Consider the following 48126-nt stretch of genomic DNA (forward strand, 5'->3'; position numbering starts at 1 on the left):
CTCATCTTTTATAGGAAAATGAGATTTATTCAAACTGGAGCCCACTCTTTTTATATGGGGGATGAAGAGCAAGTAGACTTTATAATGGTCAAAACACTCGTATAACTTCTTTTGAGAGGAGAAGTGGCTGATTATGTATATTCCAAAATATTTTAGGGTCACAAATGTTGATGAAATATGGGAATTTGTTCAAGAAAACTCCTTTGGCACGTTGGTCACAACAAAACAGGGGAAACCCATTGCCACTCATTTGCCCTTGCAGTTAGTGAAAGAAGGAGATACTTACTATATAACAGGGCATGTCGCTTATGGGAACCCTCAATGGAGAACATTTGAAACCTATGAAAATGTATTGGTGATGTTCCAAGGACCACACGCTTATATCTCTTCTTCTTGGTACAAGCAGGAAAATGTGCCAACATGGAACTATCAAGCTGTACATGTATATGATACAGCTTGCATTTTGAACGAAGAAGAGTTAAAACAGGACCTGACAAAGTTGTTGCAAAAATACGAAAAACATCGTAAGAATCCTGTTTTATGGGATAAGCTTTCTCCTGAAGTTTTAGAAAAAGAACTAAAAGGGATTGTTGGATTTAAGATTAAAGTACAAGAAATTCAAGCTGCTCATAAACTAAGTCAAAATCACAATGAAGAGGACTATCAGAATATTGTTAATAACCTCTATAAAGAAAAGGATTTGAATTCTCAACAAATGGCACAGTTGATGGAGAGGAAGTTAAAAAAGGATAAATAAGTATTATGTTTCTTTTTTAAAGATTTTTTCTTTCTTAGATGAAGTTTATCAAGAAGCGTACTTAAATGATAAATAATTTTTCCATAAGAAAACCAGAGGAACCCGAAATGTCCCTCTGGTTTTTTATAAAATATTAAGACTAGCATTTCGTAGGAACTAAAGGACATTACATATTAGTCATATAAAATATGTAGCGCCCTTTTATTTATCTATCTTTTTTTAATTTAGGTCTTGATAAAATTTTATCAGGTAGATCAGCATATTCATACACTTTACTTAAATCTAAATTTGCATATTTATTTTCTTTATTACCTATAATATCTTTAAGACCTCTAATGCTAACTGCATGTTGACTACTCCTGATATAAAGGTCGAACAAAAAATGCCCTCTCAAATGAGAAGGGCTTTTTCCGTGCTCATGGATATACAAAACGAAAGTACCATGTGGGTAGCTATCCCGGAAGGTCCATAACCTTCTATACAAATATATAAGTTAATTTAAAAAATAGACATAATTTAAATAAAAAAAGAACCCTCTTGCGATGAAAAGAGGGTAGGAATAGATGGTCTAGGAAACCGTATTATTTCAGCTTAATGGGAATCGGTTCGTGTTATTATATGGGGTTTTCAAGTAAATGTGCAAGGACCGTATATAAAACGGGTAGGTAGCCTATACTATAAAAGAACCTTCAACATTTCTGAAGCTGTTCTGCTGACGAAAACCAAAAAGCCCCTACTCGCAATGAGCAGGGGCTTTAATAATGACGAATATTTACGAAAGGGGGGTTAGTTTCCCAATAGGAATTATATATTAATAACCACTATTGATAAATAAACTTTTTTAGTTGCAATGAGTGTTTTTTTACCTTTTATATAATATTTATATACTTATACTTATATTCAATGTTTATTCTACTTTTTTTAATACATAATCATGTTTCAAACAATGAGCAAGCATAGCATCTAAAAATTTCCCGCTCGCTCTTTTTATTCAAATATTCTAGGCACATCTTATAGGTTGTTGTATAGGATATAGAAGTAGCAGTAGGGGAATCGCGGTTCACCTCCAATGAATACAGTTCCAGTTTCCTACTGCTACTCCTCATAGTAAAAAATGAACTTTTTAAAACTCCCATCCAAACGGATGGGAGCTTTTTTATTACTTAAATGAACGTAATGTAAGTTTGCCATTAAATAATAGATACTACTGTTATTTACGCTTCTTTCACATAAATCGTCCAGCCATACTCTTTGCGAAATTCCTCCGCAAATTTTTCAGCTGTATCTTTCCCCGTGAAAGTTCCTGTGACAATTCGATAAGTTGGGTTTAAGTCTGTACTATCCGCCTTCTCATATGTTAACCATCCATAATCCTTTTTCAAACGTTCAAGAGCTTCTGTTAGAGCTTCTGCATTAGGAAAAGCACCTGTCATAAGACGATATTTACGAGTGTCTTTTGGAGTTGTTACTTCTTTATAAACCTCTTCTAACTTCGCTAAAGTATTCTTCCCAGCAATTCCATCAACAGCTAGACCATATTTCTTTTGGAAACTCTCAACAGCCGCCACAGTTTCATCCCCATAGTGACCATCAGCGCCGTATTTCGGTAGTGGGAATCCAGCCTTGATTAACTTCTGTTGAATTTCTTTTACTTTTGGGCCGCTATCTCCCTTTTCATAATAAGCTTTCGGTTTAGGTTCATAAGCCGGGTTGTCATTTTCCCCTTCCTGTAAACCTAAGTATTTGGCGATACCACGGGCGTGAGCCTCACCTACTGCTTTCACAAAATCATTATCTTTCAGCTTAGCTGCATCCTGTTTGGTATCGATGAACAAGTTTTCCGTAAGAACAGCGGGCATTCTCGTTTCACGCACTACAGCCAAGTTCTTTTGTTTCAAGCCGCGATCTGTGACTTGCCCAAATGCTCTCATGGTGGTAAGAATCTCATCATGTAACGCTTGTTGAAAACGTCTGGTTTCTCCTTTTGCGCCTGGAAATGCGAAGGTTTCAAACCCTGTTCCGCCACCAGCATTAATATGGGCGGATACAAATACATCAGCTTTCCAATCATTAGCTTTGCGGGCCCGTTGAGAGAGTGAATAGAAAACATCGGTAGAACGAGTAAGTCCTACTACTACACCTTTATAGTTCGCTTCTAAATACCGTTTAGCATACAACACCATGTCCAATACTAATTTCTTTTCCTGTAAACCATTCGCTACCGCCCCTGGATCATGTCCACCATGTCCCGCATCTAACCATATACGTTTTGTCATCTTTTATACCTCCTTGCTAGTAATCTATGTATAGTACATAGATTTTGTAAAATACAAATGACTATTTTAAAGTAACTTTTTCTCTCTTAAAGCTACCTTTTGAGCCTTACCTTTTTTAGTAATGAAGTTATTCTTCCACCAAGCTGCAATAGACGTTACAATCGTAAGGGCGATAGAACCTACTAAGTAGATGCCATCCACAAAGCTTGTGATTTGTCCTTCTTCAACTGGAATGACTGGTTTCCCCATCATAATTAAGGTTTGGTTAATTAACGCAACAAAAAGAAGCACGCTACGAATGAGTGTGCCTTTATCGATTTTTTTCATTTGTAATCCCTCCTATTGTAGAACGTTATAAATAATCCCGATGGCTCCCCCAATAAAGCCGGTACTAATCGCTGTAATAATAGCCCCCATAATTGTACGTTTAATCTATGTTGTGTTTTCGTTAATATTGTCTGGTGTTCGGTTAATAGCTGAAATTTGTTCATCATGCCGAATTGTAGTGCTTTTTAATGCAGCTACGTCTTTTTCTAATGTTTTAATATCGTTCTTCATTTCTACAATATCTTTCTCGTAAGAATTCACTGGGCTTCCCTCCGCTAACTGTGACATGGATATTCCCCTCCTAATAAGATTTTGGTTGCTATTTATTCTGTATCTTCTAGGTGTTTTTTCAAAAGGTCCTTTACTTTTTGTTTGATTTTTGCTCTAATTGCTTCTTTAACTCTTCATTTTCTTTTTGTAGAGTCAAAATCTGATTAGTTAATACCTTTTGTTGTACCGCCATTTTACCAATTACCGAATATAAATTAATTTGTTGATCGTTTTCCAAGCTCATTTCCTCCATTCGATTCATTAATAATAGATTCTAATTCTTTGATTTTTTCTTCAGGTGTTTCTTTATCAGTCATTCGCTTCTTGCGTATTAGGCTCGGTTGTATCTCTACCATCATTTTGAGCCTCCTTTTCTAACTCTACAATGTAAACAACATCACCTGTATAAGAGTCATTAGAAGACGTTTTAATCGACATAAAACGGTGAAATAGAAAATCAGTTCCGTTGTAATACGGCATATTGATACCATCTAAATACGTAACGTCTAAATGGTATTTATATTTCCCGTCAGCTATCACAATATATAAATCATGCAAAGCCTCAACCTCATCATCGAACACAAGATTAAAAGAAGATTCCTCAATTTTTTGATTATCAAGTGTTCCTGTACCAATGGTTATTTTTTCAGCCGATTCCTGAAGAGCGACCCCTTCCATAAGGTGACCATTATCCACTTTTTTAACTTCTATCATGTGTTTTCCCCTCCCTATTTCGGCTCATACAGAACCATTAGGCGAACGGTAATTGTGTAAGTGACAGGTGAAGTTGTTGCTCCGTTATCCACTAAGTACACCCTAAATCCTGACGAACCTTGATTGTATACCCTAGCATTAAAATGAATTGAGTTTCTACCATATGGTTGCGCTATAACCATATGAATTTTGTTAGCACTTGCGAAAGAAATGTCCTTATATACAAATTGTTGACCTTAGGTAATAGTCATATCTGTGTCACCAAAATGCATAACAGACGAGCCATTTCTTGCCCCGTATAGATTAGTCAATTCAGTACCGACGCTTGTTAATAATGGGGTATAATATGAACCGTTTGCCGCTTTCATATTTGTTTGTGGAAGCCAAGCTTTATCTGTATAAATTCCTGCGTATGTTTCGCTACTTGAATTAGTATCCACTTTAACTAACTGATTATTACCTCCTGCTCCATCCCCTTTATATTGCCAAACCTCAAAACCAAAACGGCTGTCACTGTTAGGCACTGCGTTATCCCTGCCGGTTTGGACAATAACACTAGACCGATTTGTACTGTTTGTATCTGTATAGTTATTAAGCGACATATAGGGAACAAGGCCGTTAGCTGTGCCACCTTTTCTTGTTGATTTTAAAACTAGCCTTCCTTTATCTAAATCATCTGAACCTGACCCATATATCCGTTTGTCTATTGTTGTAATCCATGAATATCCAAGAATTTGTATGCTCTGCAATGGTTGGCGACTCAAAACCAATTGCACGATAATCTAAAGAGCTTGAAAAATCCACCCCTTTTGTACTGTTTGAACCAACAACAGAATCACGAATATAACCGGCCTTTTCCCCGTCTACACTGCTGTAGAACCAAAGGCCACGATAATCTATAGAAATAATAGCTTCTTCACTTTGAAAGCTTTTTAAAGAACCATCCACAAGTTCAACTCCGCCCACCAGCACCGTTATCTTGAATGATGTTAACCCCTGTCATGGTTCCAGTACTGATCTTATCAGCGTCAAGATTTTCGATTTTCGCATTTGTAATAGCCACATCTTGAATTTGTGCTGTTCCTACGGCTAAGTTTGCAATCTTAGCATTCGTAACCGCTAAGTTTTGAATAGCCGCTGTTCCTACAGCTAAATTAGCGATTTTAGTATATGTGACGGCTGAATTTGCTAACTTTTCTGCATCAACCGCTAAATCTGCTAATAAATTAGTAGTGACAGCCCCGAACATGATTTCATCTGTTATAATTCGTGCGGTTTGCGCTATCACTTCATCACTGAAGCCACTAGCATGGCCATGAGTGTTAACCCCTCTGACTCTGTAATACCATTGTTGGTTCGTGTCCACTAAGTGAGAAAAACCGGATGACTTCCCTCTATGAAGTAGATTTGAAGCATCAGGCGTAAATCCTCGTACTTGGGAACCGTAAACCTCATAGTCACAACGAATAAATCATTTTGGAATGTCCAACTTAAAATAACGGTTTGGAAGCCGCCATCAGCTGTTAAAGTTGGTGTATCCGGTACTTCAACAGGGTCTTCAACCTTATCCCAAATCCCTTCACGATCATTTAATGTATTTTTGATTTTTTCTATTTCAATATCTTGGTCGTATAGGTCGATAAACTCGCTCATCTCAATTTTTCCAACTTGGTCAGGGTCAGACACATCATATTCTATAGAAATGATTCTAACTTCAACTTCAATTGGGTTAGCAAAATTACGATCTATAGCAAAGTTGGTATCTCCAAGTCTTGCTTTTTCAAACTCGTACCCTTCTAAATCTCCAAGCATGAAGCCATTTATTTTAAAGTTGACTAACGGTTTCTTTTCCAGCTGTAGACGTCCCCAAGTATCTAGGAGTAATAAAGCTGGGTCTTCTATTTCCCCATTTTCATAAAATCCATATCTATGTCTAAGTGAACCATCAGGATTTTTATGACCATATTGAAGCAACGCATCCGGGTCGCCTACCCATTCTTGTCCTAGTGGCTTGTCTACTGGGTCACCATTAGCAACAGACCATTCCACATCAGCAAACGTTATTTTTCTTGTATAGCCACCGTCTTCGGTTTGGAGACTTTTCCCCCGACCATATAAGGCGGTTTTGACATAAGATTTTTCCTCTCGTTCAATATCCATAATATCTTTGTCAATTTCCCAATGCTTCCCGGTATCCGAGCCCCGTCTAGTGAGTAGATCTATAAATCTTCCAGTTATTTTATTGTTTGAAAACTCGATTCTATCCCTAAACTCGCCGCCCCACGTATCAATAATGCTCTGAATAGCATCTTTGACATTTATATAGTAAAAATTCGTTGAATTAATCTCTAGTGAAGCGATTGTACCACGTTTCCATCTGGTATTAACTAAGGCCCTGTCTAGAGCATCTGCTTCTGTTGTATCGTATGGACGAACATCTTCAATTGGTTCATCTTCTAGCTCCATATAAGACGATTCACAAATTGCACGAATATAAGGGCCGTCTTCCCCGTCCTTACCGTTTGTATCTTTAATAACAAACAAACGAAAATAACCATCTTTATTCTTGAAAGCCACTTGGTTTTCATTTTCTACATATTGAGCATCAGGATGATTGGCAGGCACTTGGAATTCAAAGCTAGCCCCTCTATTTAGTTCTTCTTTAAAGTATTGCTTCCCAAAAAGGGCAAGCTTCGTCTGCATTATTAGATAGAATAGCCAAAAGGCTGTCATAGGGGTCAAACACCCATAAATCACTCATATTTTCACCGCCAATCATACATATCTAGGAGAATATTTTAATACCGAAGTTGATAACGTATTGTTTTCGATCGTTAATGTATTAGAGCCTTTGTCTAGGTCAAACCAATTTGAAGAAAAATCTAGTGTAGGCATCTAAACAACGCCATTTATCGTGATTTTCTGCTTACTGAAGTTAAGTTCTAGCACATCCGAGCTTACAAAAGAATAAATAACCCTTACAAATTTGCCATCTGACGCTTTTGTAATCTTAAAGTCATTGGCTGCTGCTATGAATGTTATCGTTATGATAAAATCACTATCTTCAACGCCTGGGGTAGTAAAATTAAAGTTTTTTGTACTGTCTGTATTTACGGTTCGTTCTGCTCCATATTTGAACAGGTCAGGGCAGATGAAATTCAAGGATCCTGAACCTTTAAAAATAAATTCTTCTCAATCCGGTTTACCGCTTATAATTCCGTAATACGTTTTGTTAGCTTCATCAGAAAAAACAAGAGCTTTAGGTTCTTTCACGTATAAAAGGTTGTTTAATGTATCAACTTATTGTCTCATTTCTACTAATGAAGCTGTCAAAAAGTCAAATTCAATTGCAAGTGGTCTTTCTGGTATTCTTCTCTTTACAAAATAAGAGCCGTTACGCCCTCCAATAGATTGTGTTGTTGTCTCAAATGTAAGAAGGCCTCGCCCCTCTACATTCGTTACTTTAATAGGAAGCACGTTTCCGCCATATGTTATTGTAAAACTCCACGTATTCGCCCCCTAAGATTTCTTAATGTCCTATTCTTTTGACTAACTCGTTCTTTTGTAACAAATTCAATCATTCCTGAAGTCTCATAGTTTCTTAATTTGATAACAGCCTACACATCTGAAGGGAACGATGCCCCTCCTCAGTAGAACCACTTGTATTCATAGCTGTTGCGCCACTTGAAGCAACGCCAATCGTAGGAAGGGATGCCATTTGACGTTTCACGTTCGGCATGGCTCTTGTTAAGCTGTCTGAAGTAGGCCCCCAAAAGTCCAAGTGATCTAGGTCTGATAAAGGCCCCACTTTTGCAGGAGAGAACGGCAGGAAGTCACGAACCTGCTGAGCTAACCAGCGATCTTGTTTAAGTACATATGCTGAATTCTGAATACCTTTAGCCATCATTTCAACTAAACCTCTACCAGCTTTGTAAAAAGTTTTGCCTAAACCACTGATAAATTTGACAATGCTTTGAAATGTTTTAGAGAAGATGTTGCCCACTTTAGAAGCTCCTGAAGAAAATGCTGAAGACATTGAACTCCACACCTTGGAAGCTCCACCTTTGAATACAGTTGCTAGCGTTTTCACCCCTCTTCCAATTTCACCCAGGAATTTCAACAAGCCAATCTTTAAATGCCTTTACAACTTCAGTCTTATTCAATAGAGAACGTCCAACAGATTCATAAATACGCTCATAAGAACCTTCTCTAAAAACAGAATCAATAAATTTTTTAATGAGTTGCCCATGTTTTCATTCATTTCTGCCTCAGATAGTTTTGTAAGGTCTCTTTTCTTTGATTCTTCGTATTCTTTAGCAGAGACTTGCAAAATCTCCCCATATTTTTGAATAGATTCGTCATCATAATTGAGGTTGTAATCCACTCCATTAATTGTGAAGACTTGAACCGGCTTATCAATGTTTAAAATAATGTTTCCCATGTTAAAAACTCCTTTTTCATTAAAATAAGGCGCTCCGCTTGGAACACCTTTTCACTTCAATAAGGGTCAAATTCAAATTTATCGATGGTAATTTCGTGTTCTTTTCCGTTTTGTGGGGCTTTCCCATCTGATAACCATAGATTAATTCTAGGTGTTTCATGTCCCGCAGGTGGCACATCTACTCCCTTATATGTCCATTCGTTTATAATATATCCATTTGATGGCGATTCTTTATAAAAGCCATGTAAAGAGCGAAAATAAACTTCTTGGGGTGTCCACTTAAATTCATGAGTTGTAGATTCACCGTTTAAAGTTGTTTCAAAACGGCGCACATTCCCATCTTTTTCATGCGGTTGAATCACATATTGACTATTTTTGTAGGTAGGATCCACATTTCCCCACTTACTAAATTCAATATCGATTTCACGGTGTGCGTATTTATCGTCCGTATCATCATACGTATATAACCCTAGTACCACCTGAGGATCTAGGTTATCCACTCGTCCCTGAATATAAAATCTATATGTGCCATACCCTAGTGATTGTACATTTGTTGCTTGAGCACATTCCCATCTCTTTAACGTGTCATTATACGTAGTCTTTAAGTGAAGTTTTCCTTCTTGATCGACATATGCATTGTTTGGATTAAAATAGTTTGGTCCAGGTCCGATAGGGCTGTTCATCCTATCCTTTGTAATCCACTCATACCCGCTAAACTGAATTAAACCCACATTAACAACTCCCTACATTACTCGGGTATTATAAACCGTATTGATTTAAATATTCCGTCATTGTAATTACGTCTAATTGTTCTTTCTTTTCGTAAGCATAATCGACAACTTGTTGAAAGTTCGATGTGAGATATTCTGTTGATGTATTAGCCGTATCAGTAACCAATATATGATTAAGAAAAACTAATGTTCCACCAGTATTAATAATTTCATCAATAGCAGCTGTAACCTGCGCGATTGTAACAGTATTAATTAAATTTTTAATCTTGATTTTATATTTATTGCTAGGCTGTCCGGGTTCAGGAGCTTCCACAATGGAACGCGCCGCCCGCCCTACGTTTATTCATAATGGACATATCAACTGGAAAGCCACCTTGTGGGTATACTGTAATGTTTGAAGCCCTTGTAAATCCATTTTGATTCAACTATTCTTCACCTTGTGTAATTTCGCTATCCGCTGTGTTAGCATCAACCGTTGAAAGGTTAACATGATTGTAAGTGTGATTAACTAAACCCCAACCATCATCAGACGTGAAAATCAATTGAGGCTGTTGTGTTTCGTCTCTACTGAATTCATCCCATATAACAGATGTATTAGTAGCCGTTGCTTCAATACGAATTTGCATAGATACAATGTCATTAGTTAAAGAGCCACTTCCTGTTACAGAAAAACAACTAGTATCAATATAAAACTTGTTCCAGCCTCCTACACATTCCCCAGCGTTGATAACATAAGAAAGGAAATTAGCATATCCTATATCGTTTGCGAGATATACGGTCATTTTAGAGAAGGTTTTGATATTTTCAATATAGACACTCAATCCTAAAACTTTAAATCCTGCTAAATTAAAATTGACGTTTTTTCTTGAAAAAGTCGGCGTTCCATCTGACGTTAATTTTAACTTTCCTGTACCTGGATCAACTGTTTGTTCTAAGCCGCCTTGCAAATTCCAATTCGATGCATCTAAAAAGTTTTGAACAAGCCGCCCTTTTTGGAACCCTCTTTGAACTTCATCGGCTCTATTTTGTGCTTTTTTCGCCTTGGAATAAGAAATAACGTCCATTAAATCATCCTCCATTGCGTTGTATCGCTCATATAGACGTTAGATGTATCTATTTCGAAGAAGGTTGTCCCTTTTTTTAACGGTTGTTGGGTCTGGCTTTGTATCAGTAGATAGGCCGTATAACTCCATATCGTTTCCTGATAGTTTAGTTCGTGTTGTGGGCTTGCCGTCAGTATCCTGATAAGCAGATGTAAGTACTGTTCTCCTATTATCCGTATCTTGGTTTAAGAATCCCATTTTTCACGCCTCCTTTATAAAAAGACAATTCCTAAGAATCGCCTTCGTTTATAATGCTATACCGCCCAAATCGGCGGCCTGGTTAGGGAGTTGTTGTAGGTACTGGATCCGTTACTTTTGGCGCTCCATTAAACGAGATGGAAACAGAAATTTCACTTTTCGCATCCGCATCACCACTAGCTGGAGCGATTCCGGTTAACGTTGCTGGACCTTCGAAAACATATCCTGTTGAATATCCAGGAGGCGCTGGTAGGTTTAAGTCCGCTAAATGGAACCTCATTCGCGCCGCAAAGGTACGTCTAAAACATTCTTGAATCATATCCATATGAAGTAAATTAATCTCACAAAAGACAACCGAATCTAAAGACATACCTGTAACAGCTTTAACACTGTCGGCCTTTCCACCGCCTTTGTAATAGACTTTCTTCAGCCCTCTTGGCGTATGGATTTCTAAATGGTCGCCATTTTCATCATGTTTGACTTTGCATAGATCACCAAAGATATGTTTTAAGCCTGTTCCATCACCTTCAATAAAAAGCCTGTAAGCTTGTTCTTGGTTATAAGCCACAATTAAATGGTTTTCATCAGGTGTAACCGTTAAATAATAAGCATATCTAAAATGCCCTGCTGTTGTTTTCCCACTTCTGGGCGTCCCTTCCGATACTTCAAGCGTATAGTTAAAAGGCGCTCTAATTGTTTCTAATTGCTTAGATGAAAACTTAATCATCACCATTCACCGCATTGATAAGAGCATTCAACATAGAAGGGGCTTTAGTAGCTCCTTTGAGAAGCTTAGTGCGTTCTTTAACAAGCTCAGTATCAACCTTGATTTTCTCAATGTCAATACCATCTTTACTTGTTCATTCCGACTTTCTGTTTTTAAGCCAAAAAATAGCCGCCGTTGTATCTGGGGTGACTTGTTTCGTAACTACTTTGGTGACAACTAATTCTTGTTTGCCTGTCACGGCGCTTTCCATGACCTCTTGTGTAATCTCGTCATATGGAAAACACTGCTTCTTATGCCACTTCTGCAATGCTCTTGCATCTTCATCTCCCTCTATATTTATATTTTTGTATAATTCATTTTTTGTAAAACTTTAACTTAGTTGTTATTATTTATACCCTTATTGCCTACATGCAATAAGAAGGGCTTCGATATATTGATAGAACTCTTCGGTCTCACTACCTTCCCTGCCGTCAATAGTAAAGTCCGTGAAGAATGATTTACGAAGAACAGTACTAAGCTCTAATTGCAATCCCATTCCGCGAGTAGTTTTATTAGCTATATTGTTGGGGTCACTACCAGAAAGTGGGTCTTTCTCAGGAAGGATTTCAGCACTAAACCCTGCTTCAGTAAGACTTTTATAGGTCTTTAATTTTAGTTCAGAATCAGCGCCACCAATCTTAGTATGCTTATTTGTTAAATCTCCATGTCCATGAAAAGAAATACAATAGTCTGAGTTAGACACTAATTCTAATGCTGACGGTTCGTCAAAATTTGTTGATGTAATATGAAGGACACTATTACCTGAAGACTTAATCCCTTCAAATAGGTAAGAAGTACATGATAATTTATGCGCTAACTCTAATGCCAATTCAGATGTTCCACCTTCAATACCCCCACCATGAATAGCTATTGCGATACTTTTACTCTCTTTGACATCAGTACGAATCTGATAATCTACCCCATAAACCTCATTCTCTGCCAGCTCTTCAAAATTGTCATATGTGTCTGCCATCTGTATCTAAATCCCTTCTCAATATAATTAATGAAGTCACAATTTTACGACTTCTGTTATAATTCTTTCGATAATATCTATTTAACTATCTTATGTTATATATTTTATATTGTGTTATAGTCATGCGTCTTATAGATAATGCCTTGTTCATCTGGAACCACCTCTATAACACTGTCCACTATAAATAATGAAGCTATCCCACCTGGAATATTCAATTTCCAAGGATAGAATGAACTTAGGTCTACAACATCACTCTCTTCCCCAGGTCGCTTCAAACATGTAGCCTATTCAAATATCCTAGGGACATCTTTTTCCTTTAAATGAGGGTACGTTTCTAAAATTAGCTTTACAGTAGGTTTGCAAACCTTAATTCGAGTCTTCATTCCGCTACCTCCATTTATAGAACGAGAGGACAATGCCCCTTGCTGTTATTACCAAGCTTCTGATACGGCGATAAAAGGTTTACCCTTCCAATATTCTTGAACAATCCAACCTACAGAAATTTTGTCTTTCATTTTTTCATCTTTCCAAACCTTATACCTTATGTTCAAAAGACAATTCTGCTACTTCCTCATCTTTATAAAGGTCATCATCCTCTATTCCTGTTAAGCCTTTATACCATTCCTTAGCTTCTTGTAAGGAAAAAAACCGATACCGCATCACATTCACAAATTTGAAAAACCTTTACATTCCCTGCTTCCACTGTTCACTCTTTTCTCTTCATCAAAGCTTGATAACCCGCCATAGGAAAACTATTTTCATTCATGATTACTCCTTCTTTTTTTAGAGAAGGGGCCGAAGCTCCCTCACCCTTTATGCTGTACCCGTGATCTTTATCTTCCTGTACTTCGTTCTGGGGCGCTTCCTCTTCTGCCGGAAGACCTACATATATTTGAGCACTTAACTCCTCTTGTGAAGGTTCTTGTGCTTTTTCTGGTTGTTCTTCTTTTGGCTCTTCTTGAGGAGCTAGCACTTCGTCTTTACCTTCTTTCCATTCTGCCCATTTTTCAGCAAGAGGAGCAACTTTCGCGCGATACTCGTCTACCAGTTCAACGATCTTCCCAGAAGAAATGTCTAACTCGTTTGCAATCTTCATATACGGTTAGCCCTCTGCTTTACGTTTGATGATTTGAGGCATATCATAAGCAAATTCATTTTCGAGTTGTGGAGCAAGGCCACTTGGGATAAATTCATCAACTACAGCTAACTCAAGCTCACGTTTTTCCCCTTCTGTTTTGATTTTTTCTTTTGGCAACCCTAAATCAGCTTCTAATTGTTCTGCTTCTGGCTCCACCTCTGAAACAATACCTTTATCGTCCGCTTTGTACGTTGTAATTGGTTTGCTTGTTGCTGCATTTAAAGTAACGTTGTAATTTACCACTTGAGATTCAATAGAGCAGTTTACCTTGCAATCAATCATGTTCATAAGCGTTTCAATTTTACCTTTTAAACCACCGTCTGTTACTTCTAATACGATTTCTTGCTTTCCATCTGGTTTAAGATTGATTTTTTTAATCACCGGTTTGAATTATGAATATGACATAATATAATTCCTCCTAGAATGTTAGTTTGATAGTAAAGACATTTGTTTTTGTTGAACTTCTAAAGGTTTAACCATAACTTCTACCCGCGGTGTTTCGCTGTACCATTTGCTAATATGAAGATCTACTACTTGGCTATCATCTTTCCAAATCACTTGATTCAGTGCATCCTTTACACCCTTAACATAGTTATCAACATCTGGCTTTGTAACAGGCTCTTAGCCTTTACATATAAAAAATTTATAAAAAGGAGTTAGAAAAATGGCTAAAGAAAAAGTAAAGAAACCAATTCAATTGAAGCTGGGGTTGACCCTCTTACAGGAAAAAGAAAACAAATTACAAGAAGAGGTTTTGCAACCAAACCAGAAGCCATAGAAGCTGCGAGAGAACTAGAAAATAATTCAGCCCATGGTGTGAATGTAGTGGATAATAAGATACCTTTATCTGATTATCTAATTAAATGGCTAGATATTGTGGCAAAGAGAAAAGTTAGAGAAACGATTTTTGTAAATTATGAACGAGTAGTTCATAAAAAAATTAATCCCCTTCTTAGTCATATTAAATTTAATGATTTGAAAAGCGCTCAGTGCTAAAAGTTTATTAATCACCTTTCCGATGAGGGACTGTCTGAAAGATATATTGAATATATCTATACCGTTTTTTATGGAGCTATGGAAAAAGCCATTGACTGGGATTTAATTCTCAAGAATCCTCTAAGAACTGTAGATATTCCAAGAGGAAGAAGACGTAAATATGTAACTTGGAAAAAAGAAGAGCTTTTGTGATTCTTAAACTTCGCAAAATTTGAGAATGTGCATTATCATGCTCTGTTTTTTGTTTGCAGTTACACAGGACTTAGACGTGGAGAAGTTTTAGGTTTGAAGTGGGAAGACTTTGATTCAGAGGAAGGAACTCTTCATGTACAAAGAAACTTAATTTACGACAAGTTAGGATTCCGTTTTGGACCATTAAAAACAGAAGCTTCTGACCGTATTATAAAATTAGACGATTCTATTATGAATGTACTTAAGCTTCAGAAGAAGCGACAAGCAGAAATGAAATTACTCTTTGGGGCCAGCTATGGAAAGGAAGATTTAATTTTTTCTCGTGAAGATGGTCAACCAATCTATCCAAGAACTTTAACTACGATTTTTAATCGAATAGTTAAAAAAGCAGAAGTTCCGAAAATTGGGTTCCATGATCTTCGTCATACTCATGCCACTTTATTATTAGAAGCTGGAGTTAGTTTGAAAGAAGTTCAAGAAAGGTTAGGTCATTCTAGCATAAAAATGACTGGTGATATTTATGCTCATGTAACTAACACGATGAAAACAAATAGTGCTGAAAAGTTCAGCCAATACATGCAAAAAACAGCTAAAGTCAAAATGTGGTCATTTTGACTTTAGCTGTTTTAAAAACCTTGTTATATCACCGTTAGAGAAGCTACACACTCCACATGTGTCGTATGTGGGAACATATCAACAGGCTGAACCTCAACTGTCTTATAGCCGCCTTCCTCTAGCACCTGCAAGTCTCTTGCAAGCGTTCCAGGGTTACAAGATACATAGACAACGCGGTTTGGCTTCATGTCGATGATTGTGTTTAATAACGCCTCATCACAGCCTTTACGCGGTGGATCCACAACAAGTGTGTCAGCGCTAATTCCTTTTTTGTACCATGCAGGAATAACTTCTTCTGCTTTACCTGCTTCAAATTCTGCGTTTGTAATACCGTTTAATTCAGCATTGCGCTTCGCATCTTCAATTGCTTCTGGAACGATTTCAACACCATACACTTTTTTTGCCTTTTGTGCAAGGAATAGAGAGATTGTTCCAATACCACAGTAAGCATCAATAACTTCTTCTTCTCCTTGCAAGTCAGCGTACTCTAATGCTTTGTCATAAAGCACTTTCGTTTGCGTTGGATTTACTTGATAAAATGAACGAGCTGAGATGGCAAACTTAATATCACCAATGTTGTCGTAAATATATTCTTCGCCCCAAAGCATGGTTGTTTCGTCACCCATAATGACGTTTGTTTTCTTGGAGTTCATGTTTTGAACAATTGATTTTAGCTGCGGCAGACGCGCTCTTAGTTCTTCGATGACTTTATTTTTATTTGGAAGCTCTTTTGTACGAGTCACAAGCACAACCATTTGTTCACCAGTAGTTGCACCATAGCGCACCATAACATGGCGAAGCGTCCCTTTATGCTTTTTTTCGTCATAAGCACGAATACCGTACTTTGAGCAAATTTCACGGACAGATTGAACAACGTCATCATTTTGTTCTTGCTGGATCATACATCGTTCAATATCAATAATGTCGTGACTGCGCTGTTTGTAAAAGCCTGCAACAAGTCCGCCTTCACTTTCACCTACAGGTACTTGTGCTTTATTTCGGTAATTCCATGGATCTTCCATTCCAAGTGTGGGATGTACTGTAACGTCTTTAATATTACCAAGACGAGCAAGTACTTCTTTTACTTGCTTTGTTTTGTAGTCAAGCTGTGCTTCATATTTCATATGCTGAAGTTGACAGCCGCCACACTGTTTGTATACTGGGCAAGGCGGTTTTGTACGGAAGCGGCTTTCTTTCGTTGTTTCCATCATTCTGCCGATCGCAAAGCCTTTTTTCACTTTGATAATCTTCACGTTTCCTTCTTCTTCTGGAAGCGCATTTTGAACAAAAATAGGGAAGCCGTCCACTTTTGCGACGCCTGCTCCTTCATGTGTTAAGTCTTCAAACTTAACTGTAACATATTGATTTTTCTCAACAGGTGGTGTTAGCTTAGCCATTTATTAAACATCCTTCAGTTCATTTTCCATATTCAATTCTTTTTCTTTATCTCGAATTTCCTGCGCTTTCTCTTTTGGCATATACACATTGATATGACGATACATATTCACAAACTCTCCTGGAAGCAGTCCGCCAAATTCGCCGTCTAAGTTAAGCTGCATTTTCTCTTCTGTACTAATTTTCACTCTGTTCGCTTTTGTATAAATCACATGAGAATCATGCATATGCTCACCTCGTAGTGCAAGGGTCGCAACGCGAATGAACTCCGCTAAGTTGGCTTTCTTTAAAATAAGCAAATCAAATAAGCCGTCATTTAAAGAGGAATCTGGTGCTAATTTTTCAAATCCACCAACAGAGTTTGTAAGCGATACGAGAAAAAGCATAACTTCTCCATCGTAAACACGTCCATCATATTCAATTCTTACATTTGTTGGTTTGATGAATGGAAGCATCTCCATTCCTTTTAAATAATAAGCAAGCTGACCAAGCATCGTTTTTGTTTTGCTTGGTACTTCATATGTTAGCTCTGTTAGCTTACCTCCGCCTGCAATGTTAATAAAATAATGGGTGTTTCCTTCATTTGTTACACAGCCAAGGTCAATTGGCATTGCTTCGCCATCTGTAATGGCTTGGCATGCGCCCATAATTGTTCTTGGGATATTTAAAGCACGAGCAAAGTCATTTGTTGTGCCAACAGGAATTACGCCAAGGTTTGGACGGCTCTCTTTTCCAGCCATACCGTTTACAACTTCATTAATTGTTCCATCTCCACCAGCTGCAACGATGAGATCATAGCCGCGTTCAACTGCAACCTCAGCTGCTACTGTTGCATCTCCTGCACATGTTGTTGCATGACAAGATGTCTCATACCCAGCTTGTTCGAAATGCTGAAGCACTTCTGCTAGATTTTTTTTAATTAATTCACGCCCAGATGTTGGGTTATAAATAATTCTTGCACGTTTCATCATACATCATCCCACTAATTAGATTTTTCGTTCTTCTATATACAAAGAGATCTGTTTATGATCGTGTTACTACTATTGTCTCCAATATATCGTAAGTAAAACTTCTCTTCTAAAAGCGCCCTAAATCCCCAAAAGCTTAGTTTAAGCTCTTACTGCCCGTTGACCTTACAATATAAGCCTCAACCGGCAGTAAGATGGGGATGCTCGCCTGTTTCGTTTCCAAACGTTAGTATATCGCGAAAAACTGAACCCTTCAACTCACAAGACATAGTAAAGGATAGAATGTTTCCCAAAAAAAGAAACACAACGGCCACGAGATGGTCGTGACCGTTGCTTTCATTTAAACAAACGTTTGATTAACGTTTTTTGATTTCTTCAAGTAAAATTTTGTTAACCATTGGAGGGTTTGCTTGCCCTTTTGATGCTTTCATAATTTGACCAACAAGGAAGCCGATTGCACGATCTTTCCCGTTTTTGAAGTCATCGATGGATTGCGGATTGTTATCAAGCGCGTCTGTTACAAATTTACGAAGTGTTTCTTCATCTGAAATTTGAACAAGACCTTGCTTTTTCACAAACTCATGTGGATCTCCACCGTCTTTGATAATGTGCTGGAATACTTTTTTCGCAATTTTAGAAGAAATAGTTCCTTCTTCAATAAGTTTGATCATACCAGCTAGATTCTTTGGTGTTAGAGCTGTTTCACCAAGCTCTTGGTTGTTTTTGTTAAGGTATGCTGATACTTCACCCATTAGCCAGTTTGATGCTTGTTTTGCATCTGCTTCTTGTGCAATTGTCTCTTCAAAGAAATCAGACATTTCTTTTGTAAGAGTTAACACGTGAGCATCATATGATGGAAGGCCAAGCTCTTTGACATAACGCTCTTGGCGTGCGTCTGGAAGCTCTGGAATGCTTGCGCGAACACTCTCTTTCCACTCATCATCAATATAAAGCTCAACAAGGTCTGGTTCTGGGAAGTAGCGATAATCGTCAGATCCTTCTTTTACACGCATAAGAATTGTTTTCTTTGTTGCTTCATCATAGCGACGTGTTTCTTGTTCAATTAAGCCACCTGAAAGAAGTACTTGCGCTTGACGCTTTTCTTCGTATTCAAGTCCTTTTTGAACATACGTGAAAGAGTTTAAGTTTTTAAGCTCTGACTTTGTTCCGAATTTCTCTTGACCGTACGGACGAAGTGAAATGTTCGCATCACAGCGAAGAGAACCTTCTTCCATTTTACAGTCTGAAACGCCTGTATATTGGATAATTGATTTTAACTTTTCAAGGTATGCGTATGCTTCTTCTGGTGAACGCATATCTGCTTCAGATACGATTTCAACAAGTGGTGTACCTTGACGGTTAAAGTCAACTAAAGAATAACCGTTGCCTGAGTGAGTTAACTTACCAGCATCTTCTTCAAGGTGAAGACGGTTGATGCGGATGCGTTTCTTCTCACCTTTTACTTCAATATCAATCCAGCCGTTCTCACCGATTGGCTTATCAAATTGTGAAATTTGGTATGCTTTCGGGTTATCTGGATAGAAGTAGTTTTTACGATCAAACTTTGTGTCAGTAGCAATTTCACAGTTTAGTGCCATTGCTGCTTTCATCGCAAATTCTACCGCTCTTTTATTTAAAACAGGTAAAACACCTGGATATCCTAAATCAATTACGCTCGTGTTAGCATTTGGCTCAGAGCCGAATGCATTCGGGCTTGCGGAAAAGATTTTAGAATCTGTTTTTAACTCAACGTGTACTTCAAGACCGATAATCGTTTCAAAATTCATCTCTTTTTCACCCCTTACAATGCTGGTTTTTGTTTATGATAATCTGTTGCTTGCTCAAACGCATGTGCAACACGATAAACAGTGCTTTCATCAAAGTGTTTTCCGATAATTTGTAATCCTAGTGGAAGACCGTTAGAAAATCCGCATGGAACAGAGATTCCTGGTACACCTGCAAGGTTCACTGGAATTGTTAAAATATCGTTTGCGTACATTGTTAATGGATCATTTACGTTTTCACCAATTTTGAATGCTGGTGTTGGCGTTGTTGGTCCAACAATAACATCGTACTTTTCAAAAACATCTTCAAAGTCTTTTTTAATTAATGTACGAACTTGCTGTGCTTTTTTGTAATATGCATCATAGTAACCAGAGCTTAAAGCAAATGTTCCAAGCATAATACGGCGTTTCACTTCATCTCCGAAGCCTTCGCTACGCGTTTGCTTGTACATTTCAATTAAGTTCTCTGCATTGTCTGTACGGTGACCATAACGAACCCCATCAAAGCGCGCAAGGTTTGCAGACGCTTCAGAAGACGAAAGCAGGTAGTATGTTGCAAGAGCATATTTAGAATGTGGAAGAGATACTTCTTCCCATGTTGCGCCTTGTGCTTCTAATACTTTTAGAGCATCAAGTACAGATTGACGTACTTCTTCATTTACACCTTCTGCAAGGTATTCTTTTGGTACCGCGATTTTAAGACCTTTTACATCTCCTGTTAGAGAAGAAAGGAAATCTGGTACTTCAACATTTGCAGATGTTGCATCCATCTTATCAACGCCAGAAATGGCTTGAAGAAGGAAGGCATTATCTTCTACATTACGTGTAATTGGTCCAATTTGGTCAAGAGATGATGCAAACGCAACAAGACCATAACGAGAAACGCGACCATATGTTGGTTTTAATCCTACAACACCACAAAATGCAGCTGGTTGACGGATAGAACCACCTGTGTCAGAACCAAGTGCAAATGGAACTTCACCAGCTGCAACAGCCGCTGCTGAACCACCGCTTGATCCACCAGGTACGCGATCTAAATCCCAAGGGTTACGCGTAACTTTTAATGCAGAGTTTTCGTTTGAAGACCCCATTGCAAACTCATCCATATTAATTTTCCCGATTGTAACAGACTCAGCTACGCGCAGACGCTCTACAACTGTTGCGTCATAAATCGGATCAAAGTTATCAAGTATTTTACTTCCGCAAGTTGTGCGCAAGCCTTTTGTTACGATATTATCCTTTACTCCAATTGGCATACCAAATAAAAGACCAAATTCGTCTTTTGTGCCAATTGCTTCATCTAATTCTTTTGCATATGCATGTGCTTTTTCTTTATCTAATGTTAGAAATGCCCCAACTTTTTCATCTACTTCGCCAATTCGCTTGTAAGACTCATTAACAAGTTCTTCAACGCGAACTTCTTTCTTATGTAGTAAGCCGTGTAATTCAGACATTTTATGGTCAAACAATGACATAAAAAAAGCCTCCTTCCCTATTCTAAAATTGATGGAACGCGAACTTGTCCATCTTGATGATCTGGTGCGTTTTTTAACACTTCTTCACGTGGTAACCCTTTTGTTGGTTTATCTTCACGCATTACATTCTTCACTTCAAGAACGTGTGTTGTTGGTTTAACACCTGTTGTATCTAACTCATTCAACTGTTCTGCATATGTAATAATTGCATCCAATTGCTTTGTAAACATTTCTGTTTCTTCTTCAGTAATCGCTAAACGTGCAAGATGTGCAACGTGCTCTACTTGTTCTTTTGAAATTCGTGACATACCTTTCACCTCCACATATTCGAACCGTAACAATATACTGATAATATCAGATTTTATTGTTCTTAAGCAACTAACGTTATAATCCATTTTCCATTTTACCAAAAGGGAAGGAATATTTCTCGTTTTGAGAAAAAAAACATCAATCTCTTCTTGTTTTAAGAGAACGCCTTTTCTTCCATCATGATGGCAAAATATAAAGCTTTTAAACATATAAAAAAGCATCCACACAGTGGATGCTTCTCTATTACTTGTAAATATGAACGAATGGTTTCTTCTCATCTGGCTCGCGAGAAATAAGAGCTTCTGGTCCTTGAACAGTACTAATGTTAACATTTACTTTCAAATATGAAGGGAAATGTTCCATAACAAGTCCTGCTATATACTGTGTAAAGCCTGTAATCTCTTGTTCGCCGAAAAATTGAATTGGAATATCAATTGTCATTTCTTGAAGTTCACCATTTTGGTAGAATCCTCGTCCAATAATGTTTGTGTAATTCGGGAAATAGTCTTGAATTTCTGCTTTAAAGTTTCCAAACATGTCGCTATCGCTTCGCTCATCTGCTGCTACTGCATTTGATGGAAAAAGATAATATCCTTCATCTACTTTATCCCAACTGCCAAGTTCACTGCTACCTTTTTTCGCTGTTGCTTTCGCAAAGTAGCTTCCAGGCACAAGTGATGATTTTTCTTCCTGTTCAAAAAGTCCAACTGTAATTGGAACATTTTCTAATCCTTTGATCTTTCTCATCCGCTGAACGATCTCAGCCGCCATCTTTTCTCCTTCTTCCTGAAGTTTTTCACGGCTAATTTTCTTTTCACGCGGATAGCCTTTCTCTTGTGTATAGTAATAAACAGAGTTCATCGCAAGGCCAATTGAAATGCCGCCAAGCTTTAATTCATCTCCATCTTTTACTAGATAATCTTGCTCTAGAATATGAGCTAGGTAGATTGGACTTTTTTCACTTTGTTCTGCTGCACTGCCTTCTCCCGTATTAATTGGGTTTAAACCAACATTTTTTACTTTATCTCGCTCTTCTTTATCGTAATCTTTCAGAACATCTTTATACTGTTCTTCTGTCCATTTACGACGAAGCCAAGAGCTGATTGTATCTTCATCAAGATACTGCCCTTCTTGATAATAGTAATCGTCTGTTGAAAACTCATCTTTAGAAAGACGAGTCAAACCTGATTCAAACTCTTTCACATCAAGACGTGTGTTTAAGTTCGATACGGTTAATCCTCTTGATTTACTTTCTTTGAATGGTAGAACACTTTGATATATGTCATCTGAAATACTATATTTCGAAATGACCGCTTTTTGTTTGTTATCGTCTGTTTTCTGAACCACTTCTTCTTCTTTCGAAAAATCAGGTGCACACGCTGTTGTCACAAGCATGACAGAAAGAGCAAGGAAAACAATTTTCTTCAAACCTTATACACCTCACAAGTCGTATCCTGTACGCTTTTTATCCATGGAAAGAAGAATAAGCATAATGCCTATCCTTCTTTCTTTTTCCTAACTTTACTGCTTTTTGAGCTCTTCAATAAACTGTTGTTCACTCCATACTTCGATACCTAAATCTTCAGCTTTTGTAAGCTTAGATCCTGCATCTTCTCCAGCTATAAGCAAGTCCGTTTTCTTACTTACGCTCCCTGTTACCTTTGCACCAAGTGCTTCAAGCTTTTCTTTTACTTCATTGCGTGACAATACTTCAAGCTTTCCTGTAAGCACAACCGTTTTGCCTGCAAAAGTTGAATCACTATCAGCTGCTTGTACAAATTTTGGTCCTTTGTATTCCATATTCACTCCATACGAGCGCAGCTCTTCTAAAAGCTCGACTACTTCAGGCTGCTCAAAGTACGTAATAACGGCGTCAGACATTCTCTCTCCTACTTCATCAATGGCCAATAGCTCTTCTTTTGTTGCTTTTTGTAAGCCTTCCATTGAATGAAAAACGCTTGCTAATGTTTTAGCTGCTTTGGCTCCAACATGACGAATACCAAGTCCAAAAAGGAGGCGCTCAAGTGAATTTGCCTTTGAAGCTTCAATTGCTTGAAGAAGCTTTGTGACCGATCTCTCTCCCATACGCTCAAGCTCTAGAAGCTGTTCTTTTTGCAACTGATATAAATCTGCTACGTCCTCAATAAGCTTCTCTTTAAAGAGCTGTGTTACGACTTTTTCTCCAAGACCATCAATATTCATTGCATTTCTTGATACAAAGTGGATAAATCCTTCACGAATTTGTGCAGGACATTTCGGATTTAAGCATCTTAACGCAACTTCTCCTTCTAAACGAACAAGCTCACTTTCACATTCAGGACAATGAGTTGGCATTGTAAACTCTTTTTCCTCTCCTGTGCGCCGTTCTTCAAGTACGTTTACAACTTCAGGGATAATATCTCCCGCTTTTTTCACCACAACATTGTCTCCAATTCGGATATCTTTCTCACGAATTAAGTCTTCGTTATGTAATGAAGCACGGCTTACCGTTGTCCCTGCTACTTGAACAGGTTCTAACAGCGCAGTTGGTGTAATAACTCCTGTACGCCCCACATTTAGCTCAATATCAAGCAGCTTTGTCACAACTTCCTCAGCCGGAAACTTATAGGCAATAGCCCAGCGTGGACTTTTAGCTGTTGTGCCAAGCTCTTCTTGCTGAAAGAATTCGTCTACTTTTATGACGATTCCATCGATATCATATGGAAGCTCTGTCCGTTGTTCTGTCCAATGTTTAATATAGCTGTAAACTTCTTCTATCGTATCACATTTCTGTCGATTTGGATTCGTCTTAAAGCCCAATTGTTCTAGCTTGTCTAACGCCTCACTATGGGACGTTATACCTGTATTTCCAACGTCCGCTATAGAATAGACGAATATATCGAGGTTTCGTTTCGCTGCTAATTTAGAATCAAGCTGACGAAGAGAGCCTGCAGCTGCATTTCTTGGGTTTGCAAAAGGCTCTTCACCTCGCTCAAGCTTTTCTTCATTAAGTTTCTCAAATGACTTCTTCGGCATATAAGCCTCACCGCGTACTTCCATTGAAAGAGGCTCATTTGCTCTTAATGGGATTGAACGAATCGTTTTTAAGTTATTGCTAATATCTTCTCCAATTGTTCCGTCCCCGCGCGTTGCTCCTTGAGCAAATGCTCCGTCTTCATAGCGAAGTGAAACAGCAAGTCCATCAATCTTTAATTCACAAACGTATGAAACATGATCTCCAACACCTTGGCGAACACGGCGGTCGAAATCAGCCAAATCTTCTTCGTTAAAAGCATTTCCTAAGCTTAACATTGGTGTTTTATGCTCAACTTTTTCAAAAGAAGAGAGCGGATCTCCGCCAACGCGAACAGTTGGCGAATCCGGTGTTTTTAACTCTTCATATTCTTCTTCAAGCCCAATGAGTTCATGAAGCAAACGATCATACTCGCTATCTGGAACGCTCGGCTTGTCTAACACATGATATTCATAGCTGTACTGATGTAAAAGATTATGAAGCTCTTTAACGCGTTCTTTCGCTTGTGAAAACTCCATCTCATTCGCTCCTTTTTATGATTCTTTCGTTACAGGCGCAAATTTGGCTAACAATCGCTTAATTCCTATTGGGCTTGGGAAAGCAATATCAAGCTCTTTGTTATCTCCTTCGCCTTTTACGCTTACAACGGTTCCAACTCCCCATTTTTTATGTGAAGCTTTATCTCCGACGTTCCAATCAATATCTCCTCCACCTGTACTCTGAAGCACAGTTCGTTTCACAGATGGACGGCGTGGCCCTGGTCTTGAGAATGGGCTTTTCTCTTTAGATTGCCCAATGCTTTCAATTAATTCACTCGGAATTTCACCAATGAATCGTGAAGCAGGATTCACATTTGTTTTCCCAAACAGCGTACGCATAATTGCATTCAGTAAGTAAAGCTCTTCTTCTGCTCTCGTAATTCCAACATATGCAAGACGACGCTCTTCTTCCATCTCATCATCTTCAAAAAGAGAACGGCTATGCGGGAACACGCCTTCTTCCATCCCGATTAAGAATACAACAGGAAACTCAAGACCTTTTGCGGAGTGAAGCGTCATAAGGACGACTTGATCGTTTGTATCTTCTTCTTCATCATCAAGACGATCGATGTCTGCTACAAGAGCTAAGTCAGTTAAAAAGGCTACAAGACTTTTGTCTTCGCTCCCTTTTTCGAATTCTTGTGTAACAGATAAAAACTCGTCAATGTTTTCAAGACGGCTTTGAGACTCAATCGTTTTCTCTGTTTTCAACATATCGCGGTAGCCGCTTCGATCTAAGATTTCTTCTACAAGTTCTGTAATGGATAAGTAGTCTTGCATATTTGTTAAATGATCGATCATCTCGCGGAATTCTAACAAACTTTTTTGCACGCGGGCGCTTACCCCAATTTGCTCTACTTCGGCAATTGCTCTAAACATAGAGATATCTTGTGAAACAGCATAGTTTGCAATTTTATCAACAGATGTTGCTCCAACGCCACGTTTTGGTACGTTTACAATGCGCGTTAAGCTAATATCATCATCAGGATTCGCAATTAAACGGAGATAAGCAAGCAAATCTTTAATTTCTTTGCGATCGTAGAACTTAATACCGCCAACGATACTGTAATTAATATTAGATTTTAACAGCACTTCCTCCATCACACGAGATTGAGCATTTGTACGATAAAGAATAGCAAAGTCACTATACTTACGCTTTCCTTCATTAACAAGCTCACGGATCTTACCAGCGACAAACTGGGCTTCTTCATGTTCACTTGATGCTTGATAATGAGAGACTTTCGGGCCTTCATTATTGTCTGTCCACAAATTTTTCGGTTTGCGCCCTGTATTATGCTGAATCACTCTGTTAGCCGCTTCTAAAATGTTTTTTGTTGAGCGATAGTTTTGCTCAAGTAAAATCACGTTAGCACTCGGGTAATCTTGCTCAAAGGAAAGAATATTTGTAATGTCCGCTCCACGCCAGCGATAAATCGACTGATCGGAATCCCCTACAACACAGACATTTTTAAAACGTTCACCAAGTAGTTTAACGAGCATATACTGCGCATGGTTTGTATCTTGGTACTCATCAACATGGATGTATTGAAACTTACGCTGATAAAACTCAAGCACTTCAGGCACTTGCTGAAACAGCTGAATTGTTATCATGATTAGATCATCAAAATCAAGTGCTTGATTTTTACGCAAACGTTTTTGGTATTCTGTATAAACTTCTGCCGCTACTTCCTCTAGAAGAGAACCGCCTTTTGCCGCATATTGTTTTGGTGTTAACAGTTCGTTTTTCGCTGAGCTAATTTTGCCAAGCAAACCACGGGGATCAAACTTTTTTGGATCTAAGTTCTTCTCTTTTAAAATTTGCTTAATCACTGAAAGCTGATCTGTTGAATCTAAAATCGTAAAGTTACGGTTATAGCCAATGCGATCAATATCACGTCGCAAAATACGCACACACATGGAGTGGAAGGTTGAAATCCAGATATCTTCCCCAGATCCTCCTAAAATATTCATAATACGCTCTTTCATCTCTCGCGCTGCTTTATTTGTGAACGTAATCGCTAAAATGTTCCATGGCGCTACTTCTTTTTCAACCATAAGATACGCAATGCGGTGTGTTAAAACTCGCGTCTTTCCACTTCCCGCTCCTGCCATAATTAAAAGCGCTCCGTCCGTTGTTTGGACTGCTTTTTTTTGCTCAGGGTTTAATCCTGTTAGTAATTTCTCACTTAAGTATTGCACACTTTCACCGCCCTATTGTAATTAACCTTTTACAGCACCTACCGTTTGAAGAGCTGCTTTCAAGTCTTCATAAATTACGTTGCCAACCACAACTGTATCAGCTGCATGTGCCATCTCTGCTGCTTGTTCTGAGGAAGCAATGCCGCCACCATAAAATAGCTTTGTTGTAGACAGTGCGTTTTTTACGTTTTTAACGAGTGAAACGTCACCATAAACTCCGCTATATTCTAAATAAAAGATTGGTAAATGAAACATGCGTTCTGCCATTTGGGCATACGCAATAACATCCTCTTCGTCTAATTCTGTTTTCGCCTCTGTTACGTGAGCCGCTTTACAGTCACTGTTTACTATACAATATCCTTCAACAAAGATTTCATTCCAATCCATAATCTCGCCAAACTCTTTCATTGCTTGATGATGAAGTCCTGTGATGAAATCTGTATTGGAACTGTTCAAAACCGTTGGGATAAAATAAAAATCAAATCCAGGCGTTACAGAATCAATTGAGGAAACTTCCAGTGCGCATGGAACAGTATAGCGGCGAATACGAGCTAAAAGCTGAAGGACATTATCAAGCGTCACGCCATCCGTCCCTCCTACAATAATCGCATCTGTTCCAGATTCGCAAACCTGTTCTAAATGTTCATCTGAAATGTCTTTATTTGGGTCAAGTTTAAACACATGTTTCCACCCATTTATATCATACATATTTCTGTTCCTCCAGTCTATTTTCCATCTAATCATTATAGCAGAAAAAGCCTTCGTTTTTGATAGAGAATACAAACTACCGAAAGTGGAAAAATATAAAAAAGGAACATGCCCTTATCTTGTTTTGCCTGTATGAATGTGCTAAGATAAAAACAGTTTTACACTACAATATTTTAAAAAATGTTCAATCATATAAAAGTACGATGAAGGATTTATAGTATCTTATCTTCCTCTTCCACAAGCGAGCTAGGAATGGTGAAAGCCTAGTGAATGAAGTAAGAGAAACGGCAATCTGGAGTACATCTTTCCAAAGAGGATGCTAACATTAGCATCAATCAGGGTGGAACCGCGGGAGTCAAACTCTCGTCCCTGAGCTTATATAAGCTCAGGGACGAGAGTTTTTTTATGGATTGAACCTTAATTATAAGGAGGAACAAACATGGCTGTAACTATGGATCAGCTCGTTTCACACGGTAAACATCGTGGCTTTATCTTTCAAGGATCTGAAATTTACGGAGGTCTTGCAAACACTTGGGATTATGGTCCATTAGGTGTTGAGCTTAAAAACAACGTAAAACGTGCATGGTGGAAAAAATTCGTTCAACAATCTCCGTACAATGTTGGACTTGATGCTGCTATCTTAATGAACCCAAAAACATGGGAAGCATCAGGCCACCTTGGCAACTTCAACGACCCAATGATTGACTGTAAAGATTGTAAATCTCGTCATCGTGCTGATAAGCTTATCGAACAAAAGCTTGAAGAAGAAGGAAACGAAATGGTTGTAGACGGTCTTCCATTCTCTGAAATGGAACGTTTAATTAAAGACCATAACATCGTTTGCCCTGACTGTGGTTCAAGCAACTTTACAGAAATCCGTCAGTTCAACTTAATGTTCAAAACACACCAAGGTGTAACAGAATCATCAACAAACGAAATTCACCTTCGTCCTGAAACAGCACAAGGAATTTTCGTAAACTTTAAAAACGTTCAACGTTCAATGCGTAAAAAGCTTCCATTCGGAATTGCGCAAATCGGAAAAAGCTTCCGTAACGAAATTACACCAGGAAACTTCACATTCCGCACGCGTGAGTTTGAACAAATGGAGCTTGAATTCTTCTGCAAACCTGGTGAAGAATTAGAATGGTTTGACTACTGGAAAGAACAGTGTCACACATGGCTAAAAGCTCTAAACTTAACAGATGAAAACATCCGTCTTCGCGATCACTCTGACGATGAGCTTTCACACTATAGTAATGCAACAACGGACTTTGAATATAAATTCCCATTCGGCTGGGGCGAACTATGGGGCGTTGCTTCTCGTACAGACTATGATTTAAAACAACACGCAGAGCACTCTGGTGAAGATTTCCAATATATTGACCAAGAAACAAATGAACGCTACATCCCTTACTGCATTGAGCCATCCCTTGGTGCTGACCGTGTAACACTTGCATTCTTAGTTGATGCATACCAAGAAGAAGAACTTGAAGATGGATCAAGCCGTACAGTGATGCGTTTCCATCCTGCTCTTGCACCATATAAAGCAGCAATTTTCCCACTTTCTAAAAAGCTTTCTAAAGAAGCACAAGAAGTGTTTGCAGATCTAGCTGAAGATTTTATGGTAGACTATGATGAAGCAGGTTCAATTGGTAAACGTTACCGTCGTCATGATGAAATTGGTACACCATTCTGCATCACATATGACTTTGATTCTGTAGAAGACAAACAAGTAACAGTTCGTGACCGTGATACAATGGAGCAACATCGTATGCCAATTAGCGAACTTAAATCATTCTTAGCTGAAAAAGTTAAATTTTAATATAAAAAAGCTGGAGACATTGCATCTCCAGCTTTTTTATTCTTCCTCTTTATCAACTCGATCTAAGACCATTTGATAAGCGTCACTTCCATAATTTAAACAACGCTTCACACGTGAAATCGTTGCTGTACTTGCTCCTGTTTCAGTTTCAATTTTATGATATGTAAACCCTTTGCGAAGCATTCTAGCTACCTCTAGACGTTGAGCTAATGATTGAATTTCATTAATTGTGCAAAGGTCATCAAAAAATTGATAACATTCTTCAATATTTTGTAGTGAAAGAACAGCTTCACAAAGCTGATCAAGCTCTTTTCCTCTTAATTTATCAATTTGCACTGTAACAGCACTCCTTTAAGCTTAAATATCAATTCTTTACTATATATCGTAAAGCTACTCTTTTGATTATTATACACACAAAATGCTTCAATGTCCTACTGCGTTAAAGTAGAATATTCCCATATACTAAATCTGTACAAAAGAAGCTGATAACTTATAGAACGTTATCAGCTCATATTATCTCATAACTGTCGGAAAAAGAATATTTTTATTCATCACATCGTAAAGGCCTCTTGGTGTAAGACGAATGTATGGAAGATGTGTTGATGATAAGAAAAGAAGCGTATAAATAGGATCACAGTGGTCGTAGCCGCGCTCTACTAAAGCTTCTCTCATCTTTTTTTCTTCTTCTTGTAGAGCACTAAGAGGCTTCTCTGACATAAGACCATTCAGCTTAAGCGGAATTTCTGTCACGATCTCTCCATCTTCTGCAAGAACAATTCCACCACCGATTTCTTTCATTCTGTTAAATGCGGCAATCATATCAAGCTTATTTTTACCAAGAAGTACAATATCTCCAGTACTTGAAAATGAGCTTGCAAACCCGGAAACGTGAGTTGAGAATCCTTTTATAAGTGTATTGATTCGCCATTTTCCTTCACGGTCCATAAGCATAAGAAAGCTTTCATCATTTTCTGTTGAAATTTCATCACGTGATACATCAAACGTAATCGAATACGGCTTCATAATAACGGCATTTTCAAGTTTTAAACCAAGTGGCATCGAAAACTGCAAATCATCCATTGTCAGATTCCAATCAAGAGAAAGAGGCTGAAATCCATAGTCGGCCCATTCAATATCTTTAAAGTTTGATGTTTGCTCTTCATCTCTTAAAATCCATTTTCCTTTAGCAAGAACAGAAACCGGTGTTGGTTCATCTTTTGCTTTTAAGAAATTAATATTCGCTACTCTACCTGTCATAATGTTACCGTGAAGATATTCAATATTATAAAAGCGAGCAACGTTTACAGTCGCCATATTATAAGCATCAACAAGTGGGACGCCACTCTCAATCGCAAGTTTAATTAATTTATCACTTACTCCATCTTCATAAAAGGCAGGTGGAGAACCATCTGTTGTCATCATCATTTTATCAAAACAAGTAATGTCCATTCCCGCTAATTCTCTAACAATACGTGGTAAATCAGGTCTTATTGAAGAATAGCGAAGCGTCACCGTATAGCCATGAAGAAGACGTTCGTATACGTCCCTTCCTGACATTGATTCATGATCACTATCTGCACCAAGCAGCATGAGCTTTGCAAGTGTTTTTGGGGAAGCTCCAGGAAAATGTCCTTCAACTTGTTTTCTCATTCGTTTAGCTTCTTGAATCCAGTGAAGCATTAAGTCATCTCCATCAAGAAGCTTTGGCCAGCCTGTAAGCTCTCCTGCTTGTAAAACCGCATCATGTTCAAGCCATGCTTTTACATTGCCATGTGAAAAAGCAACTTCTTCATTGATAATTTCTGTTTGTGGATCTAATCGACACCACCAGTACATTGTCGATGGAATCGTTCGCATCTCTCGAATCAAAGAAAACGCTTTCTTTTTATCAAGCTGTAAAGCAAGTAACATATTGTCATTTACAAGTGTTGTTGTTCCACGTTCTCCCGCATACTTTGCAAAGCTGTGGGGATTATATAACTGAAAAGGGTGAACATGTGGCTCAATATAGCCTGGAACAAGGAAGTAGTCCTCACAGTTCACAATCTCTGTTTCTTTCAAATTGGAAGGTAAGGCTTCACCAACATATACAATGCGGTCACCATAAATCCATATATTAGCCTTCATCCACTTGCGAAATGTTTGATTTAAATAAGTTGCATTTTTTAATAACATAGTCGGTGCTTTTGCTCCATCAATAACAGCAACGTGTTCCCGCAACTGCTTGTTTTTCCATCGATAGCGCTGTTCCAGCATGGAAATCCCTCCAATTCATCGTTACTTTCATCGTATCATACCTTCTGTGCGAGAAACGTAAAGAAATTGTGAATTTTGTACAAAAACGTGAAAGGTGATAGTATATGAAACCTAATATTAGTTTAGTAAATGCTTTAATTCGTATTGCATGTGGTCTAACTGTAATCTCATGGTCCACAGCACGATTATCTCGAAGACCACATCATAGCTCTTATCTCTTTATGACAATGATGGGTGCCCTCAAAGTAGCAGAAGGTATTACCCGTTTTTGTCCTCTTACATTACTTATGCAGAACTATATAGATGATGACTTAGATTCGCAGGATAAAAAGAAAGAGCTTACAATGTTGAATCAATATTAACGCGAAACATTGAGAATGTGAAGGGAAATGCTTAAATTTTCTGAAAAAACTTCTAAATGAGGAAGATTCATCTTCATTATCCTGCTTTTCCTTCTTTTTTCTACTAAAATGTAAGACTTTTTAACAAAAAAGCGAGAGCTCATAAAGAGTTCTCGCTTTTTTTTTATTTTTTAGCACTTAACGCCTTGTGACCAATATCTCGACGGTAGAAAAGTCCGTTAAACGTTTCTTTTTCAAGACTTTCATAGACTGATTTCTGAGCTGCCTCTATATCTTCTCCAAGAGCCATCACAAGACTTACACGTCCACCATCTGAAAGAAACTTCCCATCCTCTTCTGTCACTCCTGCATGAAAAACAGTGTTGTCTCCAAGATGATGAAAACCAGGAAGTGCATGTCCTTTTTCATATGAACCTGGATATCCTTCAGAAGCAATAACAACACCAACGGCTGCTTTTTCAGACCACTGAAGTTCAACAGGCTCGTCTTTCAATAAAGCAATAATAACTTCTACAATATCTGTCTTTAAGCGTGGTAACACAACTTGTGCTTCAGGATCACCAAATCGAGCATTAAACTCAATAACTTTCACACCTGAAGCTGTTGTCATAAGGCCACCGTACAATACTCCAGTAAAGGCGCACCCTTCTTCAACCATCGCTTTTGCAGTTGGCTCCATAACTGTCTTTACCGTTTCAGCTACAATTTCAGCTGAAATTTGTGGAACAGGTGAATAGGCGCCCATTCCTCCTGTGTTGGGACCTTTATCACCGTCAAACGCACGCTTGTGGTCTTGAGCAATAACCATCGGATACACTTTTTCCCCATTAACAAAAGCTAATAGTGAAAATTCTTCTCCCTCAAGATACTCTTCAATTACAACGCTTGCGCCTTCTTGTTGGAATAATGAATCCAATGCTTCATTTGCTTCTTGAAGCGTCATCGCAACAGTAACCCCTTTACCAGCTGCTAATCCGTCTGCTTTTACAACAATTGGCGCTCCTTGCTTCTCTACGTATGCTTTTGCATCCTGAAGTGTTGTAAAGGCTTCATACTCAGCTGTTGGAATGCTGTACTTTTTCATTAAATCTTTTGCGAACTGTTTGCTTCCTTCAATTTGAGCCGCTTTCTGATTTGGACCGAAAACAAGGAGGTCCTGTGCTTTGAAGTAATCGACGATTCCTTCTGTAAGAGGTGCTTCAGGCCCTACGATTGTGAGCTCTACATTTTCTCTCTTAGCGAATGCTGCAAGCTCCTCATGATTTCCCTCTTCAATTGAAATAAGCGTTGCTACATCTTTCATGCCAGCATTTCCTGGTGCCACAAATACTTCTTCTACCTTCGAACTTTGTGCAACTTTCCATGCTAAAACATGTTCACGACCGCCACGGCCAATGATTAAAACCTTCACAGCTTTTCCTCCCTGTTGTTTCTCCATTTTTTAATGTTTGAAATGTCTTACGCCTGTAAAGACCATCGCAATTCCGTACTCGTCTGCTTTTTGAATAGACTCTTCATCACGTACAGAGCCACCTGGTTGAATAATTGCAGTAATTCCTGCTTTAGCTGCTGCTTCAACCGTATCTCCCATTGGGAAAAAGGCATCTGAACCAAGCGCAGAACCTTTTGCTTTCTCACCAGCTTGGTTAATCGCAATGTTAGCAGAACCAACGCGATTCATTTGACCTGCCCCAACACCAACTGTCATTTCATCTTTTGCTAGAACGATAGCATTTGATTTAACATGTTTTACAACTTTCCAAGCAAGCTTCAAGTTTTTCCACTCATCTTCTGTTGGCTCGCGTTTAGTAGCTACTTTTACTTCTACATCATCAAGGCTAAGTAGATCTTCATCTTGAAGAAGTAAACCACCTTTTACAGATGTAAGCTTTACGCCTTTTGCATCATTTGCATTGAAATCAACTGTTAATAAACGAAGGTTCTTCTTCTGTTTTAACACTTCTAATGCGTCCTCATCAAATGAAGGGGCAATAATGATTTCAAGGAAAATTTCTTTCATTTTTCGTGCTGTGTGCACGTCAACAGGACGGTTTGCTGCAATGATACCGCCAAAGATTGATGTTGAATCAGCTTCATAAGCACGATCATATGCTACTTCAATGTTTTCGCCAACGCCAACACCACATGGGTTCATATGTTTAACAGCTACAACAGCCGGTTCTGTGAATTCTTGAACAATTTCAAAAGCAGCGTTAGCATCATTGATATTGTTATAAGAAAGTTCTTTTCCATGAAGCTGTGTTGCTGTTGCAATTGAAGCATTTGATGCTAGTGGTTTTTTATAGAAAGCTGCTTTTTGATGAGGATTTTCTCCGTATCGTAACCCTTGTACTTTCTCAAATGTTACCGTTAATTTTTCCGGTGCTTCTTCACCTGTACGCTTTGTTAAGTATTCAGCAATCAAAGCATCATATGAAGCTGTATGACGGAACACTTTTGCTGCAAGATATTCGTTTGTTTCAAGAGATACGTTGCCGTTTTCTTTTAGCTCTTCTACAACTTTGCTATAGTCAGTAGGATCAACAAGAACAGAAATAGATTCATAGTTTTTCGCTGCTGAACGAAGCATTGTTGGTCCACCGATATCAATATTTTCAATTGCATCTTGAAGAGTTACATTATCTTTTGCAATTGTTTCTTGGAAAGGATATAAGTTAACAACCACAAGATCGATTGGAGTAATGTTATGTTCTTTTAATTGAGCAATGTGATTTTCATCATTACGACGAGCAAGCAAACCACCATGAACGTAAGGGTTTAAAGTTTTTACACGTCCGTCTAAAATTTCCGGAAACCCTGTTACATCCGATACACTCATAACGTCAACGCCATTTTCTTCTAACGTACGTTTTGTACCACCTGTTGAGATAATTTCAAAATCAAGCTCTACTAAATTTTGTGCTAGTTCTACAACGTTGTTTTTATCTGACACACTAATAAGTGCACGTTTCTTTGCCATTGTTTCTCCCCCTGATGAAGTTTCTATAATGAATTATACGCTAATTTTTTATTAATTCAAAATTGACAGATGACGATGAATAACCTTTTGCAAGATTTTCGGGTATATAGCATGCTCAACTTCATGAATCCGTTTTGTAACGGCTTCAATGCTTTCTCCCTCACGAATTGAAACGCTTTGTTGAGCAATAATTGGCCCTGTATCAACACCTTCATCAACATAGTGAACAGTAACTCCTGTAACTTTCACCCCTGCTGCTACGGCTTGTTCTACCGCATCTTTTCCAGGGAATGAAGGAAGAAGTGAAGGATGAATGTTCACGATACCACCAGGAAAAGCTTCTAAAAGCGTCTCTCCTACAATTCGCATATAACCTGCAAGGACTACAAGCTGTACGCGATGCTCACGAAGCTTTATAAGAAGATCTTCTTCATATGCGGATTTTGATTCGTAGTCTTTTGCTGAAAATGAAAAAACGGGAATTCCTACTTTTTCCGCTCGAGCAATTACTTGTGCTCCAGGGCGGTCACAGACAACAAGAGAAATGTTTGCATCCAAGCGCTGATGTTTTACAGCTTCATAAATTGCTTGAAAATTGCTGCCATTTCCAGAAGCAAATACAGCAATATTAATCATGAAAGAGCGCCTCCACCGAACTCGATGCCTTCTTTGTTTGTAACACGTCCGATGATGTATGCTTTCTCGTTCTCGCCTTCAACTGCTTCAATTGTCTTATGAAGGTCTTCTTCAGCAACAACTAATACAAATCCAATTCCCATATTAAATACTTCGAACATTTCACGACGATCTAAGTTACCTTTTTCCTTTAAAAACTCAAAAATAGTCGGAATCGGCCATGAACCATAGTCAATTTCCGCTCCACATCCTGCTGGAAGCATACGTGGAATATTCTCAACAAATCCCCCGCCTGTTACATGGGCCATACCAAGAATGTTCACATTCTCTGCTGCTTTTTTCACTGCTTTTACATAAAGCTTTGTTGGTGTTAGAAGTTCCATGCCAAGAGACTTATCGAATCCTTCATATGTTGTTTGAAGATCAAGACCAGCTTCATCTACAATATGACGTACAAGTGAATAACCATTGCTATGAATTCCGCTTGATGAAATTCCAATCAAAACATTGCCAGCTTTGATGTTTTCACCTGTAATAAGCTTTGATTTTTCAACAGCTCCAACAGCAAATCCTGCAAGGTCATATTCTTCTGGATCATACATACCAGGCATTTCAGCTGTTTCTCCTCCAATGAGGGCACACTCTGATTGCTCACAACCGTCTGCAATTCCTTTTACAATGGCTTCGATTTTTTCCGGCTCGTTTTTTCCACACGCAATATAATCTAAGAAATAAAGAGGCTCAGCTCCTTGTGTAACAATGTCATTTACACACATTGCAACAGCATCTTGACCAATTGTTTCATGATAATTCATTGTAAACGCAAGCTTTAACTTGGTTCCGACTCCGTCTGTTCCAGATACTAAAACAGGTTCTTTTAAATTGAGCTGAGATAAATCAAACATCGCTCCAAATGATCCGATGCCACCCATTACTTCTCGACGCTCAGTACGTTTTACATGTTTTTTCATCCGTTCAACTGCTTCGTACCCAGCATGGATATCGACCCCTGCTTCTTTATATGTGTTCGACATATAAATCCTCCTCTTTCTTTAGCACGTCACCTTTTCATGAGGATGTGCTGTATCTGGATAAATTTCTGTTGGATATTTACCTGTGAAACATGCCATACACTGCCCACCATTTTCAAAAGGTCTACCAATTGCATTTACAAGACCTTCTTCACTTATAAAATAAAGTGAGTCAGCACCGATAATTTCACGCATTTCTTCTATTGAATGTTTAGATGCCATAAGCTCTTCTGTTGTTGACGTATCAATTCCATAGAAACATGGATTTTTAATTGGTGGCGCACTAATACGAACATGAACTTCTGTTGCGCCTGCTTCCCGAAGCATGTTTACAATACGACGACTTGTTGTTCCACGAACTATTGAGTCATCAACCATAACAACACGTTTTCCTTCTACAATTTTTCGAACAGCAGAAAGTTTCATTTTGACCCCTTGCTCACGCAGTTCTTGAGAAGGTTGGATAAATGTTCTACCAACATAGCGGTTCTTAATTAAACCAAGCTCATATGGAATTTGTGACTGTTCTGCATATCCAATAGCTGCTGAAATACTTGAATCAGGTACACCTGTTACAACGTCTGCCTCAACAGGAGCTTCTGATGCAAGCTGTTTTCCCATACTTTTACGTGCAGAGTGAACATTAATACCATCAATATTGCTGTCAGGACGAGAAAAATAGATATATTCCATACTGCACATAGCACGATTTGCGTTATAAGCAAAGCGTTCTGACGTTATGCCATCATTGTTGATTACAAGAAGTTCACCAGGCTGTACATCTCGCTCATGTTGGGCTCCAACAATGTCTAAAGCACATGTTTCACTTGCAATGACATACGCATCACCTAGAAGACCAATAGAAAGCGGACGAAGACCATGTGGATCAAGAGCAACCATAAGGGAATCTTCTGTTAAAAGAAGAAAAGCATATGCTCCTTTTACCATTGAAAGAGCATTTTTTAACTGATCTTTTAATGTTGAAAAACCGCTTCTTTTAATAAGATGTGCTAATACTTCTGTATCCGATGTTGTTTGAAAGATACTTCCTTGGTTTTCAAGCTGATGTTTCAGCGCTGTTGCATTAACTAAGTTGCCGTTATGAGCAAGTGCCATGCTTCCTGTTTGAGAACGGAAGTGAAGAGGCTGAACGTTCTCGTAGCCTCCACCTCCTGCTGTTGCATAGCGAACATGCCCAATTGCAGCTGTTCCTTTTAAATCTTTAAGCTGACCGTTTTGAAATACTTCAGAAACAAGACCTGTGTCTTTATGAATGTTCACTGTCTCTTGGTCGCTTACAGCAATTCCCGCTCCTTCTTGACCGCGATGCTGTAAACTGTGTAGCCCGTAGTATGTTAACTCTGCTGCTTTTTCATGACCCCAAACACCAAATACGCCGCACTCTTCGTTTAAGCCTTTGATTTCAGCAAGCATGAGATAGCTCCTTTCCAAGCCTCTTGTAGTTGTGCTGTTGGTTCATCAATAATCAAGTTGCCTTGTGCACCTTTCACAACAAAACGTTTGCTATCTGTTACAGTACCAATTTTCTTCGCATTCACAATATTTTCGAATGCTTCTTGGTTTTCAGGGCTTACTGTTACAACAAAGCGAGATTGTGTTTCACTAAATAGTTCAGCTACTACATCTTCACCAACTGTAATTTCAGCGCCAAGATTCTCACTGTTCATTAATTTTTCTGCTACAGCTACTGCTAATCCACCTTCAGCAATGTCATGAGCAGATGCTACAACACCATTTTGAATAGCTGTTAGAAGCTGTCCTTGACGTTCTTTTTCTGTTACCAAGTCTAAAGCAGGTGCTGCTCCAAAGATTTTTCCTTCAAGAAGTTTTTGAAGTTCACTTCCGCCAAATTCAACGTCTGCTTCTCCAAGCACATAGATGAAGTCTCCTGCTTTTTTCGCACTTTGTGTTGTAATATGTTCAAGATCGTGAATTAAACCAACCATACCAACAACTGGTGTTGGATAAACTGCTTCACCATTTGTCTCGTTGTATAATGAAACGTTCCCACCGATAACAGGAGTTGATAGTGTACGACATGCTTCACTCATTCCGTCTGCTGCTTTTTCGATTTGCCAGAAGATTTCAGGCTTCTCTGGGTTACCGAAGTTTAAGCAATCTGTAATAGCAAGTGGCTCTCCACCTGAGCAAACGATATTACGTGCAGCCTCTGCTACAGCAATTTGACCGCCGACTTCAGGATTTAAATAAAGGTAGCGAGAGTTACAGTCTGTTGTCATTGCAAGGGCTTTGTTTGTTTCACGAATACGGATAACTGCAGCATCTGAACCAGGTGCAACAACTGTGTTTGTACGTACCATATAATCATATTGACGATAAACCCATTCTTTGCTTGCCACTGTCGGCTGCTTTAAAAGGGAAAGAAGCGTTTCTTTGTAATCAGTTACACGTGGAACATAATTTTCCATTTTTTTGAATTCTTCAATATATTCAGGTTTCTTAGAAGGCTTATGGTATACTGGTGCATCTTCTGCAAGTGCATCAACAGGTACGTCTGCCACTACTTCTCCTTTATGAAGAAGACGAAGTTTTTGATCTTCTGTTACTTTACCAATTGCAACGCCTTCAAGACCATACTTTGTGAAAAGATCAATGATCTCTTGCTCTTGGCCTTTTTTCACAACAACAAGCATGCGCTCTTGAGATTCAGAAAGCATCATTTCATATGCTGTCATTCCTGTTTCACGTTGTGGTACAAGGTCAAGGTTCATTTCAAGTCCCATACCTGCTTTACTTGCCATTTCTGCTGAAGAACTTGTAAGACCTGCAGCACCCATATCTTGAATTCCAACAAGTGCTTCACATTGAACAAGCTCAATACAAGCTTCAAGCAATAATTTTTCCATGAATGGGTCGCCAACTTGAACTGCTGGGCGTTTCTCATCTGATGAATCAGAAAGTTCTTCAGAAGCAAATGTTGCTCCGTGAATACCGTCACGACCTGTTTTCGCTCCAACGTACATTACTGTGTTTCCAACGCCAGATGCAACACCTTTTTGAATATCTTTATGATCAATTAATCCAACGCACATTGCATTTACAAGTGGGTTTCCTTCATAGCAAGGATCAAACGCAATTTCTCCTCCAACAGTTGGGATTCCGATACAGTTACCATATCCAGCAATCCCTGCAACTACTTCTTCAAACAAGTAGCGGACGCGCGGACTTAACAGCTCACCAAAGCGTAAAGAGTTTAAAATTGCGACAGGACGAGCTCCCATTGAGAAAACGTCACGAATGATTCCACCTACTCCTGTTGCAGCACCTTGATAAGGCTCAATTGCTGATGGATGGTTATGACTTTCGATTTTAAATACAACCGCTTGATCATCGCCAATATCGACAATTCCAGCTCCTTCTCCAGGACCTTGTAAGACTCTCTCACCTGTTACTGGGAATTTCTTTAGGATTGGTTTAGAATTTTTATAGCTACAATGCTCTGACCACATAACAGCGAAAAGACCTGTTTCCGTGTAGTTCGGCAAACGACCTAATAATTCTTCAACTTTTTGAAACTCCTCATCTGTTAAACCCATTTCTTGATAAATCTTTTGCGCTTTAATTTCTTCGGTACTTGGCTCAAGAAGTAATGACATGATTTTCCCTCCATTGGCGAACAATTGATTGAAAAAGTTGTAATCCATCAGCGCTACCTAAAAGCTCTGATACAGCACGTTCTGGGTGTGGCATCATTCCAAGGACATTTCCTTCCTTGTTTGTGATTCCAGCAATATCTGATACACTTCCGTTTGGATTATCTTTATAACGGAAAGCAATTTGATTATTCTCTTCAAGCTCTGCTAAAAGCTCTTCACTGCAATAGTAATTTCCTTCACCATGTGCAACTGGAATAGTAATTTCTTGTTTTTCGTTATATGCATTTGTAAACATTGTTTTATTGTTTTCTACAACAAGCGTTAATGGCTCACAAATGAATTTCAAGTTTTCATTACGCTGCATTGCGCCTGGAAGCAAACCAGATTCTAAAAGAATTTGAAATCCATTACAAACACCAAGCACTGGTTTTCCCGCTTTTGCTGCTTTTTGAACTTCTTCCATTACATTTGCAAATCTTGAAATTGCTCCACATCGTAAGTAGTCCCCGTATGAGAATCCACCAGGAAGTAAGATTCCATCAAAGCGACTTAAATCTTTTTCAGTATGACGAACATATTCTACTTCTTCGCCAAGTTCATCTTTAATTGCGTGATACATATCAACATCACAGTTTGACCCTGGGAATACAATTACTGCGAATTTCATACTTTTGCCACCTCTTCAATTTCGAAACGGTAGTCTTCAATAACTGTGTTAGCTAAAAGTTTTTCACACATCTCTTTCACACGTGTTTCAACGTTTTCTGTTTCTTCTACCGTAAGTTCGATAAATTTTCCGATACGTACTTCGCTTGCTTCTTTGTAACCTAAATGATGAAGAGATTGCTCAACTGCTGTTCCTTGTGGATCTAAAACACTTTCACGTAATGTAACAAATACCTTTACTTTATACATGTGATTTTCCCCCGATTCGTTTTAAAATTTCTTCATATGCATCTGTAAGACCGCCAAGATCACGGCGAAATACGTCTTTATCAAGCTTTTCATTCGTATGAACATCCCAGAAACGACATGTATCTGGTGACACTTCATCAGCTAAAATAATTGTGCCATCTTCTGTTTTTCCAAATTCTAACTTAAAATCAACAAGCGTAATGTCACGCTCAAGGAAGTATGGTAAAAGAATTTCATTTACTCGGCGAGCTAAGAACTTAATGTAAGCAAGTTCATCCCAGCCTGCTGCTTTTAAGAATAGCGCATGTTCATCTGTAATAAGCGGATCTCCAAGTGCATCATCTTTATAGTAAAGTTCAACAATTGGCTGCTCTGTTTTTGTGCCTTCTTCAACGCCAAGGCGTTTTGCAAGACTTCCTGCAATAACATTGCGAACAACAACTTCTAGAGGAATAATACTTACTTTCTTTACAAGCTGCTCATAGTTTGAAAGTCTTTCAACAAAGTGTGTTGGTACATTCTCTTTATGAAGCACTTCAAATAGTAAGCTACTAATCTCGTTATTCAATACTTTTTTACCAGCAATAGATGACTTCTTCTCACCGTTAAATGCTGTTGCATCATCTTTATATTCAAGCCATAAAATATTTTCTTGATCTGTAGCATATATTTTCTTTGCTTTTCCTTCGTACAACAATTCTTGTTTTTCCATCTGTTCCTCACCTCATCTGAAGTATCAGCACTATTTTAGAAAGAAGGCGCAATGCCTTCTTTCCATGAAATTAAAGTCCTAAACGATTAAAGATCATGTCTACATTTTTCAAATGGTGCTTGTAGTCAAAGCATTCTTCAATCTGCTCTGCTGTTAAGCGACTTGTAATGCGCTCATCACTTTCAATTAGTGAGCGGAACGGAACTTGCTCTTCCCATGCTTGCATTGCTTTTGGTTGAACAAGGTCATATGCTTCCTCACGAACCATGCCTGTATCAATAAGTGTAAGAAGAACACGCTGAGAGAAAATAAGACCAAATGTTTTCTCCATGTTACGCTGCATGTTTTCTGGGAAGACTGTTAGATTTTTTACGATATTGCCAAATCTGTTTAACATGTAGTTTAAAGCAATTGTTGCATCTGGTAAGATAACGCGTTCTGCTGAAGAGTGAGAAATATCACGCTCATGCCATAAAGCAACGTTTTCGTAAGCTGTTACCATATAGCCACGAATTAAACGAGCTAAGCCTGTCATATTTTCAGAACCGATTGGGTTACGTTTATGAGGCATTGCAGATGAACCTTTTTGACCTTTTGCGAAAAACTCTTCAACTTCGCGAGTTTCTGTTTTTTGTAAGCCACGTACTTCTACTGCAAATTTTTCAATAGACGCTGCTACAAGAGCAAGTGCTGACATATAGTGAGCATGACGATCACGCTGAAGCGTTTGTGTAGAAATTGGCGCCGGTTTTAAACCAAGCTTCTCACACACAAATTTCTCAACAAATGGATCAATATTTGCGAAAGTTCCAACTGCACCAGACATTTTACCAACTGCAATGTTCTCTGCTGCATGTTTGAAACGCTCAACATTGCGCTTCATTTCTTCGTGCCAAAGAGCCATCTTTAACCCGAATGTTGTTGGCTCAGCATGAACACCATGTGTACGACCCATCATTACTGTGTATTTATGTTCTTGTGCTTTCTCTTTTAAAATGTCAACAAAACGCTCAAGGTCTCCAATTAAGATGTCGTTTGCTTGTTTTAAAAGGTAAGAAAGAGCTGTGTCCACAACGTCTGTTGATGTTAAGCCGTAGTGTACCCATTTACGTTCTTCACCAAGCGTTTCTGATACCGCACGTGTGAAAGCAACAACATCGTGACGTGTTTCTTCTTCAATCTCTTTAATACGATTGATATCAAAAGAAGCATTCTCACGCAGTTTTTTTACATCTTCCTTTGGAATAACGCCAAGCTCTGACCATGCTTCACAAGCTAAGATTTCAACTTCTAGCCATGCTTTAAAACGATTTTCCTCTGTCCAAATTGCTCCCATTTCTTCACGTGTATAACGTTCAATCATTTTAGTTCCTCCGTTTAACTCCAAATTTTTAAGGCGTTGATTTTTTCTAGCGCCATCTCTATGTTATCAGCAATAACCGTCATATGTCCCATTTTTCGTCCATCTTTTACTTCCTTTTTTCCGTACAAATGAAGGTGGCAGTCTGAAAATTGTTCGACTTTATCAAGTGCCTTGTTCATTTCATCTCCTAAAAGGTTTGCCATTACTGCTGGCTTTAGCAGTGAAGAATCTCCTAATGGCCAGTTACAGATGGCTCGAATATGCTGACCAAATTGTGAAACAGCACAGGCATTCATAGAATAATGGCCAGAGTTATGCGGACGAGGAGCGAGTTCATTTACAAATAGCTCTCCGTCTCTTGTTATAAACATCTCTACAGCTAGTGTGCCCACAAGTTTTAAATGATTCGCGATTTTCAAAGCAATCTTGGTTGCTTTCTCTTTTGTTTCTTCACTCACACGTGCTGGTACGATTGTTTGATATAAAATGTGATGTTTATGAATATTTTCACCAATTGGCAAGCATGTTACATCCCCATTTTCGTTGCGGTGAACAATGACAGACACTTCCTTTTGAAGGTCGATCCAGCTTTCTAGTACGCAAGTTCCCGCATTTAGAAGCTTTATGGCTTCATCAATATCTTCTTTGCGTTCAATTAGATGTTGACCTTTTCCATCATAGCCACCTTGACACGTTTTTAAGACGCACGGATATCCGATACTTTCAACTGCCTCTTCCATTTCCTCAGCTTTTTCAATAATGCGATAAGGAGCAATTGGAAGTCCTGCTTTTGTAATTTCTTCTTTTTCGAACTGACGATTTTGTGTGATTTTGAGTAAGTGGCTTCCCTGTGGTACATAAGAATGTTCCTCAAGCCATTTAACCATTTCTACATTCACATTTTCAAACTCATACGTAATGACATCTGAACATTGAGCAAGCTTTTGAATTCCTTCAAAGTCATCATAACCTGCTACAATCTTGATATCAGATATTTGCCCACATGGAGAATCCTCAGCGGGTTCTAAAACCGCTATATTGTACCCCATTTCTTTTGCTGACATGGCCATCATTCGTCCAAGTTGGCCACCACCGATGATTCCAATTGTTTGTCCTGGTAAAATTCTATTCAAGTTCATCACTACTTTGCATCGCTTTTTGTTTTGTTGACTCACGGCGCTCATGTAAACGAGCTTCTAACTGATCGTCTCGAGTCGCTAATATTTGGGCTGCTAACAATCCTGCATTTGTAGCCCCTGCTTTTCCAATTGCAACGGTTGCCACAGGTACACCACCTGGCATTTGTACGATAGAAAGAAGTGAGTCCAATCCTTGCAAATGACTAGAGCGAACTGGAACTCCGATAACTGGAAGTAACGTTTTAGCTGCTACCATACCTGGCAAATGTGCTGCACCTCCAGCGCCTGCAATAATTACTTCAATTCCTCGTCCTTTTGCTTCTTCTGCATATTGAAACATTAAATCAGGAGTACGATGTGCTGACACAACTTTTTTTTCATATGCTACATGCAGTTCATCTAAAATATCACAAGCATGCTTCATCGTTTCCCAATCAGAAGTACTTCCCATAATTACAGCTACTTTTGCATTCATGTATAAGCTCTCCTTTTGAAAATAAAAATGCCTAGAGTAGTTGGAGACAAGAGAAAGTCACCACCTACTCTAGGCATTCTTAGAATACATAACCTAGTGTAAGATACTTTCTCTCATAGTCCGACAATTTACGGTCGTCGGGTAGAAACTTGTGGGCCATATCCCCACTATTATACGAGAGTTCGCTTCTTAAAATTTCTATAATCATAGTAACAGCTTACCAAACCTTATGTCAATCAAAAATCGAATGTTTTATATTGTTTTTTATCTATTGTTCGGGTTTTACAACTTCTTTCCTTCGAAAGTAATTTTTCGTTCTGTTGGAATGTACTCTTTTTTTCCATTTACTACTTTCTCAGTGAATACTGGTTTCTCAAAGCGACGTACAGGAGTATATCCTTCCTTTTTCATACGACCAAGACAATCAGAAATTGTCTCGCCTTGTTGTACTTCAAATGTTTTCTTATTTTTACTAGCCAATATAAATCCTCCTTAGGAATTTTCATGGTTCTTATTATAAACGGAATTGAATAAAGAAAAAACGAGAGAAATAAAATTTCTCTCGTTTTTTCTTACTTATCTAATAAAAAGAGCGATACAACTTTAGCCATTTGTTCACGTGTTGCTCCATTATATGGTTTAAATTCATCACCATATCCCTCTATATATCCAAGTTCTTCAGCTGCCGCCACAGCTTTCTTCATTTCACTATCTAATGTTTTAAGATCCGTAAATTTCGTAGATGTTCCTCCTTCATAAGGTGCTCCATGTTTCACTTCATAGGCTCTCATCATCATTGTAACCATTTGAGAACGTGAAATAGGTTCCCATGGTTCAAATGTCGTATCACTGGTTCCTTTAATTAATCCTGCTTTATAAGCTGCTATAATTTCATCTTTTGTTTCTTTATCCATTTTACCTAAGTCTTTAAATGGAGAAGTGCCTTCTGCTTTTAAATCAAGAGCACGTACAAGCATTGAGGCAAACTGAGCACGATTTAATGAACTAAACGGAGCAAAGACCTCAGGACTTTTCCCCTTTACAACACCTTCATTTGCTAAATATGAAACATAAGGATTTGACCAACTGTTTAAAGGAACATCTTTAAAAATAGAAGATACTTCTTGAATACGGCCTTCTGCTTTGAAATGAACAGGACTTTCTAATGAGCGTACATAATCAGATGTCGCATCAATATCAACAGGACCTGTTTCAGGTTGATCTAGTGCATTATCTATAATAGCCTGATCTGCTCCAAACATATAGTTATTCACAACAACAGTATACTGCTCACTAGGATTGATTTTCTTGCCGTTTGGTAAGAAAATATCTACTACCTTCCCTCGCTTAGCATTATGATCATACGTATACGTATAACGAAGACCTGAGATAGAATAATCAAGTCCATAGCTTGTGATTTGACCATCTAATATTTCTCGCAGTCCTGCATCTGTTACAGTAAACTTGTTTAGGACATTCCCAAACGGTTGAATAGTGTACAATTCACCAAACGTGATATCACCTTTATCGATTCCAGCCCGGACTCCTCCACCATTCATAAGAGCAATATCAGCATCCATTGTCTCTCTCATACCATCTGCAATCATATTTCCAACAGGATGGTCTCCAACTGGCCCAAATCCAGGATAGCGTTGAGAGGGATAATCTACAGCACTCTTGCTAATAACCTCTTCTTTTACAGGTTTCACTTTTTCATTGTACTTTTCCAAGATGGATTTTACTTTTTCATCAGGCTTTATGCCCTCTTGAGTTACCCACTCTGTTGTAGCACTCTTTTTTACAATATCACCTGTAGATGGATCAATCTCAATATCAACATCACCAAAAGCTTGTCCATATTCAAAAGATTGCACAATGAGCTTATTGTCTACAACGCCATTTGTAAATTGATGATTATGACCAGCGAAAATAATATCTACCTCGTCGTCAATCTTCTTAGCAAATTCAGCTGTTTGTCCTGAGACAGCTCCATTAGCCTCTTGAATTGAAGGATTATGAGCAAGCACAACAATTGATTTTACTCCTTGTTCTTTTAATTCTTTCGCATACTTATTAATTGCTTCTACTTCGTCTGTAATTTGAAGATTTTCGTTTCCTTTTTTAATAACCATGCCTGGAGTCTCAGTTGTAACAACACCAATGAATCCTATTTTTGCTCCGTCCACTTCTTTTACAGCATATGGAGGAAGAATAAGTTTACCATCACTTTTATCGTACGCATTAGCTGCTACAACAGGAAAGTTCATTCCATCATAACCTTTTGTTCCTTTCCCCTCAGGATGGTCTCCTCCTTTAACCATGCGACGAAGCTCGTCGATTCCTTCATCAAATTCATGGTTTCCAACCGTTCCAACATCAAAACCCATCTCTTCCATAATCTCTACAACTGGCTCGTCTTGAAATGCGCCGGAAACAAGTGGGCTTCCTCCAATAATATCACCTGCATGTACATAGAACGTGTTTTCATTATCAGCTTCATGTTCTTTCATATGAGCTGCTAAGTATTCCGCTCCCCCTACAACCTCTTCTTTTTTTCCGTCCCCGTTTACATCAGTCTTTGAAGAATAGTCAATTTGTCCATGAAGATCATTAATACTTAAAAGCTGTACTTTAATATTTTCTGTCTCAGCTTTCACATATGTTGAGCTGAATGGGATAAGGTATGTACTTACTGCTAGAGCAGATAAAAGAGAATAGCTCCCTAATTTCCTAAATTTCTTGAATTTCATTTCTTTTCCCCCCTGATATTATATGATTTTTCAAACTATTATCATTATATCAAGGTGAAAGAAGCTCGTTTGTAAACTTTCTGTAAAATCATCTCTCAAATACAAGATAAACAAAAAGGCTGATCTATAATAGATCAGCCTTTTTGTATGGTGCCTGGCA

General features: G+C 38.4%; 50 protein-coding genes, 5 pseudogenes and 1 riboswitch. Of the genes and pseudogenes, 6 read left to right on the forward strand and 49 right to left on the reverse strand.

The genetic code is table 11. The features are described from left to right. Positions 1-105 (forward strand): annotated as a pseudogene (locus tag MOC86_RS23220) (GNAT family N-acetyltransferase); the annotation flags it as partial. 28 nt (positions 106-133) lie between these two features. After that, complete coding sequence (locus MOC86_RS23225) at positions 134-757, forward strand: FMN-binding negative transcriptional regulator (protein WP_268586310.1); 624 nt, start codon at positions 134-136, stop codon at positions 755-757. Between the two features lie 1214 nt (positions 758-1971). On the opposite strand, the gene MOC86_RS23230 is transcribed toward MOC86_RS23225, so the two are convergent. The 24 genes and pseudogenes from MOC86_RS23230 to MOC86_RS23335 form a co-directional block, all read right to left on the reverse strand. Next, positions 1972-3033, reverse strand: a complete 1062-nt coding sequence (locus MOC86_RS23230) for an N-acetylmuramoyl-L-alanine amidase (protein WP_268586311.1) — start codon at positions 3031-3033, stop codon at positions 1972-1974. 66 nt (positions 3034-3099) lie between these two features. Further along, entirely contained in the window at positions 3100-3360 is a 261-nt protein-coding gene (locus MOC86_RS23235; RefSeq protein WP_268586312.1) for a phage holin, read from the reverse strand. Positions 3361-3372: 12 nt separating this feature from the next. Further along, positions 3373-3648, reverse strand: a pseudogene (locus MOC86_RS23240) (hemolysin XhlA family protein). Between the two features lie 73 nt (positions 3649-3721). Further along, positions 3722-3868, reverse strand: coding sequence for a hypothetical protein (locus MOC86_RS23245; protein ID WP_268586313.1), 147 nt, complete (start codon positions 3866-3868; stop codon positions 3722-3724). Further along, positions 3846-3986, reverse strand: a complete 141-nt coding sequence (locus MOC86_RS23250) for a hypothetical protein (RefSeq protein ID WP_268586314.1) — start codon at positions 3984-3986, stop codon at positions 3846-3848. The genes MOC86_RS23245 and MOC86_RS23250 overlap by 23 nt, the downstream gene beginning before the upstream one ends. Beyond that, on the reverse strand, positions 3940-4344 hold the full coding sequence (locus MOC86_RS23255; protein ID WP_268586315.1) for a hypothetical protein: 405 nt from the start codon (positions 4342-4344) through the stop codon (positions 3940-3942). Before MOC86_RS23255 ends, MOC86_RS23250 begins: the two co-directional genes overlap by 47 nt. 236 nt (positions 4345-4580) lie before the next feature. Continuing rightward, positions 4581-5093 (reverse strand): hypothetical protein, encoded by a 513-nt coding sequence (locus tag MOC86_RS23260; RefSeq protein ID WP_268586316.1) that lies wholly within the window; start codon positions 5091-5093, stop codon positions 4581-4583. Next, the gene (locus MOC86_RS23265; protein WP_268586317.1) at positions 5017-5292 is read right to left on the reverse strand and encodes a hypothetical protein; all 276 of its coding nucleotides are present in this window, start codon (positions 5290-5292) and stop codon (positions 5017-5019) included. The genes MOC86_RS23260 and MOC86_RS23265 overlap by 77 nt, the downstream gene beginning before the upstream one ends. A 4-nt stretch (positions 5293-5296) precedes the next feature. Beyond that, on the reverse strand, positions 5297-5710 hold the full coding sequence (locus MOC86_RS23270; RefSeq protein WP_268586318.1) for a hypothetical protein: 414 nt from the start codon (positions 5708-5710) through the stop codon (positions 5297-5299). Next, entirely contained in the window at positions 5710-7077 is a 1368-nt protein-coding gene (locus MOC86_RS23275; RefSeq protein WP_268586319.1) for a phage tail spike protein, read from the reverse strand. The genes MOC86_RS23270 and MOC86_RS23275 overlap by 1 nt, the downstream gene beginning before the upstream one ends. 42 nt (positions 7078-7119) lie before the next feature. Beyond that, positions 7120-7506 (reverse strand): annotated as a pseudogene (locus MOC86_RS27545) (phage distal tail protein). Between the two features lie 30 nt (positions 7507-7536). Further along, positions 7537-7629 (reverse strand): annotated as a pseudogene (locus MOC86_RS27550) (distal tail protein Dit); the annotation flags it as partial. Positions 7630-7644: 15 nt separating this feature from the next. Next, entirely contained in the window at positions 7645-7821 is a 177-nt protein-coding gene (locus MOC86_RS23280) for a hypothetical protein (RefSeq protein ID WP_268586320.1), read from the reverse strand. Between the two features lie 124 nt (positions 7822-7945). Continuing rightward, complete coding sequence (locus tag MOC86_RS23285; protein WP_268586321.1) at positions 7946-8380, reverse strand: hypothetical protein; 435 nt, start codon at positions 8378-8380, stop codon at positions 7946-7948. Between the two features lie 123 nt (positions 8381-8503). Further along, entirely contained in the window at positions 8504-8785 is a 282-nt protein-coding gene (locus MOC86_RS23290) for a hypothetical protein (RefSeq protein WP_268586322.1), read from the reverse strand. Positions 8786-8841: 56 nt separating this feature from the next. Then, complete coding sequence (locus tag MOC86_RS23295; protein WP_268586323.1) at positions 8842-9516, reverse strand: glycoside hydrolase family 16 protein; 675 nt, start codon at positions 9514-9516, stop codon at positions 8842-8844. A gap of 28 nt (positions 9517-9544) precedes the next feature. Continuing rightward, positions 9545-9829, reverse strand: coding sequence for a hypothetical protein (locus MOC86_RS23300; RefSeq protein ID WP_268586324.1), 285 nt, complete (start codon positions 9827-9829; stop codon positions 9545-9547). 112 nt (positions 9830-9941) lie between these two features. After that, entirely contained in the window at positions 9942-10580 is a 639-nt protein-coding gene (locus MOC86_RS23305) for a hypothetical protein (RefSeq protein ID WP_268586325.1), read from the reverse strand. A 39-nt stretch (positions 10581-10619) separates the two neighbouring features. Then, the gene (locus MOC86_RS23310) at positions 10620-10817 is read right to left on the reverse strand and encodes a hypothetical protein (RefSeq protein WP_268586326.1); all 198 of its coding nucleotides are present in this window, start codon (positions 10815-10817) and stop codon (positions 10620-10622) included. An 82-nt stretch (positions 10818-10899) separates the two neighbouring features. Then, on the reverse strand, positions 10900-11544 hold the full coding sequence (locus MOC86_RS23315; protein ID WP_419146672.1) for a phage tail tube protein: 645 nt from the start codon (positions 11542-11544) through the stop codon (positions 10900-10902). A gap of 397 nt (positions 11545-11941) precedes the next feature. Continuing rightward, positions 11942-12556, reverse strand: a complete 615-nt coding sequence (locus MOC86_RS23320) for a poly-gamma-glutamate hydrolase family protein (RefSeq protein ID WP_268586327.1) — start codon at positions 12554-12556, stop codon at positions 11942-11944. A 706-nt stretch (positions 12557-13262) separates the two neighbouring features. Then, the gene (locus tag MOC86_RS23325) at positions 13263-13652 is read right to left on the reverse strand and encodes a hypothetical protein (protein ID WP_268586328.1); all 390 of its coding nucleotides are present in this window, start codon (positions 13650-13652) and stop codon (positions 13263-13265) included. A gap of 6 nt (positions 13653-13658) precedes the next feature. Further along, complete coding sequence (locus MOC86_RS23330; RefSeq protein ID WP_268586329.1) at positions 13659-14075, reverse strand: hypothetical protein; 417 nt, start codon at positions 14073-14075, stop codon at positions 13659-13661. 45 nt (positions 14076-14120) lie between these two features. After that, positions 14121-14312: pseudogene (locus MOC86_RS23335) on the reverse strand (RusA family crossover junction endodeoxyribonuclease); the annotation flags it as partial. Between the two features lie 120 nt (positions 14313-14432). On the opposite strand from MOC86_RS23335, the gene MOC86_RS27555 reads away from it, so the two are divergent. Both MOC86_RS27555 and MOC86_RS27560 read left to right on the forward strand, forming a co-directional pair. Beyond that, a complete protein-coding gene (locus tag MOC86_RS27555; protein ID WP_268586345.1) occupies positions 14433-14690 on the forward strand; it encodes an Arm DNA-binding domain-containing protein in 258 nt (85 codons plus the stop codon). A 219-nt stretch (positions 14691-14909) separates the two neighbouring features. Next, positions 14910-15497 carry a site-specific integrase gene (locus MOC86_RS27560; protein WP_268586330.1) on the forward strand — a complete coding sequence of 196 codons (588 nt, stop codon included), beginning with the start codon at positions 14910-14912 and terminating at the stop codon, positions 15495-15497. A gap of 23 nt (positions 15498-15520) precedes the next feature. Here the strand turns inward: MOC86_RS27560 and rlmD are convergent, their stop codons facing one another. From rlmD to MOC86_RS23390, 9 genes are all read right to left on the reverse strand, one after another. After that, complete coding sequence (gene rlmD, locus MOC86_RS23350) at positions 15521-16894, reverse strand: 23S rRNA (uracil(1939)-C(5))-methyltransferase RlmD (protein WP_268586331.1); 1374 nt, start codon at positions 16892-16894, stop codon at positions 15521-15523. 3 nt (positions 16895-16897) lie between these two features. Then, positions 16898-17860, reverse strand: coding sequence for a diacylglycerol kinase (locus tag MOC86_RS23355; protein ID WP_268586332.1), 963 nt, complete (start codon positions 17858-17860; stop codon positions 16898-16900). A 356-nt stretch (positions 17861-18216) separates the two neighbouring features. After that, positions 18217-19647, reverse strand: a complete 1431-nt coding sequence (gene gatB, locus MOC86_RS23360; protein WP_243515467.1) for an Asp-tRNA(Asn)/Glu-tRNA(Gln) amidotransferase subunit GatB — start codon at positions 19645-19647, stop codon at positions 18217-18219. 14 nt (positions 19648-19661) lie between these two features. Then, complete coding sequence (gatA, locus tag MOC86_RS23365) at positions 19662-21119, reverse strand: Asp-tRNA(Asn)/Glu-tRNA(Gln) amidotransferase subunit GatA (RefSeq protein WP_268586333.1); 1458 nt, start codon at positions 21117-21119, stop codon at positions 19662-19664. A gap of 17 nt (positions 21120-21136) precedes the next feature. After that, positions 21137-21427, reverse strand: a complete 291-nt coding sequence (gatC, locus tag MOC86_RS23370; RefSeq protein WP_040060835.1) for an Asp-tRNA(Asn)/Glu-tRNA(Gln) amidotransferase subunit GatC — start codon at positions 21425-21427, stop codon at positions 21137-21139. Positions 21428-21671: 244 nt separating this feature from the next. Continuing rightward, entirely contained in the window at positions 21672-22856 is a 1185-nt protein-coding gene (locus MOC86_RS23375) for a CamS family sex pheromone protein (protein ID WP_268586334.1), read from the reverse strand. A 93-nt stretch (positions 22857-22949) separates the two neighbouring features. Further along, positions 22950-24959 (reverse strand): NAD-dependent DNA ligase LigA, encoded by a 2010-nt coding sequence (ligA, locus tag MOC86_RS23380; RefSeq protein ID WP_268586335.1) that lies wholly within the window; start codon positions 24957-24959, stop codon positions 22950-22952. A 15-nt stretch (positions 24960-24974) separates the two neighbouring features. After that, on the reverse strand, positions 24975-27179 hold the full coding sequence (gene pcrA / locus MOC86_RS23385; RefSeq protein ID WP_268586336.1) for a DNA helicase PcrA: 2205 nt from the start codon (positions 27177-27179) through the stop codon (positions 24975-24977). A gap of 21 nt (positions 27180-27200) precedes the next feature. Then, positions 27201-27887: a heptaprenylglyceryl phosphate synthase gene (locus tag MOC86_RS23390; RefSeq protein WP_197232434.1), complete on the reverse strand. Its 687-nt coding sequence runs from the start codon at positions 27885-27887 to the stop codon at positions 27201-27203. A 439-nt stretch (positions 27888-28326) separates the two neighbouring features. On the opposite strand from MOC86_RS23390, the gene MOC86_RS23395 reads away from it, so the two are divergent. Continuing rightward, a complete protein-coding gene (locus MOC86_RS23395) occupies positions 28327-29709 on the forward strand; it encodes a glycine--tRNA ligase (RefSeq protein WP_019395165.1) in 1383 nt (460 codons plus the stop codon). Positions 29710-29745: 36 nt separating this feature from the next. Here the strand turns inward: MOC86_RS23395 and MOC86_RS23400 are convergent, their stop codons facing one another. Together MOC86_RS23400 and MOC86_RS23405 are read right to left on the reverse strand one after the other, a co-directional pair. Beyond that, a complete protein-coding gene (locus tag MOC86_RS23400; protein WP_019395164.1) occupies positions 29746-30045 on the reverse strand; it encodes a YerC/YecD family TrpR-related protein in 300 nt (99 codons plus the stop codon). Positions 30046-30222: 177 nt separating this feature from the next. After that, positions 30223-31965 (reverse strand): adenine deaminase C-terminal domain-containing protein, encoded by a 1743-nt coding sequence (locus MOC86_RS23405; protein ID WP_268586337.1) that lies wholly within the window; start codon positions 31963-31965, stop codon positions 30223-30225. Between the two features lie 104 nt (positions 31966-32069). Here MOC86_RS23405 and MOC86_RS23410 point away from each other — a divergent pair, with 104 nt between their 5' ends. After that, positions 32070-32327 carry a YgaP family membrane protein gene (locus MOC86_RS23410; RefSeq protein ID WP_268586338.1) on the forward strand — a complete coding sequence of 86 codons (258 nt, stop codon included), beginning with the start codon at positions 32070-32072 and terminating at the stop codon, positions 32325-32327. A gap of 163 nt (positions 32328-32490) precedes the next feature. On the opposite strand, the gene purD is transcribed toward MOC86_RS23410, so the two are convergent. From purD to MOC86_RS23480, 14 genes are all read right to left on the reverse strand, one after another. After that, on the reverse strand, positions 32491-33738 hold the full coding sequence (gene purD / locus MOC86_RS23415; protein ID WP_268586339.1) for a phosphoribosylamine--glycine ligase: 1248 nt from the start codon (positions 33736-33738) through the stop codon (positions 32491-32493). A gap of 30 nt (positions 33739-33768) precedes the next feature. Continuing rightward, entirely contained in the window at positions 33769-35307 is a 1539-nt protein-coding gene (purH, locus tag MOC86_RS23420; RefSeq protein ID WP_243515508.1) for a bifunctional phosphoribosylaminoimidazolecarboxamide formyltransferase/IMP cyclohydrolase, read from the reverse strand. Positions 35308-35358: 51 nt separating this feature from the next. Next, positions 35359-35943, reverse strand: a complete 585-nt coding sequence (purN, locus tag MOC86_RS23425) for a phosphoribosylglycinamide formyltransferase (protein WP_040060850.1) — start codon at positions 35941-35943, stop codon at positions 35359-35361. Beyond that, positions 35940-36977 (reverse strand): phosphoribosylformylglycinamidine cyclo-ligase, encoded by a 1038-nt coding sequence (purM, locus tag MOC86_RS23430; protein WP_111924704.1) that lies wholly within the window; start codon positions 36975-36977, stop codon positions 35940-35942. The genes purN and purM overlap by 4 nt, the downstream gene beginning before the upstream one ends. 18 nt (positions 36978-36995) lie before the next feature. Beyond that, positions 36996-38408 (reverse strand): amidophosphoribosyltransferase, encoded by a 1413-nt coding sequence (gene purF, locus MOC86_RS23435; RefSeq protein WP_268586340.1) that lies wholly within the window; start codon positions 38406-38408, stop codon positions 36996-36998. Beyond that, on the reverse strand, positions 38384-40612 hold the full coding sequence (gene purL / locus MOC86_RS23440) for a phosphoribosylformylglycinamidine synthase subunit PurL (RefSeq protein WP_268586341.1): 2229 nt from the start codon (positions 40610-40612) through the stop codon (positions 38384-38386). Before purL ends, purF begins: the two co-directional genes overlap by 25 nt. Next, a complete protein-coding gene (gene purQ, locus MOC86_RS23445) occupies positions 40596-41279 on the reverse strand; it encodes a phosphoribosylformylglycinamidine synthase subunit PurQ (RefSeq protein ID WP_268586342.1) in 684 nt (227 codons plus the stop codon). The genes purL and purQ overlap by 17 nt, the downstream gene beginning before the upstream one ends. Then, positions 41276-41527, reverse strand: a complete 252-nt coding sequence (purS, locus tag MOC86_RS23450; protein ID WP_061803869.1) for a phosphoribosylformylglycinamidine synthase subunit PurS — start codon at positions 41525-41527, stop codon at positions 41276-41278. Before purS ends, purQ begins: the two co-directional genes overlap by 4 nt. Continuing rightward, positions 41520-42239: a phosphoribosylaminoimidazolesuccinocarboxamide synthase gene (gene purC, locus MOC86_RS23455; protein WP_111924701.1), complete on the reverse strand. Its 720-nt coding sequence runs from the start codon at positions 42237-42239 to the stop codon at positions 41520-41522. Before purC ends, purS begins: the two co-directional genes overlap by 8 nt. A gap of 70 nt (positions 42240-42309) precedes the next feature. Next, the gene (purB, locus tag MOC86_RS23460) at positions 42310-43602 is read right to left on the reverse strand and encodes an adenylosuccinate lyase (protein ID WP_243515519.1); all 1293 of its coding nucleotides are present in this window, start codon (positions 43600-43602) and stop codon (positions 42310-42312) included. Between the two features lie 14 nt (positions 43603-43616). Continuing rightward, complete coding sequence (purK, locus tag MOC86_RS23465) at positions 43617-44786, reverse strand: 5-(carboxyamino)imidazole ribonucleotide synthase (RefSeq protein ID WP_419146673.1); 1170 nt, start codon at positions 44784-44786, stop codon at positions 43617-43619. Further along, on the reverse strand, positions 44728-45216 hold the full coding sequence (gene purE, locus MOC86_RS23470; RefSeq protein ID WP_243515532.1) for a 5-(carboxyamino)imidazole ribonucleotide mutase: 489 nt from the start codon (positions 45214-45216) through the stop codon (positions 44728-44730). Before purE ends, purK begins: the two co-directional genes overlap by 59 nt. A 96-nt stretch (positions 45217-45312) precedes the next feature. Next, a riboswitch (purine riboswitch) is annotated at positions 45313-45414 on the reverse strand. An 84-nt stretch (positions 45415-45498) separates the two neighbouring features. Beyond that, entirely contained in the window at positions 45499-45696 is a 198-nt protein-coding gene (locus tag MOC86_RS23475; protein ID WP_268586343.1) for an NETI motif-containing protein, read from the reverse strand. A 92-nt stretch (positions 45697-45788) separates the two neighbouring features. After that, positions 45789-47966: an S-layer homology domain-containing protein gene (locus MOC86_RS23480; RefSeq protein WP_268586344.1), complete on the reverse strand. Its 2178-nt coding sequence runs from the start codon at positions 47964-47966 to the stop codon at positions 45789-45791. Positions 47967-48126 lie beyond the last annotated feature (160 nt).

The organism is Priestia endophytica, assembly GCF_026790145.1.
Lineage (GTDB): Bacteria > Bacillota > Bacilli > Bacillales > Bacillaceae_H > Bacillus_I > Bacillus_I endophytica_A.

Excerpts from the sequence above, each read along its gene's own strand:
- MOC86_RS23225 (WP_268586310.1), top strand. The coding sequence starts at position 134 with ATGTATATTCCAAAATATTTTAGGGTCACAAATGTTGATGAAATATGG.
- MOC86_RS23230 (WP_268586311.1), bottom strand. The coding sequence starts at position 3,033 with ATGACAAAACGTATATGGTTAGATGCGGGACATGGTGGACATGATCCA.
- MOC86_RS23235 (WP_268586312.1), bottom strand. The coding sequence starts at position 3,360 with ATGAAAAAAATCGATAAAGGCACACTCATTCGTAGCGTGCTTCTTTTT.
- MOC86_RS23250 (WP_268586314.1), bottom strand. The coding sequence starts at position 3,986 with ATGGTAGAGATACAACCGAGCCTAATACGCAAGAAGCGAATGACTGAT.
- MOC86_RS23255 (WP_268586315.1), bottom strand. The coding sequence starts at position 4,344 with ATGATAGAAGTTAAAAAAGTGGATAATGGTCACCTTATGGAAGGGGTC.
- MOC86_RS23275 (WP_268586319.1), bottom strand. The coding sequence starts at position 7,077 with ATGACAGCCTTTTGGCTATTCTATCTAATAATGCAGACGAAGCTTGCC.
- MOC86_RS23285 (WP_268586321.1), bottom strand. The coding sequence starts at position 8,380 with ATGTCTTCAGCATTTTCTTCAGGAGCTTCTAAAGTGGGCAACATCTTC.
- MOC86_RS23290 (WP_268586322.1), bottom strand. The coding sequence starts at position 8,785 with ATGGGAAACATTATTTTAAACATTGATAAGCCGGTTCAAGTCTTCACA.
- MOC86_RS23305 (WP_268586325.1), bottom strand. The coding sequence starts at position 10,580 with ATGGACGTTATTTCTTATTCCAAGGCGAAAAAAGCACAAAATAGAGCC.
- MOC86_RS23310 (WP_268586326.1), bottom strand. The coding sequence starts at position 10,817 with ATGGGATTCTTAAACCAAGATACGGATAATAGGAGAACAGTACTTACA.
- MOC86_RS23315 (WP_419146672.1), bottom strand. The coding sequence starts at position 11,544 with ATGATTAAGTTTTCATCTAAGCAATTAGAAACAATTAGAGCGCCTTTT.
- MOC86_RS23320 (WP_268586327.1), bottom strand. The coding sequence starts at position 12,556 with ATGGCAGACACATATGACAATTTTGAAGAGCTGGCAGAGAATGAGGTT.
- MOC86_RS23325 (WP_268586328.1), bottom strand. The coding sequence starts at position 13,652 with ATGAAGATTGCAAACGAGTTAGACATTTCTTCTGGGAAGATCGTTGAA.
- rlmD (WP_268586331.1), bottom strand. The coding sequence starts at position 16,894 with ATGGCTAAGCTAACACCACCTGTTGAGAAAAATCAATATGTTACAGTT.
- MOC86_RS23355 (WP_268586332.1), bottom strand. The coding sequence starts at position 17,860 with ATGAAACGTGCAAGAATTATTTATAACCCAACATCTGGGCGTGAATTA.
- gatB (WP_243515467.1), bottom strand. The coding sequence starts at position 19,647 with ATGAATTTTGAAACGATTATCGGTCTTGAAGTACACGTTGAGTTAAAA.
- gatA (WP_268586333.1), bottom strand. The coding sequence starts at position 21,119 with ATGTCATTGTTTGACCATAAAATGTCTGAATTACACGGCTTACTACAT.
- gatC (WP_040060835.1), bottom strand. The coding sequence starts at position 21,427 with ATGTCACGAATTTCAAAAGAACAAGTAGAGCACGTTGCACATCTTGCA.
- ligA (WP_268586335.1), bottom strand. The coding sequence starts at position 24,959 with ATGGAGTTTTCACAAGCGAAAGAACGCGTTAAAGAGCTTCATAATCTT.
- MOC86_RS23390 (WP_197232434.1), bottom strand. The coding sequence starts at position 27,887 with ATGTATGATATAAATGGGTGGAAACATGTGTTTAAACTTGACCCAAAT.
- MOC86_RS23395 (WP_019395165.1), top strand. The coding sequence starts at position 28,327 with ATGGCTGTAACTATGGATCAGCTCGTTTCACACGGTAAACATCGTGGC.
- MOC86_RS23405 (WP_268586337.1), bottom strand. The coding sequence starts at position 31,965 with ATGCTGGAACAGCGCTATCGATGGAAAAACAAGCAGTTGCGGGAACAC.
- MOC86_RS23410 (WP_268586338.1), top strand. The coding sequence starts at position 32,070 with ATGAAACCTAATATTAGTTTAGTAAATGCTTTAATTCGTATTGCATGT.
- purH (WP_243515508.1), bottom strand. The coding sequence starts at position 35,307 with ATGGCAAAGAAACGTGCACTTATTAGTGTGTCAGATAAAAACAACGTT.
- purN (WP_040060850.1), bottom strand. The coding sequence starts at position 35,943 with ATGATTAATATTGCTGTATTTGCTTCTGGAAATGGCAGCAATTTTCAA.
- purM (WP_111924704.1), bottom strand. The coding sequence starts at position 36,977 with ATGTCGAACACATATAAAGAAGCAGGGGTCGATATCCATGCTGGGTAC.
- purF (WP_268586340.1), bottom strand. The coding sequence starts at position 38,408 with ATGCTTGCTGAAATCAAAGGCTTAAACGAAGAGTGCGGCGTATTTGGT.
- purL (WP_268586341.1), bottom strand. The coding sequence starts at position 40,612 with ATGTCATTACTTCTTGAGCCAAGTACCGAAGAAATTAAAGCGCAAAAG.
- purQ (WP_268586342.1), bottom strand. The coding sequence starts at position 41,279 with ATGAAATTCGCAGTAATTGTATTCCCAGGGTCAAACTGTGATGTTGAT.
- purS (WP_061803869.1), bottom strand. The coding sequence starts at position 41,527 with ATGTATAAAGTAAAGGTATTTGTTACATTACGTGAAAGTGTTTTAGAT.
- purC (WP_111924701.1), bottom strand. The coding sequence starts at position 42,239 with ATGGAAAAACAAGAATTGTTGTACGAAGGAAAAGCAAAGAAAATATAT.
- purB (WP_243515519.1), bottom strand. The coding sequence starts at position 43,602 with ATGATTGAACGTTATACACGTGAAGAAATGGGAGCAATTTGGACAGAG.
- purK (WP_419146673.1), bottom strand. The coding sequence starts at position 44,786 with ATGAGCGCCGTGAGTCAACAAAACAAAAAGCGATGCAAAGTAGTGATG.
- purE (WP_243515532.1), bottom strand. The coding sequence starts at position 45,216 with ATGAATGCAAAAGTAGCTGTAATTATGGGAAGTACTTCTGATTGGGAA.
- MOC86_RS23480 (WP_268586344.1), bottom strand. The coding sequence starts at position 47,966 with ATGAAATTCAAGAAATTTAGGAAATTAGGGAGCTATTCTCTTTTATCT.